Here is a 55093-nt window from a genome sequence, read left to right on the forward strand (position 1 = left end):
GATTACTACGTTGGTCATATAATCAGTCCTTTACCGTCATGGTCCAAAGGGAAATCTGACGGCGCAGGTGGCAGAGAGGCTCTCTGACAGTACAAGAGCGCCCCAAGTTCCCCGCTCCAGCACCTTTTGCAATACCGCAATGCTGCAATTGCAGCAACGGACAGCTTGTCTCAGCGTTGGACAGGATTTGCTGTCGCGAGCGGGTTTTTGCCTAAGATCCTGTTTTGGATTTCTTTTCCTGCTTCCACGGGGGTGAAACCGCGGGCGCGCCAAACAGAAATCCCTGCAGGCAATCGACGCCGCTGGCGGTCAGGAACGCGGCATCCGCCTGGTTTTCGACCGATTCGGCGGTCACCAGGATCTCGAATTCCCGCGCGACAGCGATCAAAGCGCGGACCAGCGCCTGATTGTCAGGCTGTTCGCTGATCCCCCGAATAAACTGTCCGTCGATCTTTGCCGCGTCGAACAGAAACTCGCGAAAATGGCGAAAGCTGAAATCGCTGGCACCGAAATCGTCTAGCGCAAAGGCGATGCCGCGTTCCTGCAGGCGGTCCATCAGGTCGATCACAAGCTCGGGCACCTGCATGGCGGATTGTTCGGAAATCTCAAGGATCAGCCGCTCCCCCAGACCCGCGTCGCGTTTCAGAAAGCGGTCCAGCACCCGGGTCCAGCGCGAGAACCCGATCGACCGGGCCGACATGTTGATGGACAACCGGATCGAGGGGTTTCGGGCAAGCGTACGCAGCCCCAGTTCCAGTGCGATGCAATCCAGTTCCCGGCCTAAAGGCGTGTTTTCCAGCTGCGGCATGAACTCGCGCGCCGGGATCACCCGCCCGGTTTCGTCCAGAACCCGGATGAAGCCTTCGTAGAATGCGACAGCATATGGCGGGTCGGCCTGCACAACCGGCTGGAACGCCAGCTTGCATTGTTTGTGCTTCACCGCTTCGGTCGCCATTTTCACCACGGATCTGTCCCGCGCCGAGATGGCCGAGTTCAACGGGCTTTCCGATCCTTCGGGTATATCCGCACGTTTCTTGTCCCGCATGAGCGCCGGTTCCCTGAGTTATTCCGAACAAAGGTCCGGCCCAGTGTCAGGTCAAACAGGTGAATCTGCGGTTAAGGTCGGGAAAGTTTCAGCGGGCAGATTGCCACGCGCGGGTCAGAGAGGCTGCGGCTCCGATCACGGCGCCGGTGACACCCATGATCATCATGACAAAGCCCAGTGCGATCAAGCCTGTCAACGCCGTCGCCAAAGCGGCGATCATGGCCAAAGTCAGACCCATCAGACCAACCACGGTCGAAACAGTTGTTAAACGGGTCATTTCGGGTCTCCGGCCACTCGTTACATTGCACCTTTCCCCTCATATGGCGTCGAAGGCTGGAATTTCAAGTTGAGACCCATGTTGCACTACGTGCGTCAGACCTGTTCCGCCTGACGATTGGGCACGTTCTTGTCCAGATGCTCGAATCCGGGCGTTCCGCGATCTTCGGGGTGGCGCGCCAGGTGCTTTTCTTTGATCTGCGTTGAGCTGTCCCGGCTGCCATCATGGCTGTAGCCGGGCGGGGCGAAGCAATAGCCGAGCCTCTGGCGCAGGGTCAGGCCGGGCTGTGTGGCGTCGCGCCAGATGCCAACCCATTCGTGGAAGGCCACACGCAGCGGGTTGAAGGTGCCGATATTGTGGACCAACCCGTAATCGACCCGCTCATCTTCTTGTTCGGGTACAAAGGTGCCGAACATCTTGTCCCAGATGATGAAAACACCTGCATAGTTGCAGTCCAGATAGCGCGCGTTGCGGCCATGATGCACGCGGTGATGGCTGGGCGTGTTCATGATCGCCTCGAACCAGCGGGGCATTTTGCCGATGGCCTCGGTATGAATCCAGAACTGATAGATCAGGTTCAGCCCGCCAACGAACAGCACCATGGCTGGGTGAAAGCCCAGCAGGATCAGGGGCGCGCGGACGACCATCATGAAGGTGAACGTATAGGTCCATGTCTGCCGCAGCGCGGTCGTCAGGTTGTAGTGTTGCGAACTGTGGTGGTTCACATGGCTGGCCCAGACCCAGCGGATGCGGTGCCCGAAACGATGTACCCAATAGTAACGAAGGTCGTCCAACACGAAACACAGGATGATGACGGGGATCGAGGTCCCAAGGTTCAGCGGTGTGACCTGCCACAACCACATGAAGAACCCATAGGCGATGAACCCCAGCAAGAAGCCCGAGGCGATATTGCCCGCCCCCATGATCAATGAGGTCACGGCATCGCGCGTCTCATACCGGCCGCCACGCCCTTTGACCGTGATCCACAGGAACTCGGCCAGGATGGCGGCGATAAAAAACGGGACAGCCCATTGGACGGCGTCGGGAAAGCTGATGTGATCGGTCATGAAAGGTCCATCAGGTTTTGCCAGTGCTGGCGTTCGATTTCGTCAAGGCGGATGACCACCCTGGGCGTGGTGAAGTCGTGAAACTGGAACTCGAACCCGGCCTGCTGTTCGATCCAGTCGAAATCCAGCAGGTGCCGAGCCACCGTATCCGCGCCAAAGGACCACAGCAGGCCCGGCCCTGTCTCGGTCCGAACCAGAGCGGCGTGGGCGTCGTGTGAGACGGTGACATCGATCACCACATCGTCGGGAAAGTGGCGCTGCCAATCCGCCAGTGCGGTTTCCCGTGTCAGAACACGCCGCTGAGACCGCCCGCTCAGGTGCAACAGAAGCGTTATTGCGGCAATCCCCCCGACCACAAGTACAAGCAATATTTCAAGTGGCATAGTTCTCTCCCCGCTGGCAGAGTGCAAAGCGGGAAGAACGCTGTCAAAGGTGGCGTTGCGTCAGCCGTGTTCCAGACGGTCCAGGATTTCATGCTGCACCACGCGCTGCACAAAGGGGACCAGGCCTTCGGGGCCCGAGCTTCGGTCTTTCAGATGGATACAGATATCGGGGCGGCGGGATGCAATGATCCCCACCAATTCACCGCGTATCATATCATCCAGCCCAGCCCCCATGATGGCACAGGCGATCCGGGGTTCAGCATCCAGTTGCCGCCGCACCTCATCGGGGTCATGTGCACCCAGCCATTGGATCGGAAGGTGATCAAGCTGCCGCGCAACATCTCCGATCACATTCGGTAAGCGTCCGATCAGCAGTACAACGGGTTTCATCGTTGCCTCCATTCCCAACACACAAACTGCCCCGCCCAAAACAGCGGGATGAGGACAGTGTATCACGAGATCGAATTTGACGGGGGCCGACAGCGGTTGGAAGCCGTTTCCTTAGCCTGCTGCGCCGACCAGAGTCGAGATAATCGCCTTGGCGCTGTCGGAATTCCATTCGGCATCGCCGATCAGACGGGCGATTTCATTGCCGTCGGGGTCGACGATCACGGTGATTGGCAGGCCGATCACACCCATCTCGCGCGCAACGGCCTGTGAAGGGTCCTGATGGCGGGGCAGGTTGTCGATGCCGTTTTCTTCGAAGAACTTCTTGATCCCGGCAGGTGAATTGCGCCCGGTGGCCAGCGTCAGCACTTCGAACTTGTCGCCTCCGAACTCTGCCTGCAACTCGGCGATCTGGGGCATTTCCTTGCGGCACGGCGCGCACCATGTGGCCCAGAAGTTCAGCAGAACGTATTTGCCTTTGTAATCCTCCAGCGAGGCTGTGCCGCCGTCATCCTCAAGCTCGAAGTCCACCGGCGTCACCGGCTTGGGCTGTGAATGCAGGATCAGACGCTTCAGGCTATCCTCGCGCAAGGGGGCGAGCGTCTCGGCATCGGCGGCCAAAGCGGCGTTTGCACCCAGCGCAAGGGCCATATAAAGGGGGATCAGACGAATAAGGCGCATATCAACTCCGGGTTTTCCAACATGACCGATCAATCCTCGAACCAGATGTGGGGCGGCCGCTTTGCCGCCGGACCAGACGCGATCATGGAGGCGATCAATGCCTCGATCGGGTTCGATCAGCGGATGGCAGCCCAGGACATCGCAGGCTCGCGCGCCCATGCCGCCATGCTGGCTGCCACAGGCGTTATTACTGATAGTGATGCGCAGGCCATTCGGGAAGGGCTGCTCACCGTTTTGTCAGAAATCCAGAACGGTGAGTTTCAGTTCTCGACCGCGTTGGAAGACATCCACATGAATGTGGAGGCGCGGCTGAAAGAGGTGATCGGAGAGCCTGCGGGCCGTCTGCATACCGGTCGTTCGCGGAATGACCAAGTTGCGACCGATTTTAAGCTATGGGTCCGCGATCAGCTGGACGCGGCGGAATCGGGTCTGCTGGCTCTGATCCGTGCGCTTCTGACGCAGGCCGAGGCTGGGGCCGATTGGGTCATGCCCGGTTTCACCCACCTGCAAACGGCGCAGCCGGTGACATGGGGCCATCACATGATGGCCTATGTCGAGATGTTCGGCCGCGACCTGTCCCGTGTCCGCGACGCCCGTGCCCGGATGAATGAATCCCCCTTGGGCGCTGCTGCATTGGCTGGAACATCCTTCCCCATCGACCGGGAAATGACAGCCAAAGCGCTGGGCTTTGATCGCCCCGCCGCGAACTCGCTGGATGCGGTCAGCGACCGCGATTTCGCGCTCGAGTTCCTGTCCACCGCGTCGATCTGCGCCGTGCACCTGTCGCGCTTTGCCGAGGAACTGGTGATCTGGTCTTCGGCCCAGTTCCGGTTTGTGACGCTGTCCGACCGGTTCTCGACCGGTTCGTCGATCATGCCGCAGAAGAAAAACCCCGATGCCGCCGAGTTGATCCGCGCCAAGGTGGGCCGGATCTATGGCGCAAACACCGCTTTGATGATGGTGATGAAAGGCCTGCCGCTGGCCTATTCCAAGGACATGCAGGAAGACAAGGAACAGGTCTTTGACGCCGCCGACAACTGGATGCTGGCGCTGGCGGCGATGGAAGGCATGGTCAAGGACATGACCGCCAACCGCGACAGCCTCGCCGCCGCTGCCGGGTCAGGGTTCTCGACCGCGACCGATCTGGCCGACTGGCTGGTGCGGGTGCTGGGCCTGCCCTTCCGCGACGCGCACCATGTCACCGGATCGCTGGTTGCGATGGCTGAACAGAAAGCCTGCGACCTGCCGGACCTGACGCTGGAGGATATGCAATCGGTCCATGCAGACATCACCGATGACGTCTATTCTGTCCTTACCGTGGAAAACTCGGTAAACTCGCGCCAGTCCTACGGCGGTACCGCCCCCGATCAGGTTCGTGCGCAGATCGAACGATGGAAGGCATTGGTGTGATGTATATCTTCAGGGTCATTCTTCTGATTATGGCCGGGTTTGCCCTGGTCGCTTGCGGAGCGGATGGAGAGCCGGTGCAGCCCACCGCCAGCCTCGGGATCGGCGTCGGATCCAGCGGCACTCATGTCGGCGGCGGCGTTGGCTTCCGCCGCGGCGGCCTAGGTGTCTATCTGGGCGTCTGAGCCCTGCGCCATTGCAATGTTGCAAACAAGGCCCATGTCTGTCGGGCCGCATCATCTTGGGAAAACTGAATTTATGCGAACTCTTGGCCTGATCCTGACGCTTGCTGTTCTGGCGGCGTGCGAACCCACATCTGCACCGCGTCAGGAACCCAAGCCAGAACCCAGCGGATCCGGCGTTTCCGTGTCCGGCTATGCGCGGGTCGGTGTTTCGACCGGGTCCTGAGCGACCGATAGGCGCGTTGAGTGCCGGAATCCATTGATCCGTATCCCCCTTTTGGTCTAAGCGCGGCGTCATGGATCACTTTCTCTACCGCGACGGCGCGCTCTACGCCGAGGATGTCCCGATTTCCGAAATCGCAGCTGCGGTCGGAACCCCGTTCTATGTCTATTCGACGGCAACCCTGTTGCGGCATTTCAAGCTGTTCGACGACGCACTTGAGGGCACCGATCACCTTGTCTGCTACGCGATGAAAGCGGCCAGCAATCAGGCGATCCTGAAAACGCTGGCGCAGGCGGGCGCGGGGATGGATGTGGTTTCGGGAGGGGAATACCTGCGGGCCAAGGTTGCAGGCGTTCCGGGCGACAAGATCGTGTTTTCGGGCGTCGGCAAAACAGCGGATGAGATTCGCACGGCGCTGACCGGCGGCATCCGCCAGTTCAACGTTGAATCCGAACCTGAGATGGAGGTGATCAACGCCGTCGCTCTGGAACTGGGCGTGATCGCGCCGATCACCGTGCGCGTGAACCCGGATGTGGACGCCAAGACCCATGCGAAAATCGCGACCGGTAAGTCCGAGAACAAATTCGGCATCCCGATCTCACGCGCGTCCGAGGTTTATGCGCTGGCCGCCAGCCTTCCGGGGCTGGACGTGATTGGTATCGATGTCCATATCGGCTCGCAATTGACCGAACTGGAGCCGTTCGAGCTGGCCTATACCAAAGTCGCCGAGCTGACCGAACAACTGCGCGCCGAGGGGCACAATATCCGCAGGCTCGATCTGGGGGGCGGTTTGGGCATTCCCTATGCGCGGTCGAATGAAGCGCCGCCGCTGCCGATGGAATACGGCGCTTTGATCAAGAAAACGCTGGGCCATCTGGGCTGCGAGATCGAAATTGAACCGGGCCGCCTGATCGCGGGCAATGCGGGGCTGATGGTCAGCAAAGTGATCTATGTGAAATCGGGCGAAGGCCGCGATTTCCTGATCCTCGATGGTGCGATGAACGACCTGATCCGCCCGGCAATGTACGAGGCGCATCACGACATTATCGCGGTGCAGGAACCTGCCGCCGGGGTCGAACAGCAACCCTATGACATCGTTGGCCCGGTCTGCGAAAGTGGCGATACCTTTGCCAAGCAACGCACCATGCCGCCGCTTGCGCCCGGTGATCTGGTCGCCTTCCGAAGCGCCGGGGCCTATGGCGCGGTGATGGCCAGCGAATACAACACCCGCCCCCTGATCCCCGAGGTTCTGGTGCACGGGGATCAATTTGCAGTTATTCGTGAACGCCCAAGCTTTGACGAAATCATAAACCGCGATACCATACCTGAGTGGCTTTGACGCGATAAGCGTGCAGGCCCGATCAGGAGGCCCGCATTGCGCGACAGATTGAAACTGCCGATTCCAAGACTTTCGCTTTGGCTGACCCATGCGGGGCTGCTGGCCGAGCAGGTTATGCGCGCTTTTTGGCCGTTTTTCTCGATCCTGATGGGCATTTTGGCCGCATTGATGCTGGGCCTGCAGGATCAGGTCCGGGTCGAGCTTGTCTGGGGTATCGGCGCGCTTGGCCTGATTGCGCTGGGTGTGGCTGCGGTTCTTGGGGTCCGGCGATTCCATCTGCCATCGCGGATCGAGGCGCTGGCGCGTCTGGATGAAACCCTTCCGGGGCGGCCCATACAGGCCTTGATGGATGATCAGGCAATTGGGGCCACGGATGCGGATTCGGTTGCGCTGTGGCACGCGCACAAGGCGCGTATGGCGCAGCGAGCCTCGACAGCCAAGGCAGTCAAACCCGATCTGCGACTTGCGTCGCGCGATCCGTATGCTTTGCGCTACGCCGCGCTGCTGGCGCTGGTGGTGGCTGTGTTGTTCGGGTCCTTCTGGCGCATCGGTTCGGTCGCGGAGATGACGCCCGGCACGGCTGTCGCCGGGCAGGGACCCACCTGGGAAGGCTGGGTCGAGCCGCCGCGCTATACCGGCCTGCCGACCCTGTATCTGGCCGATCAGTCCGGGCCGACCCTGTCTGTGCCGCAGGGCAGCAACATTACGCTGCGCTTTTACGGTGAGGTTGGGGCGCATAGCCTGACCGAAACAAGCTCTGTTCTGGGTACAGAAGCCGCCACCGCGCCGGAACAGGAATTCGTGGTCGACCGCTCGGGCCAGTTGCGGATCGACGGACCCGCAGGCCGGGATTGGACGCTGGATGTGGTCGCGGATGCCGCACCCCGGATCAGCGTCGCAGGCGTGGCCGAGGCTGAAGCCGGTGGGCAGATGAAATTGCCCTTCCAGTCCAGCGATGATTACGGTGTCGTCTCGGGCTCAGCCCTGATCGAACTGGATCTGGCCGCCGTTGATCGCCGCTATGGCCTGACCACAGAGCCTGAGCCGCGCGAGGTGATTCAGATCGAGTTGCCCATGCCGATCACCGGCGACCGGGCCGATTTCACCGAAGATCTGATCGAAGATTTCTCGCAGCACCCGTGGGCGCATCTGCCGGTGCGCATCACGTTGATGGCGCGGGATGCCGCAGATCAGCAGTCCGAATCCGAACCGTATCTGACCGCCTTGCCAGCGCGTCGGTTCTTTGACCCGCTGGCAGCGGCGGTGATCGAACAGCGGCGTGATTTGCTGTGGTCGCGCGACAATGGCGCGCGGGTTGCGCAGGTATTGCGCGCGGTGTCCCATCGCCCCGAAGATCTGTTCCGCTCGGACACGGCCTATCTGCGGCTTCGCGTTCTGTTGCGGCGGTTGGAGACGTTCACGGAATATGGCCTGAAGCAGCCTCAGCAAGAGGAGATTGCGCAAGCGCTTTGGGACCTTGCGGTTCTGATCGAGGACGGCACGCTTGCGGATACTTTGGAACGGATGCGCCGCGCGCAGGAACGTTTGACCGAGGCAATGCAAAACGGTGCCAGCGACGAGGAAATTGCCGAGCTGATGCAGGAATTGCGCGAGGCAACTCAGGACTATTTGCAACAGCTTCAGCGTCTGGCACAGCAGAATGGCGAAGACGGCGAGCGGCAGCAGGGCCAGAACGGCGATTCCATGCAGATGACTCAGGACGACCTGCAGGCCATGATGGACCGCATTCAGGAACTGATGGAACAGGGCCGCATGGCCGAGGCGCAGCAGGCGTTGGAAGAATTCCAGCAGATGATGGAGAATATGCGCGTCACCCAAGGGCAAGGTCAGGGCGGCCAGTCCGAAGGGCAACAGGCCATGGAAGGCCTGGCCGAGACGTTGCGCGAACAACAGGGCCTTAGCGATCAGGCCTTCCGCGACCTGCAGGAACAATTCAACCCCGGTGCCCAGTCTGGTGAGAGCCAGGGCAATGAAGGGCGTAGTGGCGGCATGGGCCGCGGACAAAGCCACGAGGGCCAGGGCGGTCAGGGGCAGGATTCGGATCAGGCCGGGGAAGGCCAGTCCGGACAGGGCAACCTTGCCGACCGTCAGCAGGCCCTGCGGGATGAGTTGCGGCGGCAGGAGCAGGGCCTGCCCGGTGCAGGAACGCCGGAAGGCGAGGCCGCGCGTGATGCGTTGGGCCGGGCGGGGCGCGCTATGGATGAGGCCGAACAGGCCCTGCGCGGCGATGATCTGGCCGAGGCAATAGACCGCCAGTCCGAGGCGATGGAAGCCCTGCGCGAGGGCATGCGATCGCTGGGTGAGGCCTTGGCCCAGAACCAGCAGAACCAGCCCGGTCAGGGCGCGCAGGAGGGTGAGGCGCAGGCCAACAACCGCGATCCGCTGGGCCGCAATCCGGGTGCTGCCGGGTCAATCTCGACCGAGGAAAACCTGTTGCAGGGCGAGGATGTGTATCGTCGCGCGCGTGAGTTGCTGGACGAAATCCGCCGCCGGACCGGCGAAAGCGACCGGCCCACAATTGAACTGGAATATCTGAAACGGCTGCTTGAACGGTTCTGACGACGTCAGGTCTAGGGCGCGCCGGATCCGGCTTGGCTCTCAAGCCAGACACGCGCCTGATCCACCAGTGAGACATAGGAATTCAGCACCGGATCCGCCTGCGGCACAGCTTCGCTGATCTGCTGGGCGTTGCCGTAGATCAAGTACAGAATCACGCCGATGATCAGCATCAGCGCAAACCCACGCACAAAGCCGCCGGATTTGCGTGCAGGCTGTTCAGTCTCACCCTCGTCGCTGAGCATGCTGGAATTGATCGCCTCAACATCCGGCAGAGCGTCCTTCTGACCGGCATCCTCGGACGTTTCCGAGGCGGTAGGGCGCCGTGGCTCGACCTTGGGCGTCGGCGCGACATCCAGCGCCAGATCCGGTTGCGTTTCCAGACTGCTGCCCTCTTGCGCCCGCAAGTCAGCCTCGCGCGCGGCCTCTTCCTGCAGAATATTGGCCACGGCAGGGTCCACGTTGCCGGTAGGTTTGGCATCTGCCGGTTCCGGCTCAGGCTCAGGCTCGGGTTCTGGCGCGATCTCGGCCACAACCGGCGCAGCCTCTTCAGGTTGCGGGTCTTCGGCGGCCTCAGGCTCGACCGTTTCGGGTTCCGGCGTGTCGGCTTCGGTCGGGGCGGGCTTTGGTGTTTCCGCTACAGGATGTTTGGCCTGAAACCATGTATGATCGCAGGCCGAGCATTGGACATCGCGGCCTTCCTCGGGGATGACCTCATCCGGGACCTCATATTGGGCACTGCAATTCGGACATGTAAGACGCATGCTGCCTCCCCGGCCGTGCAATCCGGCCGATAATAGTTTTTTCAGGCATGATATTCCGTTAAGACCCAACAGCAAAGCGCGTTTTCGGTTTCACGGTCCAAGTGTCACCAATTGGACTCGGTACAGGCATTGAAACCACACCCGCACTGGGGCAAGAAGAGCGGCATAATAAATGGGGGCACGTGTGATCGAGCTGGAAAATGTCAGCTACACCTATGGTGACGGCGAATTGCTGAGCGATGTCTCGGTGCAATTGCAGCCGGGTTCGTTTCACTTTCTGACGGGGCCTTCGGGTGCGGGCAAGACCACGTTTCTGAAACTATGCTACGGCGCATTGTTGCCCACATCCGGGCGGTTGAGCGCCTTTGATCAGGACATAGCCACGCTGGATCGCGATCAGATGGCCCTGTTGCGCCGCCGGATCGGCGTGGTTCATCAGAATTGCGAGTTTCTGGACCATATGACCTTGGCCGAAAACGTCGCGCTGCCGTTGATGGTTTCAGGCCGGGTTGAAGCGGATGAGCAGGACAATCTAACCGAGTTGCTGGGCTGGGTCGGTCTGGGGTCCCGTCTTGAAGCGCATCCGCCAGAGCTGTCGGACGGCGAACGGCAGCGCGCCGCGCTGGCCCGTGCGGTGATCCTGTCGCCTGACGTGGTGCTGGCCGATGAACCCACAGGCAACGTGGATTGGGAGATGTCGCAGCGCCTGCTGCGCCTGCTGGTCGAACTGAACCGGATGGGCAAAACCGTCCTGATCGCCACCCATGATCTAAGCCTGATCCGTGCCGCGAAAAGTCAGGTTCAGGCGCGTGTTCTGCGCATCTCGCAGCGTCGTCTGCACTTGGCGGGGGCGGATCTATGAGCCGGGGCGATATCCGAAACCTGCTGCGACGAGATTCTCGGGCCGACCGCGTGGTGCCCCCAACCGGGTATACCGCGCATTTGACCCTATTCGTTTCGGGCGCGATGGCGTTTCTGACCGTTTTTGCTTTGGCCCTGTCGCTGGCCTCGGGCCGGATTGCCGACCGATGGGCAACGGAACTGGCCGGGGCCGCCACCCTGCGCATCAACGCGCCGGCCGAGCAGCTGGCCGCCCAGGCCCAGGCCGCGCTGACCGTGCTGAGCCAAACGCCCGGCGTCGCTTCGGCCCGCGCCCTGACGACCGAGGAACAGGCGGCCCTGCTGTCGCCCTGGTTCGGGCCAGATCTGCCACTGGACACGCTGCCCATCCCGCAACTGATCGAGATTGTCGAAGGCGAACCGGGCCTTGACGCCGCCGGTCTGCGCCTGCGCCTTGGGGCCGAGGTACCGGGCGCGGTTCTGGATGACCACACCAGATGGCGCGAACCTTTGGTCGATGCCGCCATGTCCCTTAGGCGATTGGGCTGGATTTCGATCCTGCTGATCGGTGGGGCGACGGCGGCCATGATCACTCTGGCCGCGAATGCCTCACTGGCCGCGAATGCCAAGATCATCGAAGTGTTGCGTCAGGTTGGGGCCCGCGACCGGTTTATCGCAGGAGCCTTCGTGCGCCGCTTTACCTACCGGGCGCTGTTTGGCGCAGCCGTGGGCACGCTGTTGGGGATGACCGGCGTTTTGTTGCTGCCCGAAGCCTCGGATGCGGGGGGCTTCCTGTCTGGCGTCGGGTTTCAGGGCAGTGACTGGATTTTGCCCGTGGCCATTCCCATTCTGGGCGCAGCCGTCGCCTTTTTCGCCACCTGGGCCGCCGCGCGCCGCAAGTTGAAGGAGCTTTCGTGATGTCCATGGCCATTCAGTGGGTCCGCTCGTTGATCTTCATGTTTGTGATCTACCTTTGGATGCTGATCCTTGGCATTCTGTACTTACCTTACGCGATCTTCACCAAACGCGGCGCGTTGCGGGCCTGCAAAGCCTATGCCAGCAGTACCATTTGGCTTGCGCGCTGGATGGTTGGCATTCGCTCTGAGGTGCGTGGCGCTGTGCCCACGGGCGAGGTTGTCATCGGTGCCAAGCACCAGTCGTTTCTTGATATTCTCTTGATCTTCAACGCGATCCCGCATGGCAAGTTCATCATGAAGCGAGAGCTTTTGTGGACCCCGGTCATTGGCCTTTATGCGCGCCGATTGGGATGTATTCCGGTCAACCGGGGCAAGAAGGGTGCGGCGGTGGCCAAGATGGTCAAGGATGTCGCCAAGGAATTCACCGAACCCGGCCAGTTGGTCATCTACCCTCAGGGCACCCGCGTCGCACCGGGGGCCAAAAAGCCCTATAAGGTGGGCACTGCGGTTCTGTACGAAGGGCTTGGTGTGCCTTGCGTCCCCGTTGCCACAAACGCGGGCGTCTTCTGGCCGCGCACGGGCATCTTGCGCAAACCCGGCATGGCGATTGTCGATTTCCTCGACCCGATCGAGCCGGGCGTCGCGCGTGATGCGTTCCTTGGACGGCTGGAAGAGGTGATCGAGACCCGCTCGACCGCGTTGATGAAAGAAGTGGGGTTTGACCCAGATGGAGTTCATTGAAGATACCGAGACGCTTGCGGGGCTCTATGGCACCCCGGGCGCACCGTCCTTGCGCAAAGTGGCACACAGGCTGACGCCGCTGTATCGGACATGGATCATGGCCTCGCGCCTGTGCATCCTCAGCACGGTCGGGCCGGAAGGTGTCGACGGCAGCCCGCGCGGTGACGATGGCCCGGTGGTGCTGGAGCTGGATCCAAAGACTCTGGCGATGCCGGATTGGCGGGGCAACAACCGCCTGGATTCGCTGCGCAACATCGTGCGCGATCCGCGTGTTTCGCTGATGTTCATCGTGCCCGGTTCCAACAACGTGGTGCGGGTGAACGGGACGGCGCGTCTGACTGCGGATGATGAATTGCGTACGCGGTTCGAAAAGCAGGGCAAGCGCCCGGCGACTGTGATCGTGATTGAACTTCACGAGATTTACACTCAATGCGCGCGGGCGCTGATGCGGGCAAGAACCTGGACTTGCGGTGATGAGTCCGCGCCTCTTCCAACCATCGGAGAAATTCTGGCCGAGGCGTCGGACGGGGACGAAGGCGGCGCACGCTATGATCGCGAATGGGGCGCGCGCGCCGCTAAAACCATGTGGTAGTCACGGCGGCTACACTGCCGCTGCGCCAATCCTGGCGACCTGGGAAATCCAGCGCTCGACATGACCGGGCTTGGGATAGCTGGCCCCTGCGAAATAGGTAAACCGTGTTGGTTTGAAGCCGACAAAGCCCAGGATCTGATCGCGTACTTGCCGGATCAGTGCCTGGCGATAGATCAGCCGCATGAACCAGCCCGGCGTGTCCGACGTCAGAATGACGCGCGCGGTGCGACCGGTCAGCATCGGGGCCGGGAAACCCATCTTGGTCGTGTGTCGCGTATCGAAAGTACGCCCCGGGATGAACATGCGGTCAATCAGACCCTTCAGTTTCGCAGGCAGACCGCCCCACCACATTGGCGCTGTCAGGACCAGATGATCGCTCCATTCAAAATCCTGCAGAACCTGTTCCAGCACGGGCTCTAGCGGCTTGAAGTCGTGGTAATTGCCCTGACCGAAATCGTGGTCGAACTGCAGATCGCTCAGGTGGATCAGGCGGACATCATGCCCGTTTTCGCGGGCTGCGTCGCCATAGGTTTGCGCAAAGGTGCGGGACAGGCTGCTTTCGGCAGGGTGTCCGTCAAGGATCAGAATTTTCTTCGGCTGCATCGGGGTTCTCCTAAAAATGACCGTGGTCAGTTTATAGAATCAAAAAATGACCGCGGTCAATAAAAAATTTGACCACGGTCAGAAAACGTGCAAATTAGCCTTATGCAGAAGACAGTTCAAAAACGTACACTGAAAACCCGCGCCCGCCTTATGGCGGCGTCCGAGGCGTTGATTCAGGACAGCGGGTATGAGGCGCTGAGGGTGGAAGATGTCGTCAAGGCCGCCGGTGTGGCCAAGGGGACGTTCTTTGCGCATTTCCACGACAAAGACGCGATGATGGAAATTCTGATCGCTGACAGGTTGAACGCGTGCCTGGATCAGGCCGAGTCCGGCCCGCCGCCCGGAACCGTCGCCGAAATCATCGCCGGGCTGGAGCCCGCCCACAGTTTCATGACGTCCGAACGGTATGTATTCGATCTGTTGATCAGGTATTCCGGCGCGGCGGCAATCGCCGAGGTGGGCCCGATCGCCTATTGCTTTGAGCGGTACTTCCGCGTCGTGATGATGTGGCTTGACGCTGCTCAGATGCGCAAGGATGTGCCGCCCGAGCTGTTGGCAGAAGGTGTGCAGGCCTTTGCGATTCAGGCGATGTCTCTAAGGTTCTGCGCGTTGCATTCCGCGACGACATTCACCGACAGGCTGGAAACCTATCTGGATGCATGGCTGACCCCGGCGCGCTGATTGCCGCCGGAGTCATTGGTCTTAGCTGTGGATCGGTCCGTCGCCGCAGGCCAAGGCAGCCTCGCGCACGGCTTCGGAATAGGTCGGGTGGGCGTGGCAGGTCAGGGCCAGATCTTCGGCTGAGGCTCCGAATTCCATGGCGACGCAGACCTCGTGGATCAGATCGCCAGCGCCGGGGCCGATGATGTGTGCGCCCAGAATACGGTCGGTTTCCTTGTCGGCCAGAATCTTCACGAACCCGTCGGCGGCAAAGTTGGCTTTGGCCCGACCGTTGCCCATGAACATGAACTTGCCGACCTTGTAGGCGCGGCCCTGTTCTTTCAGCGTCTCTTCGGTTTCGCCGACATTGGCAACCTCGGGCCAGGTGTAGATCACGCCAGGAATGACGCCGTAGTTCACGTGACCATGCTTGCCCGCGACCTGTTCGGCGGCAGCCATGCCCTCATCCTCGGCCTTATGCGCCAACATCGGGCCTTCGGTGACGTCGCCGATGGCGTAGATGCCAGGCACGTTGGTCTGCCAGTCGGCCCCGACCTTGATCTGACCACGCGGCGTCATCTCGACGCCCAAAGCGTCCAGCCCCAGGCCGTCCGAATACGGTTTGCGCCCGGTGGCGACCAGTACGGTATCCGCCTCGACCACATGCTCGCTGTCGTCCTTGCGCAGTTTGTACGTGACCTTGGCCTTAGTCTTGGTGGCTTCGGTCTTTTGCACCGCTGCGCCCATGACAAACTTCAAACCCTGTTTCTTGAGGATACGCTGGAAGGTTTTCTGCACCTCGGGGTCCATGCCCGGTGTGATCACGTCGAGGAATTCGATCACCGTGACCTCGGCACCCAGCCGCTGATAGACCGAACCCAGTTCAAGCCCGATCACACCTGCACCAATAACGACCATCTTCTTCGGGATCTTGCCCAGCGACAGCGCACCCGTCGAGGTGACGACAACCTTCTCATCAACTTCAACACCGGGCAGCGAGGCGGGCTCGGACCCCGAGGCGATGATGATGTTCTTCGCCTCGTGCACCTCATCACCAACCTTGACCTGACCTGCAGCGGGGATCGAGCCCCAGCCTTTCAGCCAGTCGATCTTGTTCTTCTTGAACAGGAACTCGATGCCCTTGGTATTGCCTTCGATCACCTCGTCCTTGTAGGTCTGCATCTGCTTCCAATCGACCGAAGGCGATTTACCCTTCAGGCCCATCTTGGCAAAGTTATGCTCGGCCTCGTGCAACTGATGGCTGGCGTGCAGCAGCGCCTTGGATGGGATGCAGCCCACATTCAGACAGGTGCCGCCCAATGTGTCCCGTCCTTCAACGCAGGCGGTTTTCAGGCCCAGCTGGGCACAACGGATGCCACACACATAGCCGCCGGGGCCTGAGCCGATTACGATGACGTCATAACTTGCCATTGAGGGTCTCCTTGAGAATTCGGGCTGTCACAGGGCGTAAACCTCTGAACAGGTTGTACATCAGCGGCGTCACAATAGCACCGCCAAAAGCATGAAGGTGGTAGTCAGGAACCCGGCGAACCAGATCAGGGTGCGCCAGGGCTTCCAACCGTAATAATAGGCGGGCACGTAAAGGACGCGCGCCACCAGATAGGTCCAGGCGCAGGTCGCAGTGAAGTCGTTGCCCGTCCCACTGAGGGTCACGACCACACAAGCGATGGAGAACAGGATCAGCCCTTCGAAGTGATTGTTCAGCGCCCGATACAGACGGGCCGTTTCATCGGACAGCTGATCTTCGAGTGCACCACCCAACCGGCTGCGGTCGCGCGCGGACATGGTCTTGCCCGGACCCAGTTCCAGATTGGCCGGGATCGCCATCAGAGCATATTGGATGATCTGCAACAGTGCGGCCAATGTCAGGGCAGTCAACTCGGGTGTCACAGGGGAACACCTTCATTTTTGCCGCCCACCCTATGATGGGTCGGGCGGCCAGTTGGGATTATGTCTGATCCGGGCAGCACTGTTTAGACAGGGTTCAGAACTTTGACCTGGATATGCGCAACGCCCCCGCGTTCGTGGTGCATCGCCAGCTCTTCTGATTCCAGAAAACTCTGCGCGCGGTCCAGATCGGTGATTTCGAACAGGGCCACAGCGTGATCCTTCTGAGCTGGGTCCTGCCAGATATGGAGGTCGCGGATTCCCGCAGCCTCACGCATTTTCTGGTCTTCGCGGAACACGGTCAGCCAGGCATCGAAATCCGCCACATCGGCTTGCCAAAGGACATGAGTCGCCATGATTACAGATCCATCAACAGGCGGCGCGGATCTTCCAGCGCCTCTTTCACGCGGACAAGGAACGTCACCGCGCCTTTGCCGTCCACGATGCGGTGATCATAGGACAGGGCCAGATACATCATCGGACGAATCTTGATTTCGCCATTGATAACCATCGGACGGTCCTGGATCTTGTGCATTCCCAGAATACCCGACTGCGGCGGGTTCAGGATCGGTGAGGACATCAGCGAGCCGTAGACGCCACCGTTTGAGATGGTGAAGGTGCCGCCCTGCATCTCTTCCATGCTCAGCTTGCCGTCACGGGCGCGTCGGCCTTTTTCGGCAATCGCCTTCTCGATCGCGGCAAAGGACATGCTGTCGGCATCGCGGATCACCGGAACCACCAGACCCTGCGGCGTACCGGCGGCAACGCCCATATGCACGAAGTTCTTGTAGACGATATCGGTGCCGTCGATTTCCGCGTTCACCTCGGGCACTTCTTTCAGCGCATGACAGCAGGCCTTGGTGAAGAAGGACATAAAGCCCAGACGCACGCCGTGCTTCTTCTCGAACTGATCCTTGTACTGGTTGCGCAGGGCCATCACCTCGGTCATGTCCACCTCGTTATAGGTGGTCAGGATCGCTGCGGTGTTCTGCGCATCCTTCAGGCGCTTGGCGATGGTTTGGCGCAGACGGGTCATGCGTACCCGTTCTTCGCGCCCGGCATCTGCGGCAGCCACAGGCGCGCGCGGGGTTGGTGCCGGGGTAGGGGCCGCCGGGGCCGGTGCGGGGGCCGACGGTGCTGCAGCGGCGCGGGCCACATCTTCTTTCATGATCCGGCCATCGCGACCGGTTCCAGTGACCTGATCGGCCGACAGGCCAGCCTCGGCCATGGCTTTTTCGGCTGACGGCGCATTGGCGATATCCTTGCCTGTGCTGGCCGCTGCCGGGGCCGCCGCCGCGGCTGCTGCCGGAGCCGGAGCAGCCCCAGCCGCCGCGCCCGAGATCACCGCGAGCTTGGCCGAGGCATCCACGGTCGCGCCTTCGGGGGCCACGATTTCAGCCAGCACGCCCGCAGCGGGGGCCGGAACCTCGACCGAAACCTTGTCGGTTTCCAATTCGCACAGCATCTCATCCTGCGCGACGCTGTCGCCGACCTGTTTGAACCATGTCGAAACGGTTGCTTCGGTCACGGATTCGCCCAGCGTCGGCACCATGACGTCCACGCTGCCGCCCGACGCAGCCGGGGCGGCTGCCGGGGCCGGAGCGGCGGCAGGCGCAGGAGCCGCGCCTTCGCCCGCGGTGATTGTGGCCAGCAGGGCGTCAACGCCAACGGTTTCACCTTCGGCGGCGACGATTTCGCCCATCACACCGGCAGAGGGCGAGGGCACTTCGACCGTAACCTTGTCGGTCTCAAGCTCGCACAGCATTTCATCTACGGCGACCGCATCGCCGGGTTTCTTGAACCAGGTCGCAACCGTCGCTTCGGTTACCGATTCGCCAAGCGTGGGAACACGAACTTCAATCGTCATCGTTTACTTTCCTTCAATGCTCAGCGCTTCGTTCACCAGCGCTTGTTGTTGGGCTTTGTGTTGGCTGGCCAGACCCGTCGCGGGTGAGGCGGATGTTGCGCGACCGACATAGCGCGGCCGGGTATGCTTGGCCTTGATGCGGGTCAGCACCCATTCGATATTGGGCTCGATAAAGGTCCAGGCGCCCTGGTTCTTGGGCTCTTCCTGACACCAGATCATTTCCGCACCCTTAAAGCGCTCAAGCTCATTGATCAGCGAGTGCGCCGGGAACGGATAAAACTGTTCGATCCGCATCAGGTAGACATCGTCGATCCCACGCGTGTCGCGTTCCTCCAGCAGGTCGTAGTAAACCTTGCCGGAACACATCACGACCCGCTTGATCTTGTCGTCCTTGACCAGCTTGGTGTCCGAGTTTCCGTGCTGCGCATCGTCCCACAGAACCCGGTGGAAGCTGGAGCCTGTGGTGAATTCTTCTGCCTTGCTGACAGCCAGCTTGTGGCGCAGCAGCGATTTCGGCGTCACCAGGATCAGCGGCTTACGGAAGGTCCGGTGCAGCTGACGGCGCAGGATGTGGAAATAGTTTGCAGGCGTCGTGCAGTTCGCCACGATCCAGTTGTCCTGACCGCACATTTGCAGGAACCGTTCCAGACGGGCAGACGAGTGTTCCGGCCCTTGCCCTTCGAACCCGTGCGGCAGCAGGCAGACCAGACCGGACATCCGCAGCCACTTGCTTTCGCCCGAGCTGATGAACTGGTCGAACATGATCTGCGCCCCGTTGGCGAAATCGCCGAACTGCGCTTCCCACAGGGTCAGGGCGTTGGGTTCGGCCAGCGAATAGCCGTATTCGAAACCCAGAACCGCATATTCGGACAGCATCGAGTCGATCACTTCGTACTGCGCCTGCCCCGAGCGAATATTGTTCAGCGGGTAATAGCGTTCTTCACTTTCCTGATGGACAAAGCCGGAATGGCGCTGGCTAAACGTCCCGCGCGTTGCGTCCTGCCCGGACAGGCGCACCGGGTAGCCTTCGGTCAGCAATGAGCCAAAGGCCAGTGCTTCGCCCGTGGCCCAGTCAAACCCTGTGCCTGTTTCGAACATCTGCTTTTTGTGATCCAGCAGGCGGCCCACGGTCTTGTGCAGGGCCACATTGTCGGGCGCATGGGTCAGTGCCTTGCCAACCTCAGCCAGCGTGTCCGGAGAAATGGCGGTCTCGCCCCGCACATATTCTTCCTTGCTTTTGTCCATGTGCGACCAGCGCCCGTCCAACCAGTCGGCCTTGTTGGGTTTATAGTCTTTTCCAGCCTCGAACTCATCATTCAGATGGGCCTGGAAGGCGGCCTTCATGTCCTCGATCTCGCCCTCGGGGATCAGACCGTCCTTGACCAAACGCTCGGTGTACAGAGACAACGTGGTCTTATGCGTCTTGATCTTCTTGTACATGATCGGGTTGGTGAACATGGGCTCATCGCCCTCGTTATGACCAAACCGGCGATAGCAGAAGATGTCGATGACCACGTCCTTGTGGAACTTCTGACGGAACTCGGTCGCCACCTTCGCCGCATGCACCACGGCCTCGGGGTCGTCACCGTTCACGTGGAAGATCGGCGCCTCAACCATCAGCGCAATATCCGTGGGATAGGGGCTGGAGCGTGAGAAATGCGGCGCGGTGGTGAAACCGATCTGGTTGTTCACCACGATATGCATTGTGCCGCCGGTCTTGTGACCGCGCAGGCCGGACAGGCCGAACCCTTCAGCCACCACACCCTGACCGGCAAAGGCCGCATCGCCGTGCAGCAGGATGCCCATGACCTTGGTGCGGTCTTCGTCTTTCAATTGATCTTGCTTGGCGCGGACCTTGCCCAGAACAACCGGGTTTACCGCCTCAAGGTGGCTGGGGTTGGCGGTCAGCGACAGGTGCACGCTGTTGCCATCAAACTCGCGGTCGCTGGAGGCGCCAAGGTGATATTTCACGTCGCCCGAGCCATCCACGTCCTCGGGCTTGAAGCTGCCGCCCTGGAATTCGTTGAAAATCGCGCGGTAAGGCTTGCCCATCACGTTGGCGAGGATGTTCAGACGCCCGCGGTGCGGCATGCCGATCACGATGTCCTGAACGCCCAGGGCACCGCCGCGCTTGATGATTTGCTCCATCGCCGGGATCAGACTTTCGCCGCCATCCAGACCGAACCGCTTGGTGCCCATGTATTTGACATGCAGGAATTTCTCGAAGCCTTCGGCCTCGACCATCTTGTTCAGGATCGCCTTGCGGCCTTCCTTGGTAAAGGCGATTTCCTTGCCGTAACCTTCGATCCGTTCCTTCAACCAGGCGGCTTGTTCGGGGTCCGAGATATGCATGTATTGCAGCGCGAAGGTGCCGCAATAGGTGCGTTTCACGATCTCGACGATCTGGCGCATGCTGGCCATCTGCAGGCCCAGAACGTTGTCGATAAAAATCTGACGGTCCATATCGGCTTCGGTAAAGCCGTAGGTCTTTGGATCCAGTTCCGGGTGCGTGCTGGCCGCGCGCATGCCCAGCGGATCCAGATCGGCAGCCAGATGGCCCCGGATCCGATAGGCCCGGATCAGCATCAGGGCACGTAGGCTGTCCAGCACGGCGCGTTTGACCTGATCTTCACTGACCTTGACGCCCGTGTCAGCGGCCTTTTCCTTGATCTTTTTGCCTGCCGCCTTGGCGTCGATCTCGGCCCACTCACCGGTCAGCGCGCCGGTCAGATCATCGGCCGGCATCGGCGGCCAGTCGGTCCGCGCCCAGGACGGCCCTTCTGCCTCTTTCTGAACGTCGGGCGTCGCGTCGCCCATCTGCCGGAAGAAATCGACCCAGGCCGCGTCTATCGCGTTCGGGTCTTTTGTGTACTGGGCATAAAGCTGCTCCAGATACTCGGCATTGTGCCCTTGCATAAAGCTGGAGGCATGAAAGGCAGAGTTGGGCGTATGTTCGGTCATTGGGCTACCTCATATGGGTTGGGACCGTATTGATTGGCACCGGGTTGGCTGGGACGGGCCAGCCACCAGAGCACCAGAAGGGGCGACACAAACAGAACGATGAGTGTCGGAATGACGATCAGCAGAGTGGCACGTGTGAACAGAATGTCCAGGGTGCCACCGTGGAACTGGCTGGCAAGGCCAATGCCAAAAATCAGAACCGCAAAGGCCCCGAGGATCAGCAGGATCGGCAGCAGAGCATAAAGCCCGCTGCGCCCGCTATCATGCATCCGCCGCCACGCGACGGCCAGATGCGGGAAGAAGACGATCAGGCTGACGATGCTTTGAACCGGTTGGCGGGATGTCGCGGTGACCTGTTTGACCTCATCGCTTTCGCTGACCGAGACCTGAGTGAAGAACTGCGCATCGATGATCCCTGCGATTAAGCTCCAGATCACGATAAACAGGAAAAAGAACCAGTATTCGGGGCGGGAGGCCCGACCCGAGAAGGTGAAGAACTTGGAGAAACAAGTGCGGATGGCGTCAGAGAAGGTCACTGTTTGGCCTCCTTATTTCGCCGATAAATTTCTAATCCAAATGCAGAATTGGGTTTTCTAGAATACTGCTCTTCGAATTCGGATTGCTCGAACCAGAAAAAATCCACTCTCGCTGGCCCCATGCCAACTTGGGGTTCCAGAATCGGGCGATCAACAAAAACGCCTAGTTTCACGAGAAAACTAGCAGCACCAGAAAGCGGTTTGTGTAGTTCGTCTCCAATAGTTGTCGCGCTCACAGTTCGAGCCGGACCAAGAGATACTTTGTGCCCGTCACCCGGGTATTGATGAACTGCATCAGAAACCAATGTTGCATCTTGCAAAGAAGAACTAAAGAAGCGGCATCCAAGGTCTTCGCCAAGTTTTCTATTTCCGCCCTTGTCATGGATCATCAAAAACGCGCGGGTGTCTCCATCCCACCAGAACGCATCATAGACACCGCGCTGTGAGACATCAGATATGGTGTCCAGATGCTCAATCATGTCGGGAATGATGCCAGTTTCTGTATCCAGACCGAAAAAGTTGTATCTCTCATCAATAAGGGCACGGAAGAGTCCGCCATCTGCCAAAAGCGAAGCAAGTGCTTCGGGATAGGGCGCACGGAACGTTTTCCATCCGCGTTGGGTGAATTCCTCAGCAACCGAAGCACGATCTGCCAATGACCATGTACATAGATCGATTACGTCCTGTGTTGGCTTTGTGAATTTCGGTGATGCGCTGGCAGTCCCCGAGATTGCGGAAAACTGGACACTTAGAAACAAAACCAAAACATGCAGGAGGCGAGGGGATTTTGCCCCCCGCCTCACAAAGCATATTTTCTGGCGCGCCATCGCGCTTACCCAATCGCTTCCAGCACGGCCTCACCCAGCTGCGCCGGGCTTTCGGCCACGACGATACCGGCCGAGCGCATGGCTTCGATCTTGTCCTCGGCACCGCCCTTGCCACCGGCGACAATTGCGCCCGCGTGGCCCATGCGGCGGCCCGGAGGGGCTGTGCGGCCTGCGATGAAACCGGCGGTCGGCTTTTTGCGGCCCTTCTTGGCCTCATCCGCCAGGAACTGCGCGGCTTCTTCTTCGGCCGAGCCACCGATCTCACCGATCATGATGATCGACTCGGTTTCGTCATCGGCCAGGAACCATTCCAGCACGTCGATATGCTCGGTCCCTTTGATCGGGTCGCCGCCGATGCCCACACAGGTGGACTGGCCCAGACCCACATCGGTGGTCTGCTTGACGGCCTCATAAGTCAGGGTGCCCGAACGGGACACAACGCCGACCGAGCCGCGCTTGTGGATGTGGCCGGGCATGATGCCGATCTTGCAGGCGTCGGGTGTGATGACACCGGGGCAGTTCGGGCCGATCAGGCGCGAGTTCGAGCCTTCCAGCGCGCGTTTTACCTTCATCATGTCTAGAACCGGGATGCCTTCGGTGATGCAGACGATCACTTCCATCTCGGCATCAATCGCTTCGAGGATCGAGTCCGCCGCGAAGGGCGGCGGCACATAGATCACCGAGGCATTGGCTTCGGTCACATGCTTGGCCTCGTGAACCGAGTTGAACACGGGCAGGCCCAGATGCTCCATCCCGCCTTTACCGGGGGTCACGCCGCCGACCATCTTGGTGCCATAAGCGATGGCCTGTTCGCTGTGGAATGTGCCCTGCGAGCCGGTAAAGCCCTGACAGATCACTTTGGTATTTTCGTCGATGAGGACTGCCATTTGGCGTTCTCCTTTGATTTTCGTAGGATGGGTGCTCGCACCCATCATCTCAATTAAAGATGGGTGAAATCACCCACCCTACGCTTTTATTCTTGGTCCGATTGGTTCCGTTGACCCAAACAACGATCTTCTACGGAGGACAAAAACGAGTATTTTTCGACCATCGTTCCGTAGTCTCGAATTTTGCGAACTGCGGAAACTAACTCGATCTCGTTTTCATCTTGGTAGAGGCCTACGATCATTCGTTCTTGATCGCTATCCAATAGTTGTTCGAGCAACGAAGCTCTTTCGGAGAACAAATTCGTGTAACGTTTCCAAAGCAGGTAGTTGGGTTCCGTCTGAATGTCGAAACGGTCAAACAAATCCTGACTAATTGCGGAAGCCGACGCTGAAAGCTGAAAACACTCTACTGCTTGAGTGGCTTCTTCAAGCGTCGCAGCCTGAGCGCCCGTGGAGAGACACGCGACTGAAACTGCCGAAATTAGAAACGCCCGCATATTCGAACTTAACCCTTAACCGCCTTCACGATCTTCTCGGCACCGTCTTTCAGATTGTCCGCCGCGATTACGTCCAGGCCCGAGGTGTTGATGATCTCTTTGCCCTTCTCGACATTCGTGCCTTCCAGACGCACGACCAGCGGAACCTGCAGGCCGACCTCTTTCACGGCGGCGACAACGCCCTCGGCAATGACATCACAACGCATGATGCCGCCGAAGATGTTGACCAGAATGCCTTTGACCTGCGGGTCCGAGGTGATGATCTTGAACGCCTCGGTCACTTTCTCTTTGGTGGCACCGCCACCTACGTCGAGGAAGTTGGCAGGCTCGGCCCCATACAGCTTGATGATGTCCATGGTGGCCATCGCCAGACCGGCACCGTTGACCATGCACCCGATCTCACCATCCAGCGCGATGTAGTTCAGGTCGTATTTCGAGGCTTCCAGTTCCTTGGGGTCTTCCTCGGTTGTGTCGCGCAGTTCGGCGATGTCGGGGTGGCGGTAAACCGCGTTGCCGTCAAAGCTGACTTTGGCGTCCAGCACCTTGAGGTCGCCGCCATCGGTGATGATCAGCGGGTTGATCTCCAGCATCTCCATGTCCTTCTCGACGAAGGCCTGGTACAGCTGACCCATCAGCTTGACGCATTGCTTGACCTGCGCGCCTTGCAGACCCAGCGAGAACGCGATGCGGCGGCCGTGATAGGGCTGATAGCCGGTCGCGGGATCGACCGAGAACGACAGGATTTTCTCGGGCGTTTCAGCGGCCACTTCTTCGATGTCCATGCCGCCTTCGGTCGAGCAGACAAACGAGATGCGGCTGGTCTGGCGGTCCACCAGCAGGGCCAGGTACATTTCGGTTTCGATACCGGAACCGGCTTCGATGTAGATGCGGTTGACCTGTTTGCCCGCCGGGCCGGTCTGATGCGTGACCAGCGTGCGGCCCAGCATCTTCTTGGCTTCTTCGGCGGCTTCCTCGACCGACTTGGTCAGGCGCACACCGCCTTTTTCACCGGCGTCTGCCTCTTTGAAAGAGCCTTTGCCGCGACCGCCTGCGTGGATCTGCGATTTGACCACCCAAAGCGGGCCGTCCAGTTCACCGGCTGCGGTTTTGGCTTCTTCGGCGCGCAGAACCGCGCGACCTTCAGAGACCGGAGCGCCATAGCTGCGAAGAAGCGCTTTGGCCTGATATTCGTGGATATTCATCGAAACTGTCCCGTTTGACTACGATTGAACCGTTATAGGCGTGTCTAGAGGGCAAGTTTAAAGGGTTTTTTGACGTGTCACGAGTTTTTGTGGAAGATTTTCAGTATTTGTGATCACAGGTTTTTGGGGTGTGATCACAAAATCCGAACGGGCTGGCGTTTGATTCGATCTTGCCGGTAGATCGATAAAATCACATTCAAAAAGCAGAGTTTGCGACGTTTGCGATAACAGGAGCGACCGGAAATCAGCCGGATCGAAAGCCACGAAAAAACCGGCCTCGCAAGAAGGCCGGTTTGGAATGCGTGTGCAGAGGCGCGGTTTACGCCAGCGAGCTGTCGATGCCCTTGCACGCCTCGATCAGGCCTTTCACGGCGTTGACCGAGTTGTCGAAACCGGCCTGTTCGTCCGCGTTCAGCTTGATGTCCACGATGCGCTCGACACCGCCTGCGCCGATTACGGTCGGGACGCCGACATACAGGCCATCGACACCCAGTTCACCGCTGCAATAGGCGGCACAGGGCAGAACGCGCTTTTGGTCTTTCAGATAGGCTTCGGCCATTTCGATCGCCGAAGTCGCAGGCGCGTAATAGGCCGAGCCGGTTTTCAGCAGGCCAACAATCTCGGCACCGCCGTCGCGGGTACGCTGAACGATGGCGTCCAGTTTTTCCTGCGAAGTCCAGCCCATCTCGACCAGATCGGGCAGTGGGATACCGGCAACGGTCGAATAGCGGACCGAGGGAACCATGGTGTCGCCGTGGCCGCCCAGAACAAAGGCGGTGACGTCGCGCATCGAGACGTTGAACTCTTCCGACAGGAAATGCGCGAAACGCGCCGAATCCAGCACGCCCGCCATGCCGCAGACCTTGTTGTGGGGCAGGCCCGAGAATTCGCGCAGCGCCCAGACCATCGCGTCCAGCGGGTTGGTGATGCAGATCACGAAGGCGTCAGGCGCGTGGGCAGCGATGCCTTCGCCAACCGACTTCATGACTTTCAGGTTGATACCCAGCAGGTCATCGCGGCTCATCCCCGGTTTGCGGGCGACGCCTGCGGTGACGATGCACACATCCGCGCCTGCGATGTCGGCGTAGTCACTGGTGCCTTTCATCGAAGCGTCAAAGCCTTCCGAAGGGCCGGATTCTGCGATGTCGAGTGCCTTGCCCTGCGGCAGTCCGTCTGCGATGTCAAACAGGACAACGTCACCCAGTTCTTTGACAGCTGCCAGATGTGCAAGCGTGCCGCCGATGTTCCCCGCGCCGATCAGCGCAATCTTGGGTCTGGCCATTTGGAATTCTCCGGTCGGTTTTGAAATCGCGGTTGTGCTAGTCGCTAAATGGCAATTGCGCAAGGGTCCTGCTGCGCGGCATGCCACCGCATACCGTTTGCCTTGCCCGTGTTGATTGCGCTAAACGGCTTGTGAGATAAGCCAATTCGCAGGCCGCCGCATGTTCGAACTGAACCTGATGTTTTTTGCCGTGGCGATCCCTGCGGTGATCTTTGCCGGTATTTCAAAAGGCGGGTTCGGTTCGGGCGTGGCTTTTGCGTCCTCGTCGATTCTGGCGCTGATCCTGAGCCCGGCGCAGGCCGTGGCGCTGATGTTGCCGATCCTGATGATCATCGATGTGGCGACGCTTGGCCCCTATTGGAAACGTTGGAGCTGGCCGGATTGCCGCCTGTTGATACTGGGCGGCATACCCGGCGTGGTGCTGGGAATGGGCCTTTTCCACCTGACCAATGACGACGTGCTGCGGTTGCTGATCGGCGGCATCTCGGTCGCGTTTGTGGTTTGGCATATCGCACAGGTCCGAGGTTGGATTCGCGGCTTTTCAGACCGTTTGCCCCCATCCGCCGGGGTGTTTGCCGGTGTGGTGGCAGGGTTCACCAGCTTCGTCAGCCATGCCGGGGGACCGCCTGCCGCGGTTTATCTGCTGTCGCAGCGCCTGACGAAGACCGAATTTCAGGCGTCGACCGTGCTGGTCTTTTGGGTCATCAATATCGTGAAGTTTGTGCCCTATGCCTATCTGGGGCTTTTCACCCTGCAAACGGCCTGGGCCAATCTTCTGCTGGCTCCGTTTGCCGTCTTAGGGGCCTGGCTCGGCGTTCGGGCGCATTTCATGCTGTCCGAACGCGTGTTCTTTGGCATCACCTATGTTCTGCTGACCCTGACCGGATCAAAACTGATCTGGGACGCTTTGACTTAGGCATTGGGCGGCAGGGCTTCGGCCAGCGCCTCGTAGGACTGGCCCGAGGCCACAAGGCAGGTCATGCCGTCCGGCAGGGTGACGGTGATCGTCCAGCTTCCCGTCTTGTCCGAGGCGAACACCTCCATCACCGCGCCTTGACGGGCAATGCCGATCCCCTTGCGGGTTTCGCCATAGGTTCCGGCCAGACGCTCGATCACGTCCGCGCGCGGGGCGCAGTTGCGGTTCTGCGCCTGCACCTGTTGGGCCGCCAACACCATGATCCCAAGCCCGATGGTCATATTCACAACTGTCTTTTTCATCTCCGACCCCTTTTGTCTGGTGTGCAAGTCAGCTTGCGGGCGGGGACCGGAAATCCGGTTAAACCAAAGTGCGTTGCGTCACGCGGCGGGTCGAATGCTGCGTTGCGGCGATTTTGACCTTGAAGTTTCCCGAAAAAAATGGCCCATTCCGCGCAACTTTATTTCTTAGGGAGGCATCGATGGATCCGCGTCAACGCCCGTATCGTTCGGTTCTGTATATTCCCGGCTCGCGTGATCGGGCCCTGGACAAGGCACGCACTCTGCCTGTTGATGCGATCATCTTCGATCTGGAAGATGCAGTTGCAGCGGACGAGAAAGAGAATGCACGCGAGACGCTCAAGGCAGCCCTGGCCGCTGGCGGGTATGGTTCGCGGGTCAAGATCGTTCGAATCAACGGGCTGGACACCGAATGGGGCCGCGCCGATGCCGAAGCCGTGCGGGACATGGATGCCGATGTGGTTCTGCTGCCCAAGGTGAGCTCGGCCGCTGATGTCGACGCTTTGGCCGCAATCACCGGGGATCTGCCGATCTGGGCGATGATGGAAACCCCGCGCGGGATGCTGAACGCGGCCGAGATTGCGGCCCATCCCCTGATGGCGGGCTTTGTCATGGGCACCAACGATCTGGCGAAAGAGCTTCAGACACGCTTCCGCCCGGATCGCCTGCCGCTGATAACGTCTTTGGGCCTGTGCCTGTTGGCGGCCAAGGCCGAAGGTCTGATCATTGTGGACGGCGTATATAATGCGTTCAAAGACACAGAAGGTTTGGCCGCCGAATGTGCGCAGGGCCGGGATATGGGCTTTGACGGTAAAACTCTGATCCACCCGGCGCAGGTCGAGGTCACGAATGAGGCCTTCGCACCTTCGGATGCCGAGATCGATCTGGCCCGCCGCCAGATCGCCGCCTTTGAAGAGACCGAGGCGCAAGGGCAGGGCGTTGCTGTCGTTGACGGCAAGATTGTCGAAAACCTGCATGTTGTAACCGCACGTGAAATTCTGGCAAAAGCGGAGGCGATTACAGCTTTGCAAGCGGGGTAAGCCAGCAATGGGTTTTGTACTTCTGATCCTCGGGGTGGCGCTTTGGTGGGCCGCACATCTGTTCAAACGCGTCATGCCGGATCAACGCGCCGCGTTGGGCGATGCGGGCAAGGGCGCGGTGGCCTTGGCGTTGGTCGCGGCGATCCTGTTGATGATCTTCGGTTATCGCATGACCGACTTCATCCATGTCTGGGCCCCGCCGACCTTTCTGATCCACGTCAACAACCTGCTGGTGCTGATCGCGATCTATCTGATGAGTCCGGCTGGTGCGAAAGGCCGCCTGCTGAACAAGGTTCGCCACCCGATGCTGGGCGGATTCAAGCTGTGGGCTTTTGCGCATCTGCTGGTAAACGGCGATCTGGCGTCCATTGTCCTGTTCGGAGGGCTGCTGGCCTGGGCGGTGGTCGAAGTGATCGTGATCAACAAGTCCGAACCCGAATGGACCCCGGGCGAGCCCGGCACCTATGGCAAGGACGCGATGTTCTTTGTCGCCTCGATCGTCTTGCTGGGCATCATCGGTTATATCCACGGTCTGGTCGGCCCGTCCCCCTTCGGCGGATAAGGAACTGAAATAATGGCAAAGCTTTATCGTCTGTTGACGGAAGAAGACACATCCGCCTTCTGCCACAAAGTGTCGGACGCATTGGCCAAAGGATGGGAGCTGTATGGCGACCCATCCTATGCCTATGACACGGCAAACAGCGTCATGCGCTGTGCGCAGGCCGTGACCAAAGAGGTCGAAGGCGACTACTCCCCTGAAATGAAACTGGGACAGCAATAATGGCAAAAACCAATCCGGGCCGCTTTTTTGAGGATTATTCCGTCGGGCAGGTGCTGACTCATGCAGTGCCCCGCACCGTAACGGATGGCGAGCGGGCGTTGTATCATGCGCTGTATCCGGCGCGGCATGCGCTTTATTCCTCGGACGAATTTGCGCGCAGCTGCGGATTGCCGGAAAGCCCCCTTGATGACCTGTCGGCGTTTCATGTGGTCTTTGGCAAAACCGTGCCGGATGTGTCGCTGAACGCGGTGGCCAATCTGGGCTATGCGGAAGGGCGTTGGTTGAAACCGGTTTATCCCGGCGACACGCTGCGCTCGGTTTCCGAAGTGATCGGGGTCAAGCAGAACTCGAACGGCAAAACCGGCGTGGTCTGGGTGCGCACCCGTGGCCTTAACCAATTGGATGAGGTTGTCATCGACTATGTGCGTTGGGTCATGGTTCGTAAGTCGAACCTGGATGCACCCGCGCCGGACACCGTTGTGCCCGAGCTGAAAAAGGTTCTGGAGCCACAGGATCTGGTTGTGCCCGAGGGGCTGGATTTCTCGAACTACGATTTCATGCAGTCGGGCGAACCCCATCGCTGGGGCGATTATGAGATCGGAGAAAAGATCGACCACGTCGATGGCGTCACCGTCGAAGAAGCCGAGCATATGCTGGCAACTCGCCTGTGGCAGAACACCGCCAAGGTGCATTTCGACCTGACCTTCCGGCCCGAAGGGCGGCTGATCTATGGCGGTCACGTAATTTCGATGGCGCGGACCCTGTCCTTTAACGGTCTGGCCAATGCGCAGATGATCGTGGGTCTGAATGGTGGCGCGCATGCAAACCCGTGTTTTGCAGGTGACACGATCAAGGCCTGGTCCGAGGTTCTGGACAAAGCCGAAACCGATGTTCCGGGCGTCGGTGCCCTTCGCCTGCGGCTGGTCGCGACCAAAGGCGGCACGCCGTTTGAGTTGCGCAATGAAGACGGCAAGTATCACCCGGACGTGTTGCTGGACCTCGATTACTGGGCCCTGATCCCAATGTGATGTGACCCGGTCAGATCGCGCGGATCTGATGACGCTGATGTGAGTACAGCGTTGATTTTCCGTGCTAGGTTGGCGGCATGACCCTGCTTCGCACACTTGCCGCCTGCCTTTGCCTAGCGCCCCCTGCGTGGTCCTGTGATCTGGCGCTGGCGCTTGCGGTGGATGTCTCGGGGTCTGTGGACAGCAACGAGTTTCGTATTCAGATGGATGGTCTGGCGGCTGGCTTGCGTGATCCGATTGTGTCCGAGGCATTGGTGCGCGGGCAGGCCCAGTTGATGCTGGTGCAGTGGACCGGGGCCTCGCGCCAAAGGGTAACAATCCCCTGGACCCGAATTGACAGCTTCGATGCGCTCGACCGGTTCGCCGATCAGGTGGCGCAAGACCCGCGTGTCTGGCGCAATTTTTCAACCGCGATAGGTGAGGCACTGGAGACCACGGTGTCCAGCTTTGATACGGTGTCGGAATGCAAGCGGCTGCTGATCGACATCTCGGGCGACGGAATATCGAACGAAGGGGTCGAACCCACGCAAATCCATGGGCTGTTGAAAGATCGCGGCGTGACAGTAAATGCCATCGCTATTGAAGAGAGTGAGCCTGATCTGACAGCCTATTTCTACGAAAACGTAATAGTCGGAGAAGGGGCGTTTGTTGTGTCCGCAGCCGGGTTTGCGGACTACCCCGAACGCATTCGCAAAAAGCTGCTGCGCGAAGTCACCCAGCAATCTGCCGCCCTGGAATAGGTGGGGAAGATTCGTGATCACATTGATTGATCAGTGAAAACGCTAACATTGAGATGGCTGCATGTGATTTGTGATCACAGTATTATTTAGTGTGATCACATATGGGGCAAAACGTCCATTTTGCACTAAAATTACCCGTTTTTGCGGGTGCAGCACGTGACAGCACAGGAAAAAAGGGTAAAACGACTGGTAGCCAAAGTAAGAGGAGCCGCCATGGCCGATGTCAATCGGGGCAATCGCCCGCTCTCGCCACATATTATGATCTACCGCCCGCAGATGACCTCGTTGTCGTCGATCATGGTTCGACTGTCGGGTCTTGCGGTATTTGCCATCGCAGCACTTGTGGTTTGGTGGCTGCTTGCCGCGGCCACGTCCGAGGCCGCATTTGCTGGCATCGACGGCTTCCTACTCAGCTGGTTCGGTCAGCTCATCCTGACGGGTGGGGTCTGGGCACTGTGGTACCACACGCTGGGGCGGTTGCGTCACGTGGTGTGGGACTTCGGCTATTGCCTCGACGTTGATGTGTCCGAGAAGATGGGCATTGGCATGTTTGTCGGGGCGACCGTTCTGACCATCATCACCATGCTGTTGGTGTAAGGAGAATGGCGATGCAATACCTCACCGACCGCAAACGCGCGCAAGGCCTGGGCGCGGGGAAATCCGGAACGCAAACACATTGGCGCACCATGGTCCGGGCGATGATCCTGGCCATTCTGGTGCCCCTGTTCATCTTCACTTTTGGCTATGGCATCGGCGGAACCTACGAAGAGGTTCTGGCCTATTTCGCCCGTCCCTTCCCGGCCATTGTCACCGGTCTGACTTTGGTCGTGGGTCTGCTGCAACTCATGTATGAGGCGCAGGAAACCATCGAGGATTACGTGCACGGGATCGCGGAAAAGATCACACTCGTTGCGATGTGGGCCTTTGGCTACACGCTGATGGCTGCGGGGCTGTTTGCCCTCGTCAAGCTGGCCCTGTGATGACGCGCTAAGGATCAGAGAAAATGACAGCAGCATATGAATATGAAACCCACGAATATGACGTCGTGGTTGTCGGGGCAGGCGGCGCCGGTCTGCGCGCAACGCTGGGTATGGCGGAACAGGGCCTGCGCACGGCCTGTGTGACCAAGGTTTTCCCGACCCGCTCGCACACGGTTGCAGCACAAGGCGGTATCGCGGCGTCTCTGTCGAACATGGGGCCGGACCACTGGCAGTGGCATATGTACGACACCGTCAAGGGCTCGGACTGGCTGGGTGACACGGACGCGATGGAATACCTTGCGCGTGAAGCCCCCAAGGCGGTTTACGAACTTGAGCACTACGGCGTGCCGTTCAGCCGGACCGAAGAAGGCAAGATCTACCAGCGCCCCTTCGGCGGCCACACCACCGAGTTTGGCGAAGGCCCCGCCGTGCAGCGCACCTGTGCCGCCGCCGACCGGACCGGCCACGCGATCCTGCACACGCTGTACGGGCAAAGCCTCAAGAACAATGCCGAGTTCTACATCGAATATTTCGCCATCGACCTGATCATGTCCGAAGACGGGCAGTGTCAGGGCGTTGTCTGCTGGAAGCTGGACGACGGCACCATGCATGTCTTCAACGCCAAGATGGTTGTGCTGGCGACCGGTGGCTATGGTCGGGCGTATTTCAGCGCCACCTCGGCCCATACCTGCACCGGCGACGGTGGTGGAATGGTGGCCCGCGCAGGCCTGGCGCTGCAGGATATGGAATTCGTTCAGTTCCACCCGACCGGCATCTACGGCTCGGGCTGCCTGATCACCGAAGGCGCACGGGGCGAAGGTGGTTACCTGACCAACTCGGAAGGCGAGCGGTTCATGGAGCGTTATGCGCCCCAGTACAAGGATTTGGCTCCGCGCGACTATGTCTCGCGTTCGATGACGATGGAAATTCGCGAAGGCCGTGGTGTTGGCGGCGAAGGGGATCACATCCACCTGAACCTCAGCCACCTGCCTGCCGAGGCGCTGGCAGAGCGTCTGCCGGGCATTTCGGAAAGTGCCAAGATCTTCGCCGGTGTCGATGTCACCAAAGAACCGATCCCGGTTCTGCCGACCGTGCACTATAACATGGGCGGTATCCCGACCAACTATTGGGGTGAGGTTCTGAACCCCACCGCCGATGACCCGACAGCTGTCGTTCCCGGCCTGATGGCTGTGGGTGAGGCCGGTTGTGCCTCGGTCCACGGCGCGAACCGTCTGGGGTCGAACTCGCTGATCGACCTTGTGGTCTTTGGCCGCGCGGCGGCGATCAAGGCGGGCAAGGTTGTCGATGCCGGTGCTCCGAACCCGGTTCTGAACCAGGCGTCGGTTGATAAGGCGTTTGACCGCTTCGACACGGTCCGCAACGCCAGCGGTGCGATCCCAACCGCCGATCTGCGGCTTGAGATGCAGAAGACCATGCAGGCCGACGCCGCCGTGTTCCGTACCGCCAAGACTATGGCCGAGGGCGTCGAGAAGATGACCGCCATCGCCGCCAAGATGGACGACCTGAAAGTCACCGACCGCAGCCTTGTCTGGAACAGCGACCTGATGGAGACGCTGGAACTGACCAACCTGATGCCAAGCGCGCTGGCCACCATCGTCGGCGCCGAGGCGCGCAAGGAATCCCGCGGCGCCCACGCGCATGAGGATTTCAGCGAACGCGATGACGAAAACTGGCGCGTTCACACTGTCAGCCGGGTCGAGGGCAACAAGGTCGAGCTCAGCTATCGTCCGGTCATCGTCGATCCGCTGACCAACGAGGACGAAGGCGGCATCAGCCTCAAGAAAATCGCGCCCAAGGCGCGGACCTTCTAAGGAGCGTATTGACCAGGCAATGGTGTGCAAACGCCAAATACCCACGGACAACGCTGCGACCTATGGCCGTTGGACACTGTGCTGTGTCTGGGGGCTGGTATGACGGTTCAGGCGTTACGCTCTGCTCAGGCCGATCCGAAGATCATTCTGGTCGGTCTCAACCGCTGCGCAACGACCTCGTTCCACAGGTTGTTTCAGGACAGCGGCATCCCATCGGTGCATTGGGTGGATGAGCGGGGCGAAAATCTGGCGCATCGCATGGTGACAAATATATCCATGGGCCGCAAACCTCTGGACGGGTTTGGCGCTGTTCGGGCGTTTACCGACATTGCCTTTGTCAATGTCCGCTTCATGCTGGACGGTGCACGGTTCTTTCGCGAACTGCACGCGGGCTACCCGGATGCCTATTTCCTGCTGAACACGCGCAATCGGGACGACTGGATCACATCCCGCGCGCGCCACAACCAGGGCCGGTATCTGGATCGTTGCTGTCAGGCCAACGGTCAATCGGCGGACGAAGTGAAACAGGGCTGGGCGCATATGTACGACGTGCACCATGCCGAAGTGCAGGACTATTTCGCCGAAAACCCAAGGTTTCTGCGATTTGATATCGACCGGGACGAGCCGCAGGCCATTGCCGACTGGCTGTCTCCGGATTTTGACGTGAACATTGCCCATTGGGGGCACTATAATCGCGGCGCGTCCAAGCGCGCCCGGACAGGCTGAATGGAGAATTGACATGGTTCAACTGACCCTGCCCAAGAATTCCCGGATCACCACCGGCAAGACCTGGCCCAAACCGGAGGGTGCGAAAAACCTGCGCAAGTTCCAGATTTACCGCTGGAACCCGGATGACGGGCAAAACCCGCGCGTCGATACCTATTTTGTCGATATGGACAACTGCGGTCCGATGATCCTGGACGCGCTGATCAAGATCAAGAACGAGATCGACCCGACCCTGACATTCCGCCGCTCGTGCCGGGAAGGGATCTGTGGCTCTTGCGCGATGAATATCGACGGGATCAACACTCTGGCCTGTATCTATGGCATGGATGAGATCAAGGGCGACGTGAAAATCTATCCGCTGCCGCATATGCCGGTGGTCAAGGACCTGATCCCCGATCTGACCCATTTCTACGCTCAGCACGCATCGATCATGCCGTGGCTGGAAACCAAGACCAACCGCCCGGCGAAAGAGTGGAAGCAATCCATCGAAGACCGCAAGAAACTGGATGGTCTTTATGAATGCGTTATGTGCGCCAGCTGCTCGACATCCTGCCCCAGCTACTGGTGGAACGGCGACCGCTATCTTGGCCCCGCCGCCCTGCTACACGCCTATCGCTGGATCATTGACAGCCGGGATGAGGCCACAGGTGAGCGTCTGGACGAGCTGGAAGATCCCTTCAAGCTGTATCGCTGCCACACGATCATGAATTGCGCCAAGACCTGCCCCAAGGGTCTGAACCCGGCGGCTGCGATTGCGCAGATCAAGAAAATGATGATCGAACGCTCGGTTTAAGGCGTTTTTGAATCAGCGCTTGCCGGGTTGCGGCAAGCGCATGCCGCTATTGCAAAATCAGGCGATGCAGCCGGGCGCGACACGGTCTAGATTTGCAGTAGGGAGGAGTGATGGGATCAAATCAGGATCACTCCGATGACAACAAAACCACAAACCCCGAAAGTGACCGCCAAAGAAGCGCTGGACCTGCTTGAGCAGGCCTGGGCCTATTACACGCCTGAACCAGCACCGGCCCTAAAGGCGCGAGAGCCCGAGCTGTTTGAATACGCAAACGCCGCCTGACGGCTTGCCAATAGCCGACAGTATGGGCGAAACAGAACCATGCCCGTTCTTTTGCTACTTCTGGCCGCCGGGGTCTTTGCCTATTTCTTCTGGCGGTCGCGCACGTCTTCACTGACGCGCGAGTGCCGATGGCGGCAACATCGCGATGAAGGTCGGTGGGTCTGCGCCTATTGCGGCGCAAAAACGGAAAGTTCTGACAGCCCAACCCAGTGTTTGCGCCAGTCTTCAGGCCGATAGAAACCGGGCAGAGGGGTCCTCTGCCCGTTCCAGTTTAGCCTGCGTCCGGAAAGGCGGCGTGCAGGGCAATCTCGACCATGTCACCAAAACTGCTTTCGCGGTCGGATGAGGGCAGTGCCTCACCGGTCAGCAGATGATCGGACACGGTCAACACGGCCAAAGCCCGGCATTTGTGACGGGCGGCGAGGATGTAAAGCTCGGCCGCTTCCATCTCGACGCCCAGAATGCCGTGACGCACCATCTGTTCGTTCAGATCAGGGCGTTCGTCATAGAACACATCCGAGGAATAGATGCCGCCGATATGGGTGGGCGTGCCTTTTGCCTTGGCCGCCACGGCGGCGGCCTGCAGCAAATCCCAATCTGCACAGGGAGCAAAATTCATCTCTTTCATGATGCCCCGCGAAGGGGTGCTGAGCGTTGTCGAAGTCATTGCCAGAATGACGTCGCGCAGATTCACGCTGTCCTGCATCCCACCGCAGGACCCGATGCGGATCAGCGTTTTCGCGCCATAGTCCCGGATCAGTTCATTCACGTAGATCGACAAAGACGGCATTCCCATACCGCTGCCCTGAATGGTGACAGGATTGCCCTTCCAGCTGCCTGTGAAGCCCAACATGCCCCGAACGTTGTTGACCTGCTTTACATCGTCCAGAAACGTCTCAGCGGCCCATTTCGCGCGATACGGATCGCCGGGCAAAAGAACGGTTTCGGCGATTTCACCTTTTTCCGCGCCAATATGAATCGTCATTTCGGCACCTGTCCCGATTAGATTTCCAGATCGGAAATATCCGCGCCGGATTTCAGCGCATCATGAACCCATTGCGGTTTCCGGCCACGACCTGTCCATGTCTGGTCCGGATTTGCAGGGTTGCGGTATTTGGCCTGTGCCTTGCTGCCTTTTACGGAACGCGGCGCGTCACCCGACAATTCGGATAGCGAGAATCCAAATTCAGCGGCTGCCTTTTCCGCCGCTTTCAGCGCTTCCTGACGTTCACGTTTCTCGGCGTTTACAAGGGCTTTTTCGACGTTTTCGCGCAGAGATACCAGCTCTTTTCGCGACATCGTTTCCAGGTTTATCCCCATAATTTTGTCTCCGTCCTGATAAGTGTTACCGCGTGCGCCAAGGCGCACCGCAATTGCAAACAACGCGATACTCTACTCCCAATGAATTGGGAATAGAAACGGGGAAATAATCGGTTAAAACGTCCGTTATTCAGCGGCCAGGTTTTTCGGGTCCACCAATTCCACAATATCGCCCATGATCGAATTGAGTTCGAAATTCTTGGGGGTGTAGACTTTTGCGACGCCCATGGCCTTCAATTGTTCCGCATCCTCATCCGGAATAATTCCGCCAACAACGACAGGGATGTGATCCAGACCCGCTTTGCGCAGCCGTGCAAGGACATCCTCGACCAGCGGCAGATGGCTGCCGGACAGGATCGACAGGCCGATAACATGGGCGTCGTCATCTGCAGCGGCAGTCACGATCTCTTCGGGGGTCAGGCGAATACCTTCATAACTGATGTCCATACCGCAATCCCGCGCACGGAAGGCGATTTGTTCCGCCCCGTTTGAATGGCCGTCCAGACCGGGCTTGCCGACCAGGAATTTCAGACGGCGGCCCAGCTTGTCGCTGACCGCGTCCACCGCGGCGCGCAGGTCGTCCAGACCTTCGGTCTTGTTCGAAACCGAACCCGAAACGCCTGTCGGGCCGCGATAGGTGCCGTAAACCTTGCGCATTTCCTCGGCCCATTCACCGGTGGTGACACCGGCCTTTGCGGCGGCAATCGACGGCTCCATCACATTTGTGCCGTTCTGCGCAGCCTCACGCAGCGCGGCCAGTGCGGCCATAACGGCGGCATCATCCCGCTCGGCGCGCCAGTCGTTCAGGCGGTTAATCTGTTCCTGCTCGACAGCCGGATCAACAACCATGATCCCGCCATCTTCGGTTTGAAGGGGCGAGGGCTCGCCCTCGATCCATTTGTTCACGCCGACCACAATGGTTTCATTGCGTTCAATCCGGTTCAGGCGCTCGGCGTTGGAATCGACAAGGCGGGATTTCATGTATTCGATCGAGGCAACGGCACCCCCCATCGAATCGAGGTTGGCCAGTTCTGCGCGCGCGCCTTCTTTCAGTTCTTCGACTTTGGCGTCCACCGCCGGGTTGCCGTCGAACAGGTCACCATATTCCAGCAGGTCGGTCTCATAAGCCAGAATTTGCTGCATCCGCATCGACCATTGCTGATCCCATGGGCGGGGCAGGCCAAGCGCCTCGTTCCAAGCCGGCAACTGCACCGCACGGGCGCGGGCCTTTTTCGACAGGGTCACGGCCAGCATCTCGATCAGAATGCGGTAGACGTTGTTTTCCGGCTGCTGCTCGGTCAAGCCCAGCGAGTTCACCTGAACGCCATAGCGGAATCGGCGGAATTTTGGGTTCTCGACGCCGTAGCGGTCTTGCAGGATTTCGTCCCAAAGATCGACGAAGGCGCGCATTTTGCACATCTCGGTGACAAAGCGGATGCCCGCGTTCACAAAGAACGAAATCCGCCCGCACAGCGCCGGGAAATCCTCGGCCGGAACACGAGGGCGCAATTCATCCAGAACTGCGATGGCGGTGGCCAGCGCATAGGCCAGTTCCTGTTCCGGCGTCGCGCCTGCCTCTTGCAGGTGATAAGAACACACGTTCATCGGGTTCCATTTCGGCACGTGGGTATAGCAGTACTCGGCCACGTCCGCGATCATCTTCAGCGACGGTTTGGGCGGGCAGACATAGGTACCACGGCTCAGGTATTCCTTGATCAGGTCGTTCTGCACCGTGCCTTGCAGTTTCGAGACATCCGCGCCCTGTTCCTCGGCCACCGCGATATACAACGCCAACAGCCACGGGGCCGTGGCATTGATCGTCATCGAGGTGTTCATCTGCTCCAGCGGAATCTGGTCGAACAGAACCCGCATGTCACCCAGATGGCAGACCGGCACGCCCACTTTGCCAACCTCGCCACGGGCCAGAGTATGGTCACTGTCATAGCCGGTTTGCGTCGGCAGATCGAAGGCCACCGACAGGCCGGTCTGACCTTTTGCCAGGTTTCCACGATACAGCGCGTTCGAGGCTTCGGCGGTGGAATGACCGGCATAGGTCCGGATCAGCCAGGGGCGGTCTTTCTGCGTCTGCGTCATGGGCGGGCCTCGCATGTCGTTCGGTAACAAAATTACGTATGAGGGTTCTAAAGCGCAATTTTCAGGACATGTCAATTCGCTGCGTTGCGGCATTTCAAAATTGTGCAGATTGTGAGCGGTTTCGATTAGTGGCACTGTGCCGACATGATGCAAACCGTGGAACTTCCGCTCTGGCTTTTCCTGCTGATCGTGGTCTTTGCCATGGTCACGTTCGCGTCGCATTTCTTGTTCCCATCGGTGCGCTGGTTTTTTCGCCGCAGGCTGGAACGGGCGGTGTCGCGATTGAACAAACGTCTGCAACGCCCGATTCAGCCGTTCAAGCTGGCCCGGCGGCATGACATGATCCAACGGCTGATCTATGACCCGCAGGTCGGGCACGCCGTACAAAATCACGCGCGCGAGGAAGGCATCCCCGAGGCAGTGGCCTTTGAAAAGGCCCGCCGCTATGCGCGCGAAATCGTGCCCTCGTTCTCGGCCTTTGCTTATTTCAGCTTTGCCATTCGTTTGGCCCGGTTGCTGAGCAACACGTTCTACAACGTGCGCCTCAGCTATGAAGACGAAAGCGCCGTCAAGGACATCGACCCCGAGGCAACGGTTGTCTTTGTCATGAATCACCGCAGTAACATGGACTACGTGCTGGTCACCTATCTGGCGGCGCAGCAGTCGGCCCTGTCTTATGCTGTGGGGGAATGGGCGCGGGTCTGGCCGCTCAGCCGGTTGATCCGGGCAATGGGGGCGTATTTCATCCGACGGAAGTCCGGTAGTGAGCTGTATCGGCAGGTCCTGGCCAGCTATGTCCGCCACGCGACCGAGGCAGGCGTGACCCAGGCGATGTTCCCCGAAGGCGGGCTGAGCCTGACCGGCGCGCTGGGTCGGCCTAAGTTGGGATTGTTGAAATACATCATCGATGGCACCTCGCCGGACGGGCGGGATGTTGTGTTCGTGCCTGTGGCCCTGAACTATGACCGGGTGTTGGAAGACACCATTTTGACCCATGCCGCTTTGGGGACCGAGCGGCGCTTTCGTGCGCGGATCGGTGTCATCACCAGCTGGATCGTCAAGCAGCTCTGGCGTCGCCTGATCGGGCGGTACAAACGGTTCGGGGTGGCCTCGGTGCGGTATGGCCAGCCGATCTCGCTCAAGGAATTCTCGGCCAGGGCGGGCGATGACATCATGACCGATCTGGCCCGTGCGCTGATGGTGCGGATCGGGGCGGCGATACCGATGGTGCCCGGCCCGGCGGCCTGTTCGTTGTTGCGCGAAAACGGTCCGATACCCGAGCAGGACGTGAAGGCTCGGATCGTCGCGATGATGGAGCAGGATGGCGGCGAATCCGCCGAGACGGCGACAGCCGTGACAGACGCGCTGGATCAGTTTGTCGAGCGCCGCATTCTGAGCCGAGATGGGGACATGCTATGCCTGTCTGGCCAGCGCGGCGATCTTCTCGATTTCTACGCCAACTCACTGCCCAACCACATGAATTCCGATGATTCTGCGGATGCGAAAGAAATTTCTGCACCTGCGGGGTCATAAAATTACAAATTCGATCCAAAAACGGTTGCAATATTTCGCGTCGATCAATATTCCAGTCGATGAAGCGCGCGATTCTGCGTCGCGGCAAAGGTATTGAGAGAAGGAGGCCAGCATGGCTTTGGACACCGAAAGCGGTATCGCGTCGTACGAGGCACCCGAAAAGGACCTCTATGAGATGGGGGAAATCCCTCCGATGGGGTTTGTGCCCAAGCAGATGTATGCCTGGGCAATCCGGAAAGAACGTCATGGTGAGCCCAACACCGCCATGCAGCAGGAAGTGGTCGATGTGCCGACCCTGGACAGCAACGAAGTGCTGGTTCTGGTTATGGCTGCGGGCGTGAACTATAACGGCGTCTGGGCTGCACTGGGTCAGCCGATCAGCCCGTTTGACGGCCACAAGGCACCCTATCACATTGCGGGTTCCGATGCGTCGGGCATCGTCTGGGCCGTTGGCGACAAGGTCAAGCGCTGGAAAGTCGGCGACGAGGTTGTCATCCACTGCAACCAGGACGATGGCGATGACGAAGAATGCAACGGCGGCGATCCGATGTATTCGCCCAGCCAGCGCATATGGGGTTACGAGACACCCGACGGCTCGTTCAGCCAGTTCACCCGCGTGCAGGCACAGCAGCTGATGCCGCGCCCCAAGCACCTGACCTGGGAAGAGGCCGCCTGCTACACGCTGACGCTGGCCACCGCCTACCGGATGCTGTTCGGTCACGAGCCGCATGACCTGAAACCCGGTCAGAACGTTCTGGTCTGGGGTGCCTCGGGTGGTCTGGGGTCTTATGCGATCCAGCTGATCAACACCGCAGGTGCAAATGCGATCGGTGTGATCTCGGACGAAAGCAAGCGTGACTTTGTCATGGGTCTGGGTGCCAAGGGCGTTCTGAACCGTAAGGACTTCAACTGCTGGGGTCAATTGCCCACCGTGAACACTCCAGAATATGCCGAGTGGTTCAAAGAGGCCCGCAAATTCGGCAAGGCGATCTGGGACATCACCGGCAAAGGCAACAATGTCGACATGGTGTTCGAACATCCGGGCGAAAGCACCTTCCCGGTCTCGACCTTCGTGGTCAAGAAAGGCGGCATGGTTGTGATCTGCGCCGGCACCACCGGCTTCAACTGCACCTTCGACGTGCGCTATATGTGGATGCACCAGAAGCGCCTGCAGGGCTCGCACTTTGCGCATCTGAAACAGGCCGCAGCCGCGAACAAGCTGATGGTCGAGCGTCGTCTGGATCCCTGCATGTCCGAAGTGTTCTCGTGGAATGATCTGCCCGAGGCGCATATGAAAATGCTGCGCAACGAGCATAAACCGGGCAACATGTCGGTACTGGTTCAGGCCCCGCGGACCGGCATGCGCACCCTGGAAGAAGTGTTGGACGCGCGCCCCTAATCTGCCCGCAAAACAGACAAGAAACACCCGCGAATCGGCCTTTCGGTTCGCGGGTGTTTTGCGTTTTTCACCCGCCCTTCGGCCTTTCAACAGGTTGCAAAATCACCCCTCGCTGTTTTTGGGGAGTAGAAACCGGTGAATAGGCTGAAAAAGATCATACATGTTATGGTTGTGTTAACCCTTCGTTAACTGTTTCAGAGAGACCCTGATGGCGCAAAATGAGTGGATTTTGGACGTATTGTCGGACCTCAACGCGTTCGCCGTTGCGAATGGGTTAACCGCCTTGGCCGAGCAGCTGGATGATACACGGCTGATCGCTGCGGCCGAGATCGCGTCCATGAAGGATGAGGCACGGGCGCCCGCGGATGGGAACAGAACTCGATTTGGGTCAGATCCTGCAGGATTTGGAAAACACCAGCACGCTTGACGAGCTCAGCGCGGTTGCATTTCGACTACGTGACCGTCTGAAGGTCGCACATCTGACCTATCACTGGGTGGACGGGGCCGGGGATCAATACGGTTGTACCACCTATTCCGATGACTGGGATGAACGGTATCGGGAAAAGAACTACCACCGCATCGACCCTGTCATTCTGGGCTGTTTCCAGCGGTTTCACCCGGTCGACTGGAAGGCGTTGGACTGGTCGAGCAAAGTGGCCAAGGTCTTTCTTCAGGACGCACTGGCGCACGGGATCGGCAACCAGGGCTATTCGATTCCGATCCGGGGGCCCAACGGGCAATTCGCGCTGTTCACCGTGAACCACAGTTGCGACGATCAGACCTGGCAGGATTTCATCTCGACCTACGGGCAACAGCTGATCCTGGTGGCGCATTACATCAATCGCAAAGCGCTGGAGTTTGAAAAGGACAGGCAGCCCGAGTCGACGCGTGGCCTGTCACCCAGAGAGATCGACGCGATTACCCTGCTGGCGCTTGGATATAGCCGCGCGCAGGTGGCCCATTCGCTATCGATTTCCGAGCATACTTTGCGGGTCTATATCGAAAGCGCGCGGTCGAAACTGGGCGCGCAGAACACAACGCACGCAATAGCCACAGCACTCAGCCGCGGGTTAATAGTGGTTTAAGCAACGTACGGTCCTCGAACAGTTAATTAACCACGTCTCTGTACCCCTTTCGTTCTTAAAAGAACGACGAGGGGAACACGTCATGTTGCGTTATCTGTATGCTGACGAGCTGCATAAATTTCCAATTCTGGCCGAGGGGATGTTTCGCGATCGCGCAGATCAGTTCAAAACCCGTTTGGGTTGGGACGTGCACGTTAACGAAAAAGGGGAAGAGCGGGATCAATATGACGATCTCAATCCGCTCTATGTCATCTGGGAAGAACCCGATGGCAGCCACGGGGGATCGATGCGGGTGCTGCCCACAACCGGCCCGGTGATGGTGAACGAAGTCTTTGGCCATCTGAACGAGGGCGAGCCGATCTGCAGCCCCTTGATCTGGGAGGTGACGCGCTTTTGCCTGTCCCGGACCGCCAGTCCGCATACCGCCGGGGCCATCATGCTCAGCGGGGGCGAGATGATGGAAGGGTTCGGCCTGACCCATATCGCCGGGGTGTTCGATGCGCGGATGATACGCATCTATCGCATGATCGGCTCGTCCCCGATCGTTCTGGGGACAGAGGGCAAGGGGCGCGATCAGATCTTGGTCGGGCTGTGGCCATATTCGGCAGATGACTGCAATCGCGTGGCAGCGCGGGCGGGCATCCCGCGGGACCTGTCGCGCCTGTGGTTCAAGACCGCTTTTGGCCCCGGCAGACGGCACCGGTTTGCCTTGTCTGCGTGACGGCGACGAAAACGGCATTCCGCATCTGGTGGTGGCTGGCGCGGCCTTGTAGGGTCGCGCCATGTCTTTGCCCAATGTGATCTTCTCGGACGATCAGGCCGCCGCATATGACAGCATCGCCGAGATGCTGCGCTCAGCCGGTGTGGACCTGGAAGATGATGCGCTGCTCAAACTGCCGGGGGCCGGAAAATCCGGTGTGATGGCGGTGATCGGCAAGGCGGGGTCGGGCAAGACTCTGTTGCTGGCAGAGCTGTATAAGGCGCTGGCCGAAACCGGCGTTCAGATCGTGTCGGGCGACTATGAAAGCCGTAAATCCAGGGACAAGCGCACGCTTGCGATTCTGGCCCCCACGAACAAGGCCGCCAGCGTCCTGCGCCTGCGCGGTGTTCCGGCCACAACCATCCACCGCATCCTCTATACGCCGGTTTACGACCCCGAATATGAACGCATCGCCGAATGGCTGGCCGGAAATGACGACCGGCCCGAGATCGAGGGCCTGACAGATGAGGCGCTGGATCGCGCAGCGGCGTTTTATGAAAACAACAAATCAATTCCCGGCGCGTTGGCGGCTGCGGGGTTGCGTGGATCGGATTTCATCACCGGTTGGAAACGCCGGGATGAGCCGCTGGATATTGGCTTTGTCGACGAAGCCTCGATGCTGGATGACCGGCAGTTCGAAGACCTGAAAGAGATCTTCCCGACCCTGCTGATGTTCGGCGACCCCGCTCAGCTTGCCCCGGTCAACCAATCCGGCAGCATGGTGTTCGAGGCGCTGCCAGAGCCGCGCAAGCTGGTGCTGCACCGGGTCCACCGGCAGGACGCGGATAACCCGATCCTCGATCTGGCCCATGCGTTGGCCGATCCGTCCATGGGGTTCGAAGATTTCGAGCGTCTGGTCGAAGACACCGCCCGCCGCGATGATCGTGTGGTCTGGGGCCAGCGGGTCGAGGTTGATCTGATGGCCCGCAGCCCGGTTCTGGTCTGGCGCAATGCAACGCGCATCCGGCTGATCCAAGCGTTCCGGCAGGTCCATGGTGCGCCGGATACCGAGTTGCTGGAAGGCGAACCTCTGATCTGTGACGGGATCGAACTGCCTTTGAAACACCGCAAGAAGCGGCTGGATCTTGAGGCGCGCGGGCTGATCAAGGGCGCTCAGGTTGTCTATCTTGGGCCGGGGCGCAAGCCGGGGTTTTCGCGCTTGCATGTGATGGGGGCCGAGGACCCTCAGGTCAGTGCAGCGTCGATTGTGCAGATCGAAAAACCGAACGAAGAAGAACCGTTCATCCCTTATGCTGCCCGCATGGGGGCGACGTTTTTGCACGGCGCGGCGGTGACGATCCACAAGGCGCAAGGGTCCCAATGGGACACGGTACAAGTCTTTGCACCAGACATCTATGCAGCAGCCCGGATGGGCCGGACCGAGGCCGGGCAGCCATTGTGGAAACGGCTGGCCTATGTGGCCATCACACGGGCGCAGGAGCGGCTGATCTGGGTGGTGCGCAACCGACTGTCGAAACCCACCCATCCGCTGCGCGTGGACGACCTGCGCGCGGTCCCTGCGGCATCCCTGACATTGGAGGCGGAAGAGACATGAAAACCATCATCGTCACTGGCGCAAGCTCGGGCATCGGGCAGGCCACGGCCGAGCTGTTTCTGGCCGAGGGCTGGATGGTCGGCCTGTTGGCCCGCAGCGAAGACAAGCTGGCCGCGATGGCTGACGGTCAGCCGCGCGCTGTGCCATTGGTTGCGGATGTGACGGACCCCATCGCCGTGGCCCGAGCCTTTCGATCCTTTGCCAACCGGGCCGATCGGCTGGATGTCCTGTTCAACAACGCGGGCATCTTTGCCCCCGGTGGCACAATCGACGAAATCGCGCTGGAGGATTGGTACCAAAGCGTCAACGTGAACCTCAACGGGATGTTCCTGTGCGCGCGTGAGGCGTTTCGGCTCATGCGCAGCCAGGCGCCACAAGGGGGACGGATTATCAACAACGGCTCGATTGCGGCCTATGTTCCACGCCCCAACTCGGTGCATTACTCGGCCACGAAACATGCCATCACCGGCCTGACCCGCAGCCTGTCATTGGATGGGCGCGACTTTGGCATCGCTTGCGGTCAGATCGACATTGGAAACGCCCGCACGCAGATGGTTCAGGGGCTGGTCGATGCGGCCGTCGCAAACGGCGAAACGCCGGACCCGACAATGGACGTGCAGGACGCGGCGCGATCTGTCTTGCACATGGCCAATCTACCGCCCGAGGCGAACGTGCAGTTCATGACCGTGATGGCCACCACGATGCCCTATATCGGACGGGGCTAAGCGTTACTTCTCGCGCAGCAGACGGAAGGCGGTTGATGCGCCCCAACCCGCAGCAATGGCGATGACCAGCGACATCAGGCCGTAAAGAACAGGCTGCTGGCGGGACATGTTGTACAGAAACCGCTCCAGCCCCACCTTGCGCACGTCAATGGTGGTTTCGTATTGCGAGACAACCTCACCCCCCCGGGTCAGGTAAATCCGCGCCACATAATCGCCTTCGGTCAGGTCAGCAGGCATCGCGATCGAGGTGCGAAACAGGGTTTGTTCGTCCACCGCGACCGTGTTTTCCCGAATCGAATACAGGTCTTCGTTTTCGCGAATCCGCACCACCGCATCGGCAAATTCCTGAGCGCCCCGAATATGCATCGCCGCCCCGACCGAGCGGATCGCCCGTTCGATGGAAATGCGATAGCGCAGGTCTTCGGTGTCGGTGATGATCTCGTCAAACGGCGCGCTTGTGGCGACGGCATAGAAGCTGGGGGCAAGATCGACCAGAACGCTGTCGGTGTTGACCCAGATACCGAACCTGCGTTCCTTGCGCCGCACCGTGATCGGTTCGGACGGGCCTGCGACGGACACGATGACCTCAAGCGGGGGCCCTTCGGGGATCGGGGCCTCGCGCTTGATGGCGCCGAAGATCAGGATCTCGGAGCCGTCAAAATTGGCGGTGATGGCAACACGGTCCTGGCTGAGACCCAGAACAACCTGTTCCTCGGCTGCGGCGGCGGGCAGGCACAACAGGCACAAAGCGGCGATCAGAGGGCGCAACATTCTCAGTGCCCTCCGCTGTCGCCAAGCGAGAACAGCTCGGTCGGTTCCAGTAGCAGGTCCAGCGCCAGCTTGCCGCAGACGACCAGAACCAGCGCGGCCAGCAGAACACGCAGTTGCTCGGCCGGCATACGCGCGCCGATTACGGTGCCGATCTGCGCGCCGATGACGCCTCCGACCAGCAAAAGCACCGCCAATACCACGTCAACGGTGTAGTTGGTGGTGGCGTGCAGCATGGTGGTGAAGGCGGTGACAAAGATGATCTGGAACAGCGAGGTGCCGACCACGACCTTGGTCGGCATGCCCAGCAGGTAGATCATCGCGGGCACCATGATGAAACCGCCGCCGACGCCCATGATCGCTGACAGAACGCCCACGCACAGTCCGACCAGAACCGGCGGAATGACCGAGATATAAAGGCCCGAGGTCCGAAAGCGCATTTTGAACGGCAACGCATGCACCCAGCCGCGCTGTCTGCGCTTGGCAGGGGTGGCGTTGCCCTTTTTTACGCGCCGAAGCGCGCGCAGGCTTTCGACGAACATCAGGCTGCCGATAACGCCCAGAAACACGACGTAGCACAAGGTGACCAGCAGATCGACCTGACCCAGCCCCTTGAGGTAGTTGAAGATCACCACACCCAGGGCCGCGCCTATCAGACCGCCTGTTAAAAGCACCGTGCCCATCTTCAGATCGACCGTCTTTCGTCGGAAATGCGCCAGCACGCCCGAGAAGGACGAGGCAACGATCTGGTTGGCTTCGGTCGCAACCGCGACAGCAGGTGGGATGCCGATGAAGAACAGCAGGGGCGTCATCAGAAAGCCGCCCCCAACACCGAACATTCCGGACAGGATGCCGACCATCCCGCCCAGCCCTAACAGAAGAAAGGCATTCACGGAGACTTCGGCGATGGGAAGGTAGATCTGCATGTTGTCTTCTAGTCGGGCGAATGGGGCCAGTTCAATGCGACAAAGCCGCGATCAATTGGGATGGTTAAACACCGGAATTTATACGTTTCCGTGACAGCCTGGCAGCGTATCGAGGTGATCTGTAGACCCCTGGTCACGCTGCTGTCTGGCAAAGGAAACACGCACATACCCTTTTAGAGCGGTTGCGGCATGCAAAATCAACTGTGCATGCCGCTCTGCAGCAAACAGGACCCAGAATTGTCTCGAAACTGGACTTATCAGCGTTCCTTTACATAGGGCTCACCACCCGCGCGGGGCGGTACCGCCTTGCCTACGAACCCGGCCAGAATGACGACGGTCAGGATATAGGGCAGGGCGTCCATCACCTGAACGGGAATCACCACGCCGCCCAGATCGATATTCTGGAACCGCAGCGCAACGGCTTGCAGCAGGCCGAACAGCAGACAGGCCCACATGGCATGCCACGGGCGCCATTTCGCGAAGATCAGTGCGGCCAGCGCAATGAAGCCCCGGCCGGCGGTCATCTCTTTGACGAACCCGGCCTGCAGCGCGGTCGCCAGATACGCCCCTGCAATACCGCAGAGCACGCCACAAATGGCCACAGCGGCAAAGCGCAGACCGACCACTGAGACGCCAGCCGTATCCACCGCCGCCGGGTTTTCACCCACCGCCCGCAGGCGCAAACCGAACCGGGTGCGATACAGGATCCACCAGGTCAGCGGCACCATCAGAAAGGCGATGTAAACCAGAATCGAATGGCCCGACAGCAGCTCGGAGTAAATCGGGCCGAGAATTGGCACACCGCTCAGCGCTTCGGCAAAGGGAAACTCGATAGGCTCGAACCGGCCTTGCCCAAACAGGGACGGGGTGCGTCCGCCCTGCTGGAACCAGCTTTGGGCGATCAGTACGGTCAGGCCCGAGGCCAGAAAGTTGATGGCAACGCCCGAGATCAGCTGATTGCCCCGGAAGGTGATCGAGGCCACCCCGTGCAGCGCCGACAAGACCAGCGACGCGCCGATCCCTGCCAAAAGGCCCAGCCAGACCGAACCGGTTACGGCAGCCACGGCGGCCGAGAAAAAGGCTGACATCAGCATCTTGCCCTCAAGCCCGATGTCGAAGATACCCGCGCGTTCCGAATAAAGCCCGGCCAGACAAGCCAGCAGCAGCGGCGTGGCCAGACGGATGGTCGAATCGAGGACCTGGATGAGGGTAACGAAGAATTCCATCACTCAGCCCCCTTCCGCAGACCCAGGAACAGCTTTTCAAGCGGCATGCGAACCATGTTGTCGAGCGCCCCGGTGAACAGGATGACCAGCGCCTGAATGACGACGATCAGTTCCCGCGGGATCGAGGTCCACAGCGCCAGTTCTGCGCCGCCCTGATACAGGAAGCCGAACAGCAGCGCCGCAAGGAACACGCCGAACGGGTGCGACCGGCCCATCAGGGCCACCGCGATGCCAATAAAGCCCGCGCCTTCGGTCGAGTTGAGAACCAGCCGTTCCGCCTCACCCATCACGTTGTTGATTGCCATCAGACCCGCCAGCGCGCCCGAGATCAGCATAGCGATGATGGTGATGCGCACAGGCGAGATACCGGCATAAACGGCCCCGGTTTCCGAATGGCCATAGGCGCGGATTTCATAGCCCAGCCTTGTGCGCCAGATCAGGGCCCAGACGATCACACAGGCCAGAATCGCCACGAAGAACGAGATATTCGCAGGTGCTCCCCGGAACATCACATTCTCGGCGGTTGAGAACATCGACTGGAAAGTCGGCAGGTGGACCGCCTCGGGGAAGCGCGCGGTCGCCGGGTCTTGCGAGCCCTGTGGGCGCATCACATTGACCAGCATGTAGTTCAGGAAGGCAGCGGCGATGAAGTTGAACATGATCGTTGTGATCACGATATGGCTGCCGCGCTTGGCTTGCAGATAGGCCGGGATCGCGGCCCATGCCGCGCCAAACAGCATCGAGGCGGCACAGGCGGCCAGCAGGGCAATGCTCCAATGCGGCCAGGGGACATACAAGCAGACCATGGCAACGCCAAGCCCGCCCAGCATTGCCTGACCTTCGCCCCCGATATTGAACATCCGCGCGTGGAACGCGACGGCCACGGCCAATCCGGTGAACATGAAGTTGGTGGCGTAGTATAGCGTATAGCCCCAGCCATAGGTCGATCCCAGCGCGCCGGTGACCATCAGGTTTACGGCCTCGACCGGGTTTTCTCCGATGGCCAGAATGACCAGCGCCGAAAGGATTGCGGCCAGTAGAAGGCTGATCACCGGGATCAGCACGACATCGGCCCATTTGGGCATTTTATCCATGTTACGCGGCCTCTCCCGCAACACCGGCCATCAGCAGGCCCAGTTCTTTTTCATCCGTCTCGGCGGGCAGACGTTCGCCCATGATATGTCCGTCAAACATCACTGCGATCCGGTCGGACAGTGAGAAGATTTCCTCCAACTCGACCGAAACCAGCAGGATGGCCTTGCCCTGATCGCGCAGGGCGACGATCTGTTTGTGAATGAACTCGATCGCGCCGATATCGACGCCTCGGGTCGGTTGCCCGACCAGCAGCAGGTCGGGATTGCGCTCAATCTCGCGTGCGACGACGATCTTTTGCTGGTTCCCGCCCGAAAAGCTCTTTGCGGTTAGCCAGCCATTCGGCGGGCGCACATCGAATTTCTCGATCTTCGCTTCGGTATCGGCGCGCAAGGCGGCGTTATCCATGAAGATGCCGCGCTTGTAAGCCGGGTCGCGGTGATAGCCGAAGGCCACGTTTTCCCAGGCGTGGAAGTCCATGATCAGACCTTCGCGCTGGCGATCCTCGGGCACGTGGGCAATGTGCTGCGCGCGGCGCGCCTGCCCGTCAGACCCATGCCCGCTCAGCGCCAGGGGTGCGCCGTTCAGCTTGATGGAGCCCTGACCCGGACGCATCCCGCCCAGAACCTCCAGCAATTCCGACTGACCATTGCCCGCAACGCCGGCAATGCCGACGATCTCACCGGCCCGGACGGTCAGGTCGATGCCTTTGACCCGCTCAACACCGGCGCTGTCAAAGACTTGCAGGTTTTCGATTTCCAGAATCGGTTTGCCCGGCTTTGCAGGCACTTTATCGACCTGCAGCAGAACCTTGCGGCCCACCATCAGCTCTGCCAGTTCTTCGGGGCTGGTCTCGGACGTCTTGACGGTGGCCGTCATCTGCCCGCGCCGCATGACCGAAACAGTGTCGGTGTTCTCCATGATCTCGCGCAGTTTATGGGTAATCACGATAATCGTTTTCCCCTCGGCCCGCAGCCGGTCGAGGATGCGGAACAGCTGGTCCGCCTCGGACGGGGTCAAAACGCCGGTGGGTTCGTCGAGAATCAGAATCTCGGCCCGGCGGTACAACGCCTTTAGGATCTCGACCCGCTGTTGCATGCCAACACCGATCTCGTCGATGCGTTTGTCGGGATCGACGAACAGCTCGTATTCTTCTTCCAGCGCTTTCAGTTCCTTACGCGCCTTGGCGAGCGACGGCGCCAGCATGCCGCCATCCTCGGCCCCCAGAACGATGTTTTCCAGAACGGTGAAGTTTTCGACCAGTTTGAAATGCTGGAACACCATCCCGATGCCCGAAGCAATCGCCGCCTGACTGTCCGGAATCTCGGTCTTGGTGCCGTTGATCCAGATCTCGCCTTTGTCGGCTTTGTAAAACCCGTAGAGGATGCTCATCAGCGTGGATTTGCCCGCACCGTTTTCACCGATGATCCCATGGATCGTTCCGGGGGCGACGCTGATGGAAATGTCTTTGTTGGCCTGAACCGGCCCAAAGGCTTTGGAAATCCCTTTGAGCTCAATGGCGGGGACGGTCATGTCGTGTCCTCAATTGCCGAAGGGACCGCGCAACCGGCGCGGCAGAAGGAAAAAGCGAGGCGAAAGAGACCCTCCGCCCCGCATGGGTTTTAGAATTGCAGTGCCGGGCAGCTGTCGTTCTCGTAGTAGCTGACAACCGAGACATTGCCGTCGATGATGTCGCGCCGTGCGCTTTCGATGGCCGAGCTCATTTCTTCGGTGACCAGCTCTGCGTTGTTTTCGTCCATTGCGACGCCAACGCCTTCTTCGGCCAGACCCATCGAGAAGACACCGGTTTGCAGGTCTTCACCCGCCTTCATGGCGTCATAAACGGCAACATCCACGCGCTTGAGCATTGAGGTCAGCACTTTGCCCGGATGCAGGTGGTTCTGGTTGCTGTCCACGCCGATCGACAGGATGCCTTCGTCGGCTGCGGTTTGCAGAACACCAACGCCGGTGCCGCCTGCGGCCGCATAGATCACGTCAGCGCCCTGACTGATCTGCGCCTTGGTTAGTTCCGAACCCTTCACCGGGTCGTTCCATGCCGCGGGGGTGGTGCCGGTCATGTTGGCGACAACTTCGATATCCGGGTTCACGGCCTTGGCACCTTGGGCGTAACCGCAGCCAAAGTGGCGAATCAGCGGGATGTCCATGCCGCCGATAAAGCCAACGGTGCCCGACTGGGACGCCATCGCTGCCATCATGCCGACCAGATACGATCCTTCATGTTCTGCAAAACCGATCTGACGGATATTCGGAGCCTCCAGCCAGGTTACGTCAACCGCAACAAACTTGGTGTCCGGGTAATCACCGGCAACAGCGGCCAGCGGATCGGCCATGGCAAAGCCCATGGTGATGATCGGGTTGGCACCGGCTTCGGCAAAGCGGCGCAGGGCCTGTTCGCGCTGGGCTTCCGACTGAAGCTCGATCTCGCGGTAGGTTTTGCCGGTCTGATCTGCCCAACGCTGTGCGCCGTTATGTGCGGCTTCGTTGAACGACTTGTCAAACTTGCCACCCAGGTCAAAGATCAGCGCCGGTTCGGCCAGGGCTGCGCCAGCTGTCAGTGCGACCGCCGCAGCGGCACCCATCAGAGATTTCATGAGGGTCATTTCTTACTCCCGTTGTTTTTGTCGTTGGTCCAAGGCCAAGGATAGCCCCGATTACCCACTCAGAGCGAGCATAACTGTTGTGATGGCGGGAATTAAGGATGTTTGCAACAGGTGGGGTCAATAGATTTTTGACCGTTTGGTCCGAAAATTGCCACTTACCGTCAGGGCAGGGCGCATTCCATGACAATTGCGTCGCAGTTTGGCCCGTTTGCTCGGCGGTAGTAGCCCTTGCGCTGACCACACACCCGGTATCCGCAGCGATCGTACAGCGCAATTGCGGGCCGATTGTCGGCAGCTACGTCCAGAAACGCCCGTGTCGCGCCCAGTTGCGCAGCCTTTGCGTGCCAGTCGTTCATGCACTGCAGGCCCAGCCCCTGACGTTGATGGCTGGGGTGAGTCGCGATGGTCAGCAACTCTGCCTCATCCGCAATCACCTGAAACAGGGCGAAGGCTTTGGGCGTGCCGATGCAGTGGGTGAATGGGTTGGCCAGCAGATCAGCGAACTCGGACGCCGTCCAAGGACGGGATTGGGTGAAAGCGGCGGCATGTGTTGCGGCCAGATCCCGAGGTGTCATTCGTCCAGCAAGACCGGAGGTGTGTCGCTGGACGGCGCCGCATCGGCGGGGCGGACGTAAAAAGGCGCAGGCGGCAGGGTTTCGGTGTCCCATCGACGTGCTGCAACCCGCGCAATGGCTTGCGCCTGTGCTGCCGGGTCGGGGCAAAAGTAGAGCGGTCCCAATGCCTTGGCCTCTTCCAGCGGTATCAGGCGTGCGGGCGAGTCAGCCGTTTGCACATAGACCTGATCGCGCGGTGCCACGACGGCTGGGATATGGTCGTCCGGAGCGATGTCGGCCAATGCGTCAAAGCCAGATACACCCACAGCAGGGACGTTCAGGCCCAAGGCCAGCCCCCGGGCCGCCGATACCGAAATGCGAATGCCGGTGAAGTTTCCGGGCCCGACGCCCACGCCAATGGCGTCCAGATCTGCCCAGCTACAGCCCGCTTGCGCCAACACCTCTTCCAGCAGGGGCATCAGCCGTTCGGCCTGTCCGCGTGACATGGCCTCGGCCACGGATACGACGATCTGTCCACCCCGCAGCAAAGCGGCCGCGCAATGCGCGGCCGATGTGTCAAATGCCAGTATTGTCGGGTCAGACGGCAACCGGACGAACCTCGGTCACTTCGGGGATGTAGTGGCGCAGCAGGTTCTCGATACCCATTTTCAGGGTCAGTGTGGACGAGGGGCACCCGGCGCAAGCGCCCTGCATATGCAGGTAAACCACGCCCCGGTCAAAGCCGTGGAAGGTGATGTCACCACCATCCTGTGCCACTGCGGGGCGCACACGGCTGTCCAGCAACTCTTTGATCTGGTTGACGACTTCCGCATCCTCACCGGTATGTTCCGCATGACCGGATGCCGTTGTTGCGTCCGCTCCCATTACGGGTTGACCGGACTGGTAATGCTCCATCACCGCGCCAAGGATGGCGGGCTTGATGTGGTCCCACTGCACGTCATCCGATTTGGTCACGGTGACAAAGTCGTTCCCGAAGAACACGCCGGTCACGCCGTCAACGCCGAAGATGCGCTTGGCCAGAGGGGATTTCTCACCTGCTTCGGCGGTTGGAAAATCGGCTGTTCCCGCCTCAAGCACCGTCTGGCCGGGCAAAAACTTCAATGTGGCCGGGTTTGGGGTGGATTCGGTCTGAATGAACATGGGACAGCTCCGTCTAAGGTGCCATTGATATGCGCGTCGCAGTCGGGGAAGTCAAGATTTGGAACTATTCTAAATTGAGGCGGCGTAGCTCAGCGCCTCATCAAGCCGGTCATCGCCCCAGAACAGCTCGTCCCCGATCAGAAAGCTGGGCGCACCAAAGATACCCGCCGCCTTGGCCCGATCCGTTTGCTGAAACAGCGCGGCC

General features: G+C 59.8%; 62 protein-coding genes (2 of these 62 only partly in view). 28 read left to right on the forward strand and 34 right to left on the reverse strand.

Annotated features, from left to right (window positions below; translation table 11 throughout):
* The 7 genes from ACR0MO_RS17715 to ACR0MO_RS17745 form a co-directional block, all read right to left on the reverse strand.
* Window positions 1-18, reverse strand: partial view of an acetyl-CoA C-acetyltransferase gene (locus ACR0MO_RS17715; RefSeq protein ID WP_170453157.1) — the beginning only. The gene continues 1158 nt to the left of window position 1, outside the view; the window shows 18 of its 1176 coding nt (coding positions 1-18); its start codon is at window positions 16-18; its stop codon lies beyond the left edge, outside the window.
* A 193-nt stretch (window positions 19-211) separates the two neighbouring features.
* Window positions 212-1045 (reverse strand): EAL domain-containing protein, encoded by an 834-nt coding sequence (locus ACR0MO_RS17720; protein ID WP_170522196.1) that lies wholly within the window; start codon window positions 1043-1045, stop codon window positions 212-214.
* A gap of 88 nt (window positions 1046-1133) precedes the next feature.
* Entirely contained in the window at window positions 1134-1322 is a 189-nt protein-coding gene (locus tag ACR0MO_RS17725) for a hypothetical protein (protein WP_170453155.1), read from the reverse strand.
* A gap of 95 nt (window positions 1323-1417) precedes the next feature.
* Window positions 1418-2389 (reverse strand): sterol desaturase family protein, encoded by a 972-nt coding sequence (locus ACR0MO_RS17730; protein WP_170453154.1) that lies wholly within the window; start codon window positions 2387-2389, stop codon window positions 1418-1420.
* Window positions 2386-2772 carry a hypothetical protein gene (locus ACR0MO_RS17735; RefSeq protein ID WP_170453153.1) on the reverse strand — a complete coding sequence of 129 codons (387 nt, stop codon included), beginning with the start codon at window positions 2770-2772 and terminating at the stop codon, window positions 2386-2388. Before ACR0MO_RS17735 ends, ACR0MO_RS17730 begins: the two co-directional genes overlap by 4 nt.
* 60 nt (window positions 2773-2832) lie before the next feature.
* Window positions 2833-3162, reverse strand: coding sequence for a hypothetical protein (locus ACR0MO_RS17740; RefSeq protein ID WP_170522204.1), 330 nt, complete (start codon window positions 3160-3162; stop codon window positions 2833-2835).
* A gap of 111 nt (window positions 3163-3273) precedes the next feature.
* Window positions 3274-3840, reverse strand: a complete 567-nt coding sequence (locus ACR0MO_RS17745) for a TlpA disulfide reductase family protein (RefSeq protein ID WP_170455692.1) — start codon at window positions 3838-3840, stop codon at window positions 3274-3276.
* Between the two features lie 21 nt (window positions 3841-3861).
* Here ACR0MO_RS17745 and argH point away from each other — a divergent pair, with 21 nt between their 5' ends.
* The 5 genes from argH (at window position 3862) to ACR0MO_RS17770 (ending at window position 9571) form a co-directional block, all read left to right on the forward strand.
* Window positions 3862-5250 carry an argininosuccinate lyase gene (gene argH / locus ACR0MO_RS17750; protein WP_170455690.1) on the forward strand — a complete coding sequence of 463 codons (1389 nt, stop codon included), beginning with the start codon at window positions 3862-3864 and terminating at the stop codon, window positions 5248-5250.
* A complete protein-coding gene (locus ACR0MO_RS17755) occupies window positions 5250-5432 on the forward strand; it encodes an argininosuccinate lyase (protein WP_170455689.1) in 183 nt (60 codons plus the stop codon). Before argH ends, ACR0MO_RS17755 begins: the two co-directional genes overlap by 1 nt.
* Window positions 5433-5505: 73 nt before the next feature.
* The gene (locus tag ACR0MO_RS17760) at window positions 5506-5655 is read left to right on the forward strand and encodes a hypothetical protein (RefSeq protein ID WP_170455687.1); all 150 of its coding nucleotides are present in this window, start codon (window positions 5506-5508) and stop codon (window positions 5653-5655) included.
* A gap of 70 nt (window positions 5656-5725) precedes the next feature.
* Window positions 5726-6991, forward strand: a complete 1266-nt coding sequence (lysA, locus tag ACR0MO_RS17765) for a diaminopimelate decarboxylase (RefSeq protein ID WP_480892571.1) — start codon at window positions 5726-5728, stop codon at window positions 6989-6991.
* Window positions 6992-7027: 36 nt separating this feature from the next.
* Complete coding sequence (locus ACR0MO_RS17770) at window positions 7028-9571, forward strand: TIGR02302 family protein (protein ID WP_480892573.1); 2544 nt, start codon at window positions 7028-7030, stop codon at window positions 9569-9571.
* Window positions 9572-9582: 11 nt separating this feature from the next.
* On the opposite strand, the gene ACR0MO_RS17775 is transcribed toward ACR0MO_RS17770, so the two are convergent.
* Window positions 9583-10332: a zinc-ribbon domain-containing protein gene (locus ACR0MO_RS17775; protein ID WP_480892576.1), complete on the reverse strand. Its 750-nt coding sequence runs from the start codon at window positions 10330-10332 to the stop codon at window positions 9583-9585.
* Window positions 10333-10516: 184 nt separating this feature from the next.
* Here ACR0MO_RS17775 and ACR0MO_RS17780 point away from each other — a divergent pair, with 184 nt between their 5' ends.
* The 4 genes from ACR0MO_RS17780 to ACR0MO_RS17795 are packed head-to-tail and all read left to right on the forward strand — an operon-like array spanning window position 10517 to window position 13422.
* Window positions 10517-11194, forward strand: a complete 678-nt coding sequence (locus tag ACR0MO_RS17780; protein ID WP_480892638.1) for a cell division ATP-binding protein FtsE — start codon at window positions 10517-10519, stop codon at window positions 11192-11194.
* Window positions 11191-12090 carry an FtsX-like permease family protein gene (locus tag ACR0MO_RS17785; protein ID WP_170624035.1) on the forward strand — a complete coding sequence of 300 codons (900 nt, stop codon included), beginning with the start codon at window positions 11191-11193 and terminating at the stop codon, window positions 12088-12090. The genes ACR0MO_RS17780 and ACR0MO_RS17785 overlap by 4 nt, the downstream gene beginning before the upstream one ends.
* Window positions 12090-12830: a lysophospholipid acyltransferase family protein gene (locus ACR0MO_RS17790; RefSeq protein ID WP_170522224.1), complete on the forward strand. Its 741-nt coding sequence runs from the start codon at window positions 12090-12092 to the stop codon at window positions 12828-12830. The genes ACR0MO_RS17785 and ACR0MO_RS17790 overlap by 1 nt, the downstream gene beginning before the upstream one ends.
* Window positions 12817-13422: a pyridoxamine 5'-phosphate oxidase family protein gene (locus tag ACR0MO_RS17795; RefSeq protein ID WP_480874643.1), complete on the forward strand. Its 606-nt coding sequence runs from the start codon at window positions 12817-12819 to the stop codon at window positions 13420-13422. Before ACR0MO_RS17790 ends, ACR0MO_RS17795 begins: the two co-directional genes overlap by 14 nt.
* Before the next feature lie 9 nt (window positions 13423-13431).
* Here ACR0MO_RS17795 and ACR0MO_RS17800 read toward each other — a convergent pair whose 3' ends face one another.
* On the reverse strand, window positions 13432-14025 hold the full coding sequence (locus ACR0MO_RS17800) for an NAD(P)H-dependent oxidoreductase (RefSeq protein WP_170624033.1): 594 nt from the start codon (window positions 14023-14025) through the stop codon (window positions 13432-13434).
* 102 nt (window positions 14026-14127) lie between these two features.
* On the opposite strand from ACR0MO_RS17800, the gene ACR0MO_RS17805 reads away from it, so the two are divergent.
* A complete protein-coding gene (locus ACR0MO_RS17805) occupies window positions 14128-14706 on the forward strand; it encodes a TetR/AcrR family transcriptional regulator (protein ID WP_480781345.1) in 579 nt (192 codons plus the stop codon).
* A gap of 21 nt (window positions 14707-14727) precedes the next feature.
* Here the strand turns inward: ACR0MO_RS17805 and lpdA are convergent, their stop codons facing one another.
* The 11 genes from lpdA to mdh all read right to left on the reverse strand — a co-directional run bounded on the left by lpdA (window position 14728) and on the right by mdh (window position 26652).
* Window positions 14728-16116: a dihydrolipoyl dehydrogenase gene (lpdA, locus tag ACR0MO_RS17810; protein WP_480892579.1), complete on the reverse strand. Its 1389-nt coding sequence runs from the start codon at window positions 16114-16116 to the stop codon at window positions 14728-14730.
* Between the two features lie 69 nt (window positions 16117-16185).
* The gene (locus ACR0MO_RS17815; RefSeq protein WP_170455667.1) at window positions 16186-16596 is read right to left on the reverse strand and encodes an MAPEG family protein; all 411 of its coding nucleotides are present in this window, start codon (window positions 16594-16596) and stop codon (window positions 16186-16188) included.
* 83 nt (window positions 16597-16679) lie between these two features.
* Entirely contained in the window at window positions 16680-16949 is a 270-nt protein-coding gene (locus ACR0MO_RS17820; protein ID WP_170455665.1) for a hypothetical protein, read from the reverse strand.
* Between the two features lie 2 nt (window positions 16950-16951).
* Window positions 16952-18460, reverse strand: coding sequence for a 2-oxoglutarate dehydrogenase complex dihydrolipoyllysine-residue succinyltransferase (odhB, locus tag ACR0MO_RS17825; RefSeq protein WP_170455663.1), 1509 nt, complete (start codon window positions 18458-18460; stop codon window positions 16952-16954).
* A gap of 3 nt (window positions 18461-18463) precedes the next feature.
* Window positions 18464-21421: a 2-oxoglutarate dehydrogenase E1 component gene (locus ACR0MO_RS17830; RefSeq protein ID WP_170455661.1), complete on the reverse strand. Its 2958-nt coding sequence runs from the start codon at window positions 21419-21421 to the stop codon at window positions 18464-18466.
* Complete coding sequence (locus ACR0MO_RS17835; protein ID WP_170522242.1) at window positions 21418-21957, reverse strand: DUF805 domain-containing protein; 540 nt, start codon at window positions 21955-21957, stop codon at window positions 21418-21420. The genes ACR0MO_RS17830 and ACR0MO_RS17835 overlap by 4 nt, the downstream gene beginning before the upstream one ends.
* Entirely contained in the window at window positions 21954-22784 is an 831-nt protein-coding gene (locus ACR0MO_RS17840) for a hypothetical protein (RefSeq protein WP_170522244.1), read from the reverse strand. The genes ACR0MO_RS17835 and ACR0MO_RS17840 overlap by 4 nt, the downstream gene beginning before the upstream one ends.
* 5 nt (window positions 22785-22789) lie before the next feature.
* Window positions 22790-23671, reverse strand: a complete 882-nt coding sequence (gene sucD / locus ACR0MO_RS17845; protein WP_170522246.1) for a succinate--CoA ligase subunit alpha — start codon at window positions 23669-23671, stop codon at window positions 22790-22792.
* A gap of 86 nt (window positions 23672-23757) precedes the next feature.
* Window positions 23758-24168 carry a hypothetical protein gene (locus ACR0MO_RS17850; protein WP_480781343.1) on the reverse strand — a complete coding sequence of 137 codons (411 nt, stop codon included), beginning with the start codon at window positions 24166-24168 and terminating at the stop codon, window positions 23758-23760.
* 8 nt (window positions 24169-24176) lie between these two features.
* Complete coding sequence (gene sucC / locus ACR0MO_RS17855) at window positions 24177-25370, reverse strand: ADP-forming succinate--CoA ligase subunit beta (RefSeq protein ID WP_170455653.1); 1194 nt, start codon at window positions 25368-25370, stop codon at window positions 24177-24179.
* Between the two features lie 319 nt (window positions 25371-25689).
* Window positions 25690-26652 (reverse strand): malate dehydrogenase, encoded by a 963-nt coding sequence (gene mdh / locus ACR0MO_RS17860; protein WP_170455651.1) that lies wholly within the window; start codon window positions 26650-26652, stop codon window positions 25690-25692.
* 160 nt (window positions 26653-26812) lie between these two features.
* Here mdh and ACR0MO_RS17865 point away from each other — a divergent pair, with 160 nt between their 5' ends.
* Window positions 26813-27568, forward strand: coding sequence for a sulfite exporter TauE/SafE family protein (locus tag ACR0MO_RS17865; protein WP_170455649.1), 756 nt, complete (start codon window positions 26813-26815; stop codon window positions 27566-27568).
* On the opposite strand, the gene ACR0MO_RS17870 is transcribed toward ACR0MO_RS17865, so the two are convergent.
* Window positions 27565-27870: a hypothetical protein gene (locus ACR0MO_RS17870; RefSeq protein WP_170455647.1), complete on the reverse strand. Its 306-nt coding sequence runs from the start codon at window positions 27868-27870 to the stop codon at window positions 27565-27567. The genes ACR0MO_RS17865 and ACR0MO_RS17870 overlap by 4 nt on opposite strands.
* 179 nt (window positions 27871-28049) lie before the next feature.
* Here ACR0MO_RS17870 and ACR0MO_RS17875 point away from each other — a divergent pair, with 179 nt between their 5' ends.
* The 11 genes from ACR0MO_RS17875 (at window position 28050) to ACR0MO_RS17925 (ending at window position 36069) form a co-directional block, all read left to right on the forward strand.
* Complete coding sequence (locus ACR0MO_RS17875; RefSeq protein WP_170455645.1) at window positions 28050-28907, forward strand: HpcH/HpaI aldolase/citrate lyase family protein; 858 nt, start codon at window positions 28050-28052, stop codon at window positions 28905-28907.
* Between the two features lie 7 nt (window positions 28908-28914).
* A complete protein-coding gene (locus ACR0MO_RS17880) occupies window positions 28915-29469 on the forward strand; it encodes an NnrU family protein (RefSeq protein WP_170455642.1) in 555 nt (184 codons plus the stop codon).
* Between the two features lie 12 nt (window positions 29470-29481).
* Window positions 29482-29688: a DUF1737 domain-containing protein gene (locus ACR0MO_RS17885; RefSeq protein ID WP_170455640.1), complete on the forward strand. Its 207-nt coding sequence runs from the start codon at window positions 29482-29484 to the stop codon at window positions 29686-29688.
* Window positions 29688-30716, forward strand: a complete 1029-nt coding sequence (locus tag ACR0MO_RS17890; RefSeq protein WP_170455638.1) for a MaoC family dehydratase — start codon at window positions 29688-29690, stop codon at window positions 30714-30716. The genes ACR0MO_RS17885 and ACR0MO_RS17890 overlap by 1 nt, the downstream gene beginning before the upstream one ends.
* 77 nt (window positions 30717-30793) lie before the next feature.
* On the forward strand, window positions 30794-31456 hold the full coding sequence (locus tag ACR0MO_RS17895; protein ID WP_170455637.1) for a DUF1194 domain-containing protein: 663 nt from the start codon (window positions 30794-30796) through the stop codon (window positions 31454-31456).
* Between the two features lie 213 nt (window positions 31457-31669).
* Complete coding sequence (sdhC, locus tag ACR0MO_RS17900) at window positions 31670-32053, forward strand: succinate dehydrogenase, cytochrome b556 subunit (RefSeq protein ID WP_170624011.1); 384 nt, start codon at window positions 31670-31672, stop codon at window positions 32051-32053.
* A gap of 11 nt (window positions 32054-32064) precedes the next feature.
* Complete coding sequence (locus ACR0MO_RS17905; protein ID WP_170455634.1) at window positions 32065-32436, forward strand: succinate dehydrogenase, hydrophobic membrane anchor protein; 372 nt, start codon at window positions 32065-32067, stop codon at window positions 32434-32436.
* 23 nt (window positions 32437-32459) lie between these two features.
* Window positions 32460-34268, forward strand: coding sequence for a succinate dehydrogenase flavoprotein subunit (sdhA, locus tag ACR0MO_RS17910; RefSeq protein ID WP_480627001.1), 1809 nt, complete (start codon window positions 32460-32462; stop codon window positions 34266-34268).
* Between the two features lie 99 nt (window positions 34269-34367).
* A complete protein-coding gene (locus tag ACR0MO_RS17915; protein ID WP_480892586.1) occupies window positions 34368-34994 on the forward strand; it encodes a sulfotransferase in 627 nt (208 codons plus the stop codon).
* Window positions 34995-35007: 13 nt separating this feature from the next.
* Complete coding sequence (locus ACR0MO_RS17920; RefSeq protein WP_170455629.1) at window positions 35008-35787, forward strand: succinate dehydrogenase iron-sulfur subunit; 780 nt, start codon at window positions 35008-35010, stop codon at window positions 35785-35787.
* A 135-nt stretch (window positions 35788-35922) separates the two neighbouring features.
* Entirely contained in the window at window positions 35923-36069 is a 147-nt protein-coding gene (locus tag ACR0MO_RS17925; protein ID WP_170455628.1) for a hypothetical protein, read from the forward strand.
* Window positions 36070-36340: 271 nt separating this feature from the next.
* Here the strand turns inward: ACR0MO_RS17925 and deoD are convergent, their stop codons facing one another.
* From deoD to ACR0MO_RS17940, 3 genes are all read right to left on the reverse strand, one after another.
* A complete protein-coding gene (deoD, locus tag ACR0MO_RS17930; RefSeq protein ID WP_170455627.1) occupies window positions 36341-37054 on the reverse strand; it encodes a purine-nucleoside phosphorylase in 714 nt (237 codons plus the stop codon).
* 17 nt (window positions 37055-37071) lie between these two features.
* A complete protein-coding gene (locus tag ACR0MO_RS17935; RefSeq protein ID WP_170455626.1) occupies window positions 37072-37389 on the reverse strand; it encodes an H-NS histone family protein in 318 nt (105 codons plus the stop codon).
* 126 nt (window positions 37390-37515) lie between these two features.
* Window positions 37516-39483: a methylmalonyl-CoA mutase family protein gene (locus ACR0MO_RS17940; protein ID WP_480892588.1), complete on the reverse strand. Its 1968-nt coding sequence runs from the start codon at window positions 39481-39483 to the stop codon at window positions 37516-37518.
* Between the two features lie 144 nt (window positions 39484-39627).
* Here ACR0MO_RS17940 and ACR0MO_RS17945 point away from each other — a divergent pair, with 144 nt between their 5' ends.
* The 6 genes from ACR0MO_RS17945 (at window position 39628) to ACR0MO_RS17970 (ending at window position 46540) form a co-directional block, all read left to right on the forward strand.
* Window positions 39628-41016 carry a 1-acyl-sn-glycerol-3-phosphate acyltransferase gene (locus ACR0MO_RS17945; protein ID WP_170455624.1) on the forward strand — a complete coding sequence of 463 codons (1389 nt, stop codon included), beginning with the start codon at window positions 39628-39630 and terminating at the stop codon, window positions 41014-41016.
* Window positions 41017-41128: 112 nt separating this feature from the next.
* Window positions 41129-42415, forward strand: a complete 1287-nt coding sequence (ccrA, locus tag ACR0MO_RS17950; protein WP_170455623.1) for a crotonyl-CoA carboxylase/reductase — start codon at window positions 41129-41131, stop codon at window positions 42413-42415.
* 365 nt (window positions 42416-42780) lie between these two features.
* Window positions 42781-43500 carry a LuxR family transcriptional regulator gene (locus ACR0MO_RS17955; protein ID WP_170455622.1) on the forward strand — a complete coding sequence of 240 codons (720 nt, stop codon included), beginning with the start codon at window positions 42781-42783 and terminating at the stop codon, window positions 43498-43500.
* 82 nt (window positions 43501-43582) lie between these two features.
* Window positions 43583-44221, forward strand: coding sequence for an acyl-homoserine-lactone synthase (locus ACR0MO_RS17960; protein ID WP_480892590.1), 639 nt, complete (start codon window positions 43583-43585; stop codon window positions 44219-44221).
* 61 nt (window positions 44222-44282) lie between these two features.
* Window positions 44283-45815, forward strand: a complete 1533-nt coding sequence (locus ACR0MO_RS17965; protein WP_480892592.1) for an ATP-dependent DNA helicase — start codon at window positions 44283-44285, stop codon at window positions 45813-45815.
* Window positions 45812-46540 (forward strand): SDR family oxidoreductase, encoded by a 729-nt coding sequence (locus ACR0MO_RS17970; RefSeq protein WP_480626997.1) that lies wholly within the window; start codon window positions 45812-45814, stop codon window positions 46538-46540. The genes ACR0MO_RS17965 and ACR0MO_RS17970 overlap by 4 nt, the downstream gene beginning before the upstream one ends.
* 3 nt (window positions 46541-46543) lie before the next feature.
* Here the strand turns inward: ACR0MO_RS17970 and ACR0MO_RS17975 are convergent, their stop codons facing one another.
* The 10 genes from ACR0MO_RS17975 to ACR0MO_RS18020 all read right to left on the reverse strand — a co-directional run.
* Complete coding sequence (locus ACR0MO_RS17975; RefSeq protein ID WP_170455614.1) at window positions 46544-47311, reverse strand: TIGR02186 family protein; 768 nt, start codon at window positions 47309-47311, stop codon at window positions 46544-46546.
* Window positions 47312-47313: 2 nt separating this feature from the next.
* The gene (locus ACR0MO_RS17980; RefSeq protein WP_170455612.1) at window positions 47314-48234 is read right to left on the reverse strand and encodes a sulfite exporter TauE/SafE family protein; all 921 of its coding nucleotides are present in this window, start codon (window positions 48232-48234) and stop codon (window positions 47314-47316) included.
* Between the two features lie 257 nt (window positions 48235-48491).
* On the reverse strand, window positions 48492-49460 hold the full coding sequence (locus ACR0MO_RS17985; protein ID WP_170522285.1) for an ABC transporter permease: 969 nt from the start codon (window positions 49458-49460) through the stop codon (window positions 48492-48494).
* Window positions 49460-50554: an ABC transporter permease gene (locus tag ACR0MO_RS17990; RefSeq protein WP_170455607.1), complete on the reverse strand. Its 1095-nt coding sequence runs from the start codon at window positions 50552-50554 to the stop codon at window positions 49460-49462. Before ACR0MO_RS17990 ends, ACR0MO_RS17985 begins: the two co-directional genes overlap by 1 nt.
* Before the next feature lies 1 nt (window position 50555).
* Window positions 50556-52085 (reverse strand): ABC transporter ATP-binding protein, encoded by a 1530-nt coding sequence (locus ACR0MO_RS17995; RefSeq protein ID WP_480892596.1) that lies wholly within the window; start codon window positions 52083-52085, stop codon window positions 50556-50558.
* An 89-nt stretch (window positions 52086-52174) separates the two neighbouring features.
* On the reverse strand, window positions 52175-53173 hold the full coding sequence (locus tag ACR0MO_RS18000; RefSeq protein ID WP_170455603.1) for a BMP family ABC transporter substrate-binding protein: 999 nt from the start codon (window positions 53171-53173) through the stop codon (window positions 52175-52177).
* Window positions 53174-53334: 161 nt separating this feature from the next.
* On the reverse strand, window positions 53335-53748 hold the full coding sequence (locus ACR0MO_RS18005) for a GNAT family N-acetyltransferase (RefSeq protein ID WP_480892598.1): 414 nt from the start codon (window positions 53746-53748) through the stop codon (window positions 53335-53337).
* Window positions 53745-54335 (reverse strand): tRNA (adenosine(37)-N6)-threonylcarbamoyltransferase complex dimerization subunit type 1 TsaB, encoded by a 591-nt coding sequence (tsaB, locus tag ACR0MO_RS18010; protein ID WP_480892601.1) that lies wholly within the window; start codon window positions 54333-54335, stop codon window positions 53745-53747. Before tsaB ends, ACR0MO_RS18005 begins: the two co-directional genes overlap by 4 nt.
* Window positions 54325-54888 carry a NifU family protein gene (locus tag ACR0MO_RS18015; protein ID WP_170455597.1) on the reverse strand — a complete coding sequence of 188 codons (564 nt, stop codon included), beginning with the start codon at window positions 54886-54888 and terminating at the stop codon, window positions 54325-54327. Before ACR0MO_RS18015 ends, tsaB begins: the two co-directional genes overlap by 11 nt.
* Before the next feature lie 69 nt (window positions 54889-54957).
* On the reverse strand, window positions 54958-55093 hold the final stretch of the coding sequence (locus tag ACR0MO_RS18020; RefSeq protein WP_480892604.1) for a DsbA family protein. 458 nt of this gene lie beyond the right edge of the window; the window shows 136 of its 594 coding nt (coding positions 459-594); the start codon falls outside the window, past its right edge; its stop codon occupies window positions 54958-54960.

The organism is Ruegeria sp. K5 (genome assembly GCF_056531805.1).

Coding starts and splice junctions, on each gene's coding strand:
- ACR0MO_RS17920 (WP_170455629.1), top strand. CDS start 35,008: ATGGTTCAACTGACCCTGCCCAAGAATTCCCGGATCACCACCGGCAAG.
- ACR0MO_RS17885 (WP_170455640.1), top strand. CDS start 29,482: ATGGCAAAGCTTTATCGTCTGTTGACGGAAGAAGACACATCCGCCTTC.
- ACR0MO_RS17915 (WP_480892586.1), top strand. CDS start 34,368: ATGACGGTTCAGGCGTTACGCTCTGCTCAGGCCGATCCGAAGATCATT.
- ACR0MO_RS17935 (WP_170455626.1), bottom strand. CDS start 37,389: ATGGGGATAAACCTGGAAACGATGTCGCGAAAAGAGCTGGTATCTCTG.
- ACR0MO_RS17725 (WP_170453155.1), bottom strand. CDS start 1,322: ATGACCCGTTTAACAACTGTTTCGACCGTGGTTGGTCTGATGGGTCTG.
- ACR0MO_RS17995 (WP_480892596.1), bottom strand. CDS start 52,085: ATGACCGTCCCCGCCATTGAGCTCAAAGGGATTTCCAAAGCCTTTGGG.
- ACR0MO_RS17905 (WP_170455634.1), top strand. CDS start 32,065: ATGCAATACCTCACCGACCGCAAACGCGCGCAAGGCCTGGGCGCGGGG.
- ACR0MO_RS17735 (WP_170453153.1), bottom strand. CDS start 2,772: ATGCCACTTGAAATATTGCTTGTACTTGTGGTCGGGGGGATTGCCGCA.
- ACR0MO_RS17895 (WP_170455637.1), top strand. CDS start 30,794: ATGACCCTGCTTCGCACACTTGCCGCCTGCCTTTGCCTAGCGCCCCCT.
- ACR0MO_RS17990 (WP_170455607.1), bottom strand. CDS start 50,554: ATGGATAAAATGCCCAAATGGGCCGATGTCGTGCTGATCCCGGTGATC.
- ACR0MO_RS17965 (WP_480892592.1), top strand. CDS start 44,283: ATGTCTTTGCCCAATGTGATCTTCTCGGACGATCAGGCCGCCGCATAT.
- ACR0MO_RS18015 (WP_170455597.1), bottom strand. CDS start 54,888: ATGTTCATTCAGACCGAATCCACCCCAAACCCGGCCACATTGAAGTTT.
- ACR0MO_RS17755 (WP_170455689.1), top strand. CDS start 5,250: ATGTATATCTTCAGGGTCATTCTTCTGATTATGGCCGGGTTTGCCCTG.
- odhB (WP_170455663.1), bottom strand. CDS start 18,460: ATGACGATTGAAGTTCGTGTTCCCACGCTTGGCGAATCGGTAACCGAA.
- ACR0MO_RS17740 (WP_170522204.1), bottom strand. CDS start 3,162: ATGAAACCCGTTGTACTGCTGATCGGACGCTTACCGAATGTGATCGGA.
- ccrA (WP_170455623.1), top strand. CDS start 41,129: ATGGCTTTGGACACCGAAAGCGGTATCGCGTCGTACGAGGCACCCGAA.
- lysA (WP_480892571.1), top strand. CDS start 5,726: ATGGATCACTTTCTCTACCGCGACGGCGCGCTCTACGCCGAGGATGTC.
- ACR0MO_RS17970 (WP_480626997.1), top strand. CDS start 45,812: ATGAAAACCATCATCGTCACTGGCGCAAGCTCGGGCATCGGGCAGGCC.
- lpdA (WP_480892579.1), bottom strand. CDS start 16,116: ATGGCAAGTTATGACGTCATCGTAATCGGCTCAGGCCCCGGCGGCTAT.
- ACR0MO_RS17980 (WP_170455612.1), bottom strand. CDS start 48,234: ATGCAGATCTACCTTCCCATCGCCGAAGTCTCCGTGAATGCCTTTCTT.
- ACR0MO_RS17890 (WP_170455638.1), top strand. CDS start 29,688: ATGGCAAAAACCAATCCGGGCCGCTTTTTTGAGGATTATTCCGTCGGG.
- argH (WP_170455690.1), top strand. CDS start 3,862: ATGACCGATCAATCCTCGAACCAGATGTGGGGCGGCCGCTTTGCCGCC.
- ACR0MO_RS17790 (WP_170522224.1), top strand. CDS start 12,090: ATGTCCATGGCCATTCAGTGGGTCCGCTCGTTGATCTTCATGTTTGTG.
- ACR0MO_RS17955 (WP_170455622.1), top strand. CDS start 42,781: ATGGGAACAGAACTCGATTTGGGTCAGATCCTGCAGGATTTGGAAAAC.
- ACR0MO_RS18000 (WP_170455603.1), bottom strand. CDS start 53,173: ATGACCCTCATGAAATCTCTGATGGGTGCCGCTGCGGCGGTCGCACTG.
- ACR0MO_RS17865 (WP_170455649.1), top strand. CDS start 26,813: ATGTTCGAACTGAACCTGATGTTTTTTGCCGTGGCGATCCCTGCGGTG.
- ACR0MO_RS17720 (WP_170522196.1), bottom strand. CDS start 1,045: ATGCGGGACAAGAAACGTGCGGATATACCCGAAGGATCGGAAAGCCCG.
- ACR0MO_RS17875 (WP_170455645.1), top strand. CDS start 28,050: ATGGATCCGCGTCAACGCCCGTATCGTTCGGTTCTGTATATTCCCGGC.
- ACR0MO_RS18005 (WP_480892598.1), bottom strand. CDS start 53,748: ATGACACCTCGGGATCTGGCCGCAACACATGCCGCCGCTTTCACCCAA.
- sdhA (WP_480627001.1), top strand. CDS start 32,460: ATGACAGCAGCATATGAATATGAAACCCACGAATATGACGTCGTGGTT.
- deoD (WP_170455627.1), bottom strand. CDS start 37,054: ATGACGATTCATATTGGCGCGGAAAAAGGTGAAATCGCCGAAACCGTT.
- sdhC (WP_170624011.1), top strand. CDS start 31,670: ATGGCCGATGTCAATCGGGGCAATCGCCCGCTCTCGCCACATATTATG.
- ACR0MO_RS17830 (WP_170455661.1), bottom strand. CDS start 21,421: ATGACCGAACATACGCCCAACTCTGCCTTTCATGCCTCCAGCTTTATG.
- ACR0MO_RS17880 (WP_170455642.1), top strand. CDS start 28,915: ATGGGTTTTGTACTTCTGATCCTCGGGGTGGCGCTTTGGTGGGCCGCA.
- sucC (WP_170455653.1), bottom strand. CDS start 25,370: ATGAATATCCACGAATATCAGGCCAAAGCGCTTCTTCGCAGCTATGGC.
- ACR0MO_RS17775 (WP_480892576.1), bottom strand. CDS start 10,332: ATGCGTCTTACATGTCCGAATTGCAGTGCCCAATATGAGGTCCCGGAT.
- mdh (WP_170455651.1), bottom strand. CDS start 26,652: ATGGCCAGACCCAAGATTGCGCTGATCGGCGCGGGGAACATCGGCGGC.
- ACR0MO_RS17975 (WP_170455614.1), bottom strand. CDS start 47,311: ATGTTGCGCCCTCTGATCGCCGCTTTGTGCCTGTTGTGCCTGCCCGCC.
- ACR0MO_RS17925 (WP_170455628.1), top strand. CDS start 35,923: ATGACAACAAAACCACAAACCCCGAAAGTGACCGCCAAAGAAGCGCTG.
- ACR0MO_RS17800 (WP_170624033.1), bottom strand. CDS start 14,025: ATGCAGCCGAAGAAAATTCTGATCCTTGACGGACACCCTGCCGAAAGC.
- ACR0MO_RS17870 (WP_170455647.1), bottom strand. CDS start 27,870: ATGAAAAAGACAGTTGTGAATATGACCATCGGGCTTGGGATCATGGTG.
- ACR0MO_RS17850 (WP_480781343.1), bottom strand. CDS start 24,168: ATGCGGGCGTTTCTAATTTCGGCAGTTTCAGTCGCGTGTCTCTCCACG.
- ACR0MO_RS17730 (WP_170453154.1), bottom strand. CDS start 2,389: ATGACCGATCACATCAGCTTTCCCGACGCCGTCCAATGGGCTGTCCCG.
- ACR0MO_RS17940 (WP_480892588.1), bottom strand. CDS start 39,483: ATGACGCAGACGCAGAAAGACCGCCCCTGGCTGATCCGGACCTATGCC.
- ACR0MO_RS17795 (WP_480874643.1), top strand. CDS start 12,817: ATGGAGTTCATTGAAGATACCGAGACGCTTGCGGGGCTCTATGGCACC.
- sucD (WP_170522246.1), bottom strand. CDS start 23,671: ATGGCAGTCCTCATCGACGAAAATACCAAAGTGATCTGTCAGGGCTTT.
- ACR0MO_RS17760 (WP_170455687.1), top strand. CDS start 5,506: ATGCGAACTCTTGGCCTGATCCTGACGCTTGCTGTTCTGGCGGCGTGC.
- ACR0MO_RS17805 (WP_480781345.1), top strand. CDS start 14,128: ATGCAGAAGACAGTTCAAAAACGTACACTGAAAACCCGCGCCCGCCTT.
- ACR0MO_RS17960 (WP_480892590.1), top strand. CDS start 43,583: ATGTTGCGTTATCTGTATGCTGACGAGCTGCATAAATTTCCAATTCTG.
- ACR0MO_RS17820 (WP_170455665.1), bottom strand. CDS start 16,949: ATGGCGACTCATGTCCTTTGGCAAGCCGATGTGGCGGATTTCGATGCC.
- ACR0MO_RS17785 (WP_170624035.1), top strand. CDS start 11,191: ATGAGCCGGGGCGATATCCGAAACCTGCTGCGACGAGATTCTCGGGCC.
- ACR0MO_RS17985 (WP_170522285.1), bottom strand. CDS start 49,460: ATGGAATTCTTCGTTACCCTCATCCAGGTCCTCGATTCGACCATCCGT.
- ACR0MO_RS17745 (WP_170455692.1), bottom strand. CDS start 3,840: ATGCGCCTTATTCGTCTGATCCCCCTTTATATGGCCCTTGCGCTGGGT.
- ACR0MO_RS17840 (WP_170522244.1), bottom strand. CDS start 22,784: ATGGCGCGCCAGAAAATATGCTTTGTGAGGCGGGGGGCAAAATCCCCT.
- ACR0MO_RS17945 (WP_170455624.1), top strand. CDS start 39,628: ATGATGCAAACCGTGGAACTTCCGCTCTGGCTTTTCCTGCTGATCGTG.